Here is a 57,671-nt window from a genome sequence, read left to right as displayed (position 1 = left end):
GCCCGCTTCTTTAAACGCCATCAGAGTTTCGAAACGTTCTTTGGTAGTCGAAACATAAGGTTCTAAAATTTTACATAACTCTTCATCGTGGGTCGTTAGAGTCATTTCGACAACAGCTTTTGTCTTTTGATTGATTGACTTTATGACTTCTAGATCTCGTAAAATTCGAGCAGATTTGGTTTGGATCGCTACGCCAAATTCATATTTATCTATCAGCTCCAGAGCACCTTGCGTGATTTTTAAGCGCGGTTCCAATTGGATATAAGGATCGGTCATCGCTCCAGTAGCAATCATACAAGATTTACGCCGACGTTGTAGCTCTTGTTCAAAAATTACTAGTGCATTTGCTTTTACTTCGATATCTTCAAAGGGGTGATTCATTTGATAGCAATCGCTGCGACTATCGCAATAGATACACCCATGAGTGCAGCCGCGAAAAAGATTTAAGCCATTTTTAGCGGACAAGATTGTCTTATATTCTTTGTAGTGCATCGTTGACCTCCTTTTTTTATTTTACAGGTCACAATTTTCTTAGTTGTATTTGATCAAAATTCAGAACTAGCGTTCGCGTTTATTATCCCATAAATTTTTAATGGGAACAATCAAAAACAGCACTGACCGCAGAATTTCGAAAGTTCAGATGATATTTGATCGAGCGTCAGAATTTAATTACAGCGAATGAGCTCAAAAGTCTCAGCGATGAGGCTTTTTTTATTTTGAGAATCAGCTGAATCATGGGCTTTAAGATTGATATTCCCTTAGAGAGATTTACACGAAAGAGAGTATTCGAGATAGAAAGAGCAAGTGTTTTTCAGCGAAACAATTCTGCTTAGTGTTTCATTGTTGATAATTAAGATAATAAGTGCTATATTGTCAAATGTAAGTGATACAGTTTTTAAGGAGATGTAATACAGTGAGTAAAAAAGGTGCAGAAATCATTGTTAACAGTTTAGAAAATCATAACGTGCCATTTATCTTCGGGATTCCTGGTGCGAAGATTGACGGTGTTTTTGATACATTGGTAGATCATGGTCCGCAATTGATCTTAGCGCGTCACGAGCAGAATGCGGCGTTCATGGCTCAAGCGATTGGTCGCTTGACGGGTGAACCGGGTGTAGTAATTGCGACAAGCGGTCCGGGAGCAAGTAATTTGGCTACGGGATTAGTCACAGCGACAGCTGAAGGTGATCCGGTACTAGCTTTAGCAGGTCAGGTGAAACGTTCTGACCTTTCAAAATTGACTCACCAAAGTATGGATAATGCGGCTTTGTTTGCACCTATCACTAAATATAGTTCAGAAATTCAAGATCCAGAAACACTCTCAGAAAGCATAGCGAATGCTTATCGTATTGCGAAAACAGCTAAAAAAGGAGCTAGTTTCTTATCAATTCCTCAAGATGTAACTGACGGACAGGTGAATGGTGAAGCAATCAAACCTTTGTCAGCCCCTAAATTAGGTGCAGCTTCTGATGAAGATATTGCTGATCTAGTTAAACGAATCAGCGAAGCCAAATTGCCGACATTATTAGTTGGGATGCGGGCATCTGGTCAAAAAGAAACGGAAGCAATCAGAATGTTGGTTGAAAAAACTGGCTTGCCGGTAGTGGAAACTTTCCAAGGGGCCGGAATTATTTCGCGGGAGTTAGAAGATCATTTCTTTGGTCGGGTCGGCTTGTTCCGCAATCAACCAGGAGATATGTTGTTAAAACGGAGCGATTTAGTATTAGCAATCGGTTATGATCCAATCGAGTATGAAGCACGAAACTGGAATGCTGAAAAAGATGCGCGGATTGTAGTTATCGATGAAGTCCCGATGGAAATTGATCAATATATGCAGCCGGAAGCGGAATTGATCGGCAGTATCGCTAAAACAATCGAAAAATTAAGCACGGCAATCGACACGTATCAATTATCAGCGGATGCTGAACACTATTTAGCTACTTTACAAGAAAAACTAGCGAATGGCGCTCATCAAAGTGCAACGGTTGAAGGGCGAGTTCATCCGTTAGAAGTAATTGATACCTTACAAAAAAATGTGACAGATGAAATGACAGTAACGGTTGACGTTGGCAGTCACTATATTTGGATGGCTCGTCATTTCCGCAGTTACGAACCACGTCATCTGCTATTTAGTAATGGGATGCAAACGTTAGGTGTTGCTTTGCCATGGGCAATTTCGGCAGCGTTGGTTCGTCCTGAGACACAAATCTTTTCAGTTTCTGGGGATGGCGGCTTCCTATTTTCAGCCCAAGAGCTTGAAACGGCTGTTCGTTTGAAACAAAAAATTATTCATTTGATTTGGAATGACGGTAGCTATAATATGGTGGAATTTCAGGAAGAAATGAAATATGATCGTTCTTCAGGTGTTCACTTTGGCCCGGTTGATTTCGTGAAATATGCAGAAGCTTTTGGTGCTAAAGGCTTACGGGCTACTTCTAAAGTTGAATTAGCGGCAGCTATTCAAGAAGGCTTAGCTACAGAGGGGCCTGTGATTATCGATATTCCAATCGATTACTCAGATAATAAAGAATTAGGTCAGACTATTTTACCAGATCAATTTTATTAAACTCGCTGAATGATGAGATTCCAGCGTGATCTAACCAATGAAGATGGCTGATAGCAGTCTTCAGTCAACCTGAATACAGGAGGGGTTTTACATGACAGTGAAAACAAAAAGTTATCTCTACCAGCACGGAACGCTCGGTGGTTTGATGCAAGACTTAATGGAGGGAACGGAAAAAATCGGAACCTTGTCTGATTATGGTGATTTTGGCTTAGGAACATTAGAAGGTTCAAATGGCGAGGTTATTTTCTTAGATGGTGTGATTTATCATGCAGATGAGACAGGAACGATTAACCAATTAACCGGTGAGGAGCTAACTCCTTATGCTGCGGTCACCAATTTTGAATCAGATGGCGAATTTTCGATCGTTGATGCTGGTGATGACACAGTGAAAGCAGAGATTTTAAACAAAATCAGTCACAACTTATTTGCAGCTGTTAAAATAAAAGGTACCTTCAAACACATGCATGTGCGAGTGGCACCAAAACAAGTCAAACCTTACCCAAGATTTGTCGAAATTGCTCGGCATCAACCTGAATTTGAAGCAGATCAAGTTTCTGGCACTATTGTTGGCTTCTTTACGCCAAAATTATTTCATGGTGCTGCGGCGGCGGGCTTCCATCTGCACTTTATCAGTGATGATCGTAAATTTGGTGGACATGTGTTAGATTTTGAACTGGCTGATGGTAAGGTGGCCTTAATGGAATTAGCTGAATTCCGTCAACACTTTCCCATCGAAAGTCCAGACTACTTAGCAAATGAAATTCAATTAGATGAAATTTCAAAAGATATTGAAGAAGCTGAATAGCATAAAAAAACAAGGATCAGAACTTTTCTGATCCTTGTTTTTTAGATTCCTAATAGTGGGGCAGGGTTGACAAAACTTGACCACAGAGCAGTCGAGACACCAAAGTGTAAGTGGACTCCAGTGGAATTTCCAGTGGTTCCCATACCACCTAAAACTTGACCGGCTGTCACTGTTGAGCCAACACCGACACTTGGAGCAGAAACCATATGCATGTAATAAGAATAATAACCATCCGGATGCTGAATTACTACGTGATTTCCAGCTGACCAGTGAAACCCGGCTTCTACAACGGTTCCGCCTTTAGAAGCCATAATCGGTGTTCCAGCAGAACCAGCAAAGTCAATCCCGTCATGCTGAGTCCCAGAAGCTCCAGTTGGATCTTGACGAGGACCGAAAGGACTAGTGACTACTAATCCAATTGATAAGGGAGATGACCAGCCATTAGTATTTACAGAAGGTTTTGCTTCGTCGACAGCAGGAGTTTCTGTAGGGTTTGTAGTGACTTGACTTGCGCTGGTATCTGTAACTGTTTGCGCTTGCTCTTGTTGCTGTCTGGCTTCTTGTTCTTGCTTTTGTGCTTCTAATTGCGCGATTTCCGCCATTTGTTTTTGCTTGGCTGTTTCTGCAGCGGCTGCTTGTTTTTCAGCTTCTTCTGCTGCTTTTTGAGCTGCAACGGCAGCTTGTTGCGCTTGCTTTTCAGCTTCAGCTTGGGCCTTTTCTCGGGCCTCAGTTTCTTTTTTGCGTTGTTCTTCTAAGGCTTTTAGCGCGGCTTGCCGTTTCTTTTCAGCTTCTTGTTTTTGCTTTTCAAATTTTTCTTTTTGGCCTTTTTCAGTTGCGATACTTGCTTGAAGTTCGTTGATTTTGACTTGTTGATCTAATTTTGTTTGAACTAATTTCTCTTGTTTTGCTTTTAATTCGGCCGTTTTTTGATTGATGACCTGTAGTCGCTGCTCTGCTTCTTTTTCCAGTTTTTCGAGTTCTGATTTATCTTTTGTTTGCTGTTCCATGATATTTTTGTTGGCACTTAAAATGGTTGAGACGGCCATTGTTTTTTTAACGGCTTCTCCAACGGATTTAGAGTTAATAACCGCGTCAACGATTGAAGCAGAGTCCTGTTTTGTTTGGACATTCCGAGCTTGATTTCGGATCTGTTCTTCACGCTTTTGAATTTTTTCTTGTAGGATCGCAATTTTAGCAGTTAAGTCGCTTAATTTTTTTTCTTCATCCGTTTTTTGTTTCAAGACATCGTTAACTTCTTTTTCAACCGCTGCAACTTGCTGTTCTAAAGCGGCTTTTTGATCTTCGACCGATTGCTCCGTTTGCTGTAACTCAGTGATCTTTTTATCTTGATCAGCAATCTTTTGGTCATATTCATCGGCTAAAACGCCTAATGGAGCAGTAGTCAGTGTTAAGGCACATAAAGTTAGTGCCGTATATTTTTTTAATTTAATCAATGGATTCCCTCGCTTTTTCATCGTTCGGGTTCAATTATATAAGAAAGCTTGAATAAAAAGGTCAAAATAGTTGAACTTTCATCTAACCGTATAGTTTGTAATGAGAATGAAATATTTATAACTTTCAGAAATCCTGAAACAATCTTTTGATAAGTATTTTTTAATAGAATATAAAGATTGTCTTGGCTTAGAAAGAATAGGTGAATCAATGGAGTTCTCTTGATTGTTAAGGTAAAATAAATCAAAGTTATCGATTTTTTTTAGAGATTCGCTGATCAGAATGGTCTACTTGCAAACTTTATAAATAAAATGGAGGAATGATTATGAGTTGGAAAAATTCGGAAGCAAAAGAAGAAGCCTATAAATTATTATTACTGCAGCAAAAAGCATTATTGGAAGGCGAGACTGATTTAATTGCAAATTTGGCAAATTCATCGGCATTATTGAATCAAACTTTACAGGAAACGGTTTTTGCCGGCTATTATCTTTACAAAAACGACGAGTTGATCTTGGGACCCTTCCAAGGCAATGTTTCTTGCGTCCATATTCCTATGGGAAAAGGTGTTTGCGGAGAGTCGGCTGAAAAAAATCAAACCTTGATCGTTGAAAATGTCTTAGAGCATAAGAATTATATTGCTTGTGATTCAGCCGCGCGTTCAGAAATCGTCGTGCCCATGAAAAAAGGTGATCAACTAATTGGTGTATTAGACTTAGATAGTTCAGAAATTGGTATATACGATCAAGTGGATCGGTTCTATTTAGAACAATATGTCTCGTTATTATTAGAAAATATGGTTATAAATAGAGATTAGCGCCTTAAAAAATGCTTATTTAATAAATAACGCACATAATGTAGCTTTTTACTCCGCTTAATGCTACTATATAAGTGTAGTATAAAACATTAATGAGGTGGTTGAATGAATAAAGAAGCGATTATTATAGGAGAAAGCTATGAGTGCCGTAAAACTGATTTTGCTCGGCCAATCATTGGAGAGGTAATCCGGAAAGAAAATAAAGGCTGTATCGTGAATGTTGAGCGTTTTTACGGATTAGATGTAGACAAGATTGATCAAGTGGACGGTCAAGTCCTAATCAAATATAGTGAAGTAGCGGGAATTGTTTCTAAAGAATGTTTCTTTAGTTAAAGTCACCCATAAAAAGAACACGCGAGAAACGCTAAAAAGTTTCTTGCGTGTTCTTTTTATTGGGCCGATTGTAATGCGCTTTATAAAAAATGGTCAGTTTTCTTTTAGAATATCGGAAAAAAGATCAAGTGATCAGTGTGAGAACGATCATGCAACTACATCTGTGAAGTGTTTTAACGCTCCAAGAGGTTAAGGTTAGCCAATCGAGTTGATCAGAAACTCTGCAAAGGCAGTCGTGGAAAGTTCATCGATGGCTAGCATTTGAGCGAAATCATGAGTCATTTTCTTTTCTAAGAGCGCTTGTTCAACGGCCTGCATAATTTTTTGACTAGCTTCAAACCAGCCCAAATGATCCAACATCATGACTGCTGAAAGAAGTAACGAGCAAGGGTTGGCCCAACCTTTGCCAGCAATATCTGGTGCAGTCCCATGGGTCGCTTCAAAGATCGCATGGCCGGTCTGGTAGTTGATATTTGCGCCAGGGGAGATCCCAATCCCGCCAACTTGAGCAGCTAGAGCATCAGAAATATAATCACCATTTAAATTGGTTGTTGCCACAACTTGATATTTTTCAGGGTAGAGTAGAATTTGCTGCAAGAAATTATCGGCGATGACGTCATCCACGATAATCTTAGCGGCCTTTTTCGCTTCGGATAAGGCTTGGTCTGCTTTTTCACTGCCTGACTCGGCGGTGATCTTTTTATATTGATTCATAGTAAAGGCTTGCGGATATTTTTTTTCAATCAACTCATAGCCCCAATTTTTAAAGCCGCCTTCAGTGAACTTCATAATATTCCCTTTATGAATAATCGTCACGCGTGTTTTCCCTTGCTCGATTGCGTAATCCATCGCCGCGGAAATCAACCGTTCACTGCCTTCTTCGGAAATCGGTTTAATCCCCAAGGCGCTAGTAGCTGGAAACCGAACTTTGGTCACTGCCAATTCATCTGTCAAAAAGTCCAGCAATTTTTTTACCTCTGGAGAGTCTTTTGCAAATTCAATTCCAGCATAGACATCTTCGGTATTTTCTCGAAAAATTGTCATGTCGGTTTTTTCTGGTTCTTTTAATGGAGAAGGGACACCTTCAAAATAGCGGACCGGGCGCACACAGGCATATAAGTCCAATTCTTGGCGCAAGGTCACGTTCAATGAGCGAAAGCCTTCGCCAATTGGCGTAGTCAAGGGCCCTTTGATGGCTATTTTATGCTCTTTGATGGCGGCGATGGTCTCATCAGGTAACCAGTTTCCCGTTTGTTTGAAGGCTTTTTCGCCAGCTAAAATCTCTAGCCATTTGATTTTACGTTCCCTTTGATAAGCAGAAGCGACTGCGGCGTCTACCACGCTTTGAGTCGCTTGCCAAATTTCTGGCCCAATGCCATCGCCTTCAATGTAGGGGATGACTGGATTCAACGTATCTGTCATTAAGCTTGCTCCTTTTGCATTTTTTTATTGATCACTAAAGGCAGGATTCCTTGGTTTTTCCAATAAACGATATCGGCTTCAGAATCAAAGCGCAGCTTCACCTGGAAATGGATCTCTTTTTCACCCAATGCTGTGACATCAATGATTTGATTGATAGTAGGCTCGGTTGGAAAATCAAAGGTATAGCTTTCTAAGCCGGTTAAGCCTAATGAATCTGCCGTGTCATTTGGTAAATATTCAAAAGGAATAACTCCCATCATTACCAAGTTGCTGCGATGGATTCGTTCGTAGCTTTCTGCCAGGACTGCCTTGACGCCTAAGAGTTTAGTTCCTTTAGCCGCCCAATCCCGGGAGGAGCCCATCCCATAGTCTTTACCAGCTAGAATCACTGTCCCGATTTGTTCTTTTTGGTAGGTCATAGCTGCATCATAAATCGATAGTTCTTCACCAGTAGTAGCTAGTTTGGTATAGCCGCCAGTCGTTTCAGGAGTCAATTGGTTTTGAATCCGAATATTGCCAAAAGTTCCCCGCATCATGACTTCGTGATTGCCCCGTCTAGAACCGAATGAGTTAAAATCTTTATAGGCTAGGCCACGATCCTTCAAGTACGTACCTGCTGGTGACTGTAAGCCGATGTTTCCAGCTGGGGAAATATGGTCAGTCGTCACAGTGTCACCAAATTTAGCTAAGACTTGCAAGTTTGCTAAAGGATTGACTAATTGTTCAGCTTGTCCCAAATTGGTAAAGAAGGGAGGGTTGGCGATATACGTCGATTCATCATCCCAGTCATAACAAGCCCCTTCGGAAGTTTCGATTTGATTCCAGCGTTCATTTGACTGATAAATGTTTGTGTAGGCCTCACGGAAATCCTCGGGGTTCAAATAGTCATTGATATAGGCATTGACCTCTGTCTGGGAAGGCCATAAATCCGCTAAATAGATCTCTTTGCCGTCAACTGTAGCTAACGGTTCTTTTGTCAGGTCTTTTTTGATCGTTCCTGCCAGAGCGTAGGCGATAACTAACGGCGGTGAAGCTAAATAGTTAGCCTTAATCAAAGGATGAATTCGTCCTTCAAAATTTCGATTCCCAGATAAGACCGCAGAAACTACTAATTCACTATCCTTCAAGACTGTTTCAATTTCAGACTCTAATGGACCGGAATTTCCAATACAAGTGGTACAACCATAACCGACAATGTCAAAGCCTAATTTAGCTAACGGTTCCAATAAACGCCCTTTTTCTAAATATTGTGTAACGATTTTTGAGCCAGGAGCCAACGAGGTTTTAATCGTTGATGGAACCTTAAGGCCGAGTTCCACCGCTTTTTTGGCTAATAGGCCGGCAGCGACCATGACTGACGGATTGCTCGTGTTAGTACAACTAGTAATGGCAGCTAATGCGAGATCTCCGGTTTCTATGACCGTGTCAGATCCTGATAGTGCTTCCTTGCGGGTAAGTTCATCGGTCGTCAAACCAAAGCCTTTTGGTCCACTGGGATTTGTCAGGGAGGTTTGAAAATTTTCTGCGACGTCGCCTAAAGGAATTCGGTCTTGTGGTCGCTTGGGACCGGCAACTGAAGAATGAACAGTTGAGAGATCTAACTGAATGACTCGCGTGTATGTTGGCGTGTTCGCTCCGTCATAAAAGAGTTGATTTTGCTTGGCATAAGCCTCGACTAAGGCAACTTGTTCTTCTGGACGGCCGGTTAGACGTAGATAGGTAAGAGTTTCCTCATCGATAGGGCAAAAACCACATGTCGCACCATATTCAGGGGCCATATTGGCAATCGTAGCACGATCAGAAAGACTCAATGTTTTATAGCCGCTGCCAAAATACTCAACAAACTTACCAACAACTTTTTCGTTGCGTAACAGTTCTGTTAAATAAAGAGCTAAGTCGGTAGCGGTAGCTCCAGGACTTAAAGTCCCCGTTAATTCTACGCCAATCACTTCAGGGGTTGGGAAATAAGAGGCTTCCCCTAGAATCGCCGCTTCGGCTTCGATGCCACCAACTCCCCAGCCAAGTACTCCTAGGCCATTGATCATCGTTGTATGTGAATCGGTTCCTTCTAACGAATCAGGGAATAGTAAGTTTTCCTCATTTTTCAAAATAACGTCGGATAAATATTCAAGATTAACTTGATGGATAATTCCTGTTTCGGGTGGAACCACTTCAAAGTTATCGAAGGCCTGTTGGGCCCATTTTAAGAACTGATAGCGTTCATGGTTGCGTTCAAATTCTTTTTCAGTGTTGTAAGCCAGACTTTCCTTCGTTCCAGCGCAGTCGACTTGAACAGAGTGATCGACAACTAAAGTAACAGGAATTTCAGGATTGATGAGTTTCGGATCGCCTCCTAGTTTCACAACCGCATCACGCATTGCTGCTAGATCGACGACAGCTGGCACACCAGTGAAATCTTGTAAGACGACGCGTGAGGGACGAAAGGGAACGACTCCGGCAGGTTGTTTGGCATCAAAAGCCAATAAATTTTCCAAATCAGTAATTTCTTGATGACGTGCGAGGCTTTCTAATAGGACCCGAATGCTGTATGGATAATCAGTGATTTCTTTTTGGTATGAATCAGCAATTGCTGAAAGATCGAAGTATGTATAATGTTCGTTATTGACTAATAGTTCTTTTTTCCAGTTCATTCCAAACCCCTCCTAAATGTGTTATCGTTTAAAATCAGATGGGTTTATTATACGAATAAAAAAAAAGAAAGTAAATGAAATTATTAAAAGTATTTCATTTTAAAGCAATGATGTTATAATGTTTCTTAACCGTTTGTAAAATTTAAGCAGGTTAGGAGGACACAGTAATGTTAGATTTGAACCAAATGGCTGAACTTTGCCGCAAAGAGGACTATTTAGAGGCATCTTTGTATAGAAAACATAATGTTAAAAAGGGTTTGCGAGATCTAGATGGAAAAGGTGTTTTAGCTGGATTAACCAATATTTCTACGATTCATCCGCAAATTATGGACGGCGATAAGGTTCTCTCGAAATATGGGGAATTACGTTATCGCGGAATCGATATCAATGATTTGGTTAGGGGATTTGTTTCTGAAGAGCGTTTAGGTTTTGAAGAGGTCAGTTATTTGTTATTATTTGGTTCCTTGCCAACCCAAGGTGAATTAGCTGAGTTCAACACTTTGATCGGTAAAAGACGAACACTTCCGACTAACTTTGTCCGTGATGTTATTATGAAGGCGCCCTCACATAATATTATGAATATGCTTTCACGCAGTATCTTGACATTAGGATGTTATGATCAAAAAACTGACGACATTAGTATTGAAAATGTTTTAGATCAATGTCTATCATTAATCGCTATTTTTCCAATGATCGCTGTATACTCTTATCATGCATATAATCACTATACTAAAGGTGAAAGCATGTATATTCATCGTCCAGCTGAAAATTTAAGTACAGCTGAAGCCATTTTAACGATGCTGCGATCAGACAAAAAGTATACGTTCCAAGAAGCACAAACATTGGATATGGCTTTGGTCTTACATATGGAACATGGTGGAGGAAATAATTCAACTTTTACGACTCGCGTTGTAACTTCAAGCGGGACTGATACGTATTCCACTATCGCGGCATCACTAGGGTCATTAAAAGGACCGAAACATGGAGGAGCTAACATCAAAGTTACTCAAATGATGGAAGATTTGAAGGCAAATGTGACTGATTGTGAAGATGAGAACGAAATTCGCGCTTATTTAGAAAAAATTCTAAATAAAGAAGCCTTTGATAAACAAGGCTTGATCTATGGAATGGGACATGCCATTTATGCAGAATCTGATCCACGTGCTGAAATTTTCAAACGTTATGTTGAAAAATTAGCGGCGGAAAAAGGTTCCGAAGCATCGGCAGAGTTCAATTTGTATCGTAAAGTCGAACGACTAGCTCCTGAAATTATCTCGAAAAAACGCAAAGTCTATAAAGGAGTTAGCGCCAATATCGATTTCTTTAGCGGTTTTGTCTATCATATGCTTGATTTACCGCAAGAATTGTATACGCCAATGTTTGCGATTGCCCGTATTGTTGGCTGGTCGGCTCATCGAATTGAAGAACTGGTCAACGCTCAGAAAATAATTCGACCTGCTTATATGGAAGTTTCCGTTGACCGTGAATATCAAGAACTCAGTGAACGTTAAGAGTAGGATTGGAGCAAATTATATTTAGCTAGAATGGATTTCTAAAAGAGGAGAGTGACAAAATATTTGTCACTCTCCTCTTTTGCGTCCATATCTAGGAAGCTCACTCAGTAATCAAACCTAGTGTAATACAGGCATTCCAAATCCCGTCATCAGATACAGCAGTGGTCACGTGAGCGGCTTTTTCTTTAAGTTCAGGAGAGGCATTGCCCATTGCAACCGGAAAACCCACGGCATCAAACATGGTGAAATCATTTTCTTCGTCACCAAATGCTAAGGCTTGATGAGGAGTGATCGCCATTTCTTCACAAATTCTGTGAATTCCTGCTGCCTTCGTTCCATTTTTTAAATGAATGGTAGCAGCCATTGGTGCGACTTTTTCAACAATTAGGGGAGAGCTTGGCTCAAATTTTAAAATATCTTTTTCATTCCAAGGAATAATCAGTTGTAAAATCCCATCTGGAAAAGGATCACTCATTTTCAAAATAGTTTTTTCAGTTGAATGATTCAGATAGTAGTGACTATTTTCGAAACAATATAGACATTGCTCTGTTTCAAGCAAAAAATCAATTTGCTGTTTTCGTAAATAATCAACTAATTCCACGACTAAGTCTGGAGGAATAATATTTTGATGAAGCATTTTTCCGCGATAATGTACACAATTGCCGTTCGAGGAAATAACACTATCGACGCCCAGATCTTTGGCTAATTGCACAATTGTCTGGTGATGGCGTCCCGAGGCGATCACTGGTTCAATATTGTTTGCTTTTAACTTTTTTAAAGCGCGTTTGGCAGAATCGGGCACACGTTGGGTAAACGTTAACGCTTGCGGCAGCTGATTGTCAGCCAAAGTTCCATCAATGTCAAAAAAGGCCACTCGAAAATTTTTCATAAACTCACTCCTCATTCATTTTTACGACTATTCAAGAATCATTCTTTTTAAAAATCAAATAAATCATCAAAATAGCTCAATTTATCTTCATTATAAAAGAAATAGCCGGAAACATCATTACCATTTCAGTTGAAACAAGACTATTTTTAAATAAATAAGGAATTCGTAGGAAGATAACAGCAAGTACCTTAGGGAACGAAGGGTTTGCATTCACTTTGAAATTCGCTACAATGATAAAAAAGATAGTTGGAGAAGATAGGATGAAAAAGATAACCATCAAAGAGGTTGCGGAAGAAGCCGGCGTTTCCAAAACCACGATTTCACGATTTTTAAATAATAATTACGGCAATATGTCAAAAGAAACAAAAAATAGAATTGCGGAAGTAATTGAGCGCTTAAACTATCGCCCTAGCAGACAAGCACAGGCTTTAAAATCAAAACATAGTTATTTGATAGGAGTAGTTGTAGCTGATATCTCCAATTTATATTCTTCGTTACTTTTAAAGGGAATCGGATCAATTTTGGAAGATCAGGGCTATCAAATGATCATAGTGGATGCGGCTAATTCAGTATCCCAAGAAACCGAATTGTTAGAAAAACTACTGGACCAAAGTGTGGAAGGAATTATTCTGCAGCCTTCTTCTCGTCAATCAGCAAATTATACATTTATTACGGAACGAAATATCCCGTTACTATTAGTTGATCGGCAGACGGAACCAGAAAAATGGTCGTCAGTAATGACCAATAATATAGACGCAACGCAAGAGGTGATTGAAAAAGCCTTAGCTAAAGGATATGAAAACGTCGTGGTCTTAAGTGAGCCGATTAAAGATGCCAGCACGCGAGAATTGAGGTATCAAACGGTTAAAAAAACGACAGAAAAAGCGGGGAAGGACTGTCAATTGATTGAGCTGACAGCGAAAGAGCAACTAGCTGACTTACTGAAGCCGACATTAACCAGTTCAAAGAGAAGTTTACTCTTTGCTTCCAACGGTCGTGTATTGATGGATACGTTAGCCTGGTTGATTGAAGAAGAAATCAAAGTTCCAGAAGAACTTGGGATTACCGGATTTGATGATTGGAATTTGACAGCGTTAGTCGGTCCCGGAATCACTAGTATCGAACAGCCATCAAAAAAAATTGGAGAAATTGCGGCTCAGCACTTACTAGAATTACTAAAACAGCCCCAAAAGAGGCAAGAAATTATTGTACCATCGGCTATTCAATGGCGAAAATCAGTCTAATAAACGTTATTTTTATATATTTTTTTAAAAAGTGAGAGATGTTTGGAAATCGGTTTCCAAACATCTCTCACTTCTTTCGTTAAAAGCTTAATGTTTTTTAAAACTGAAAGCGTTGACAAAATATGGAAACCGGTTTACTATATGTATATGGAAACCGGTTAACAAATAGAGAGGATGCGGAATTATGATGAATAATAAATTGGTGCTGAACTTCTTAGTTTTTGCTGATAGAGTAGCAAATGGTGCATTGCAAAGTGAATTATTACAAGAAATAGCAGACTTGGGTTTTAGTCAAGTTGAAATCAGAAGAGAATATTTTAAGGATCTTGAAGAAGAGATGCCAGTTATTCAAAGAGAAGCCGAGCGTTTGAATTTAAAGTTATTCTACAGTGTACCTGATGAAGTATATGTTGATGGACAGATTAACTCGAAACTACCGAAATATTTGGATGAAGCTAAAAAGATGGGTGTTACACATGTTAAGTGGAACATCGGTACTTTCAACGGTGATCTTCAGGAAGATAAATTAAAAACACTGATTGATCAAGGGATTGCAATTTCTATCGAAAATGATCAGACTCAAACATCGGGAACGATCAAAGCAATCAATACATTTATGAAAGCGATTAATGAAGCGGACTTAGACCTAGGCTATGTTTATGATCTTGGAAATTGGCGTTTTGTCGGAGAAAATGAAATTGAAGCGGCCGAACTATTGAAAGAATATGTCCGTTATATTCATGTGAAGGACGTTCGTTACGAAAATCAAAAACCGCAAGCTACCGGTTTGGATCATGGTGAGATCGATTGGCGCAATGTGTTACAAATTTTACCAAAAGATGTTCCTGTTGCAATTGAATATCCAACTACGTCAAACACTGAAATTATAGAGGCTAAAGAATTATTGGAGGATGAATTCTAATGACTGATCAACAAACGAAAATCGATCCAGAAAAGTTTGCGTATCACTTTATGGAAATGAACCATCAGCCTGAGAATGCTTCAGAAGACATGGAAGCAGCGGCGAAGCAAGCATTGGCTGCGTATCTCGCTGGCTACTATTTGATTCAAAAATTTAATCATTTAGAAAATGACTTCTTTGTTGAAGATCACGCAAAACCAATCTCGAAATATCAACGTATTTTAAGTGAATTAAACAAATATTAGGAGGTGAACACTTATGGGGAGCGCAATTACAGGAATATTATTAGCCTTAACCTTTATTGTCTTTGTAATATATGCAATGAAAGGTGGAAACTTAACGGTCGGCTTTTTCGTAATGGCATTATTATGGACGATCATTGGCATGGTGCCTTTCAATGTTGCGGTCAAAGAAATCTTTACGGAACCAGTCTTGAATTACGGAAAGACTGCTGCGTACATCATTTTTGGGTCATGGTTTGGACGCGTTTTGGTAGATACCGGGATCGCCGGCAGTATCAGTCGCCGTACGGAAAAAGTTGGAAAGAAAAGTCCCGTATTAGCCACAGTTTTAATCGCACTTGTAATCGCTTTAATTTTCACGAGTTCTTATGGTGTTGGCTCAGCCATTGCGGTTGGGGTAATTCTTTTCCCAATCATGTTTTCAATTGGAGTCCCGAAAAATATCGCTGTAACAATTTTCACTATGGCCATCGGGGCAGCGATGTATGTCAATAATGTTTTATTCGTCCAATTCCAAGTATTTTTCCCGAAAGTAGAATGGGGAGCACATTATCAACGTTTTGGTTTTGTAGCGATGGGAATTCAAATGGTAGTTCTAATTATTTTTATTCTCTTTAACGCGAAAAAAATTCGTAATGGAAAACCAGAGATTGTTGAAAGTGAGACTGAAGAAGAAATCGTTGAAGTCCCAATTTGGACATATATTTTGCCAGTACTGCCCGTTGCTTTAAGTATTTTTGCAAAATGGGATGCAGTCCCAGCACTATTGATCTCAACGATTATCGCCTTTGCTGCGACAGGAAATATGAAGGGCTACAGCAAATTTGTCACAATGATGAATGACACGGCGAAGCATGCGATTAGCGATATTGCGGGACTATTGATCATGTTGTTTGTCTTAACGATGTTCCAATCTGCAGCTGTCCATGCGATGTCAGGCTTCACGAGCGTTTTCCAATCGATCATTCCTAGCAGTAAACTGGTACTAGTTATTATCGTCGCTATTATCGCTCCACTTTCCTTCTTCCGTGGTCCGCTGATGCTGTATGGAGCCGGTGCTGCAACGGCAGCGATTTTAGTTGGAACGGGTATGTTTGATCAATATTTCTTATATGGGTTATTGGTAGTTCCTTCAATGATGGGGGTATCAGCATGTATTACCCAATCATGGAATCTATGGTCGGTTCAATATGCTGGCCTGGATACTAAGACGTTCTTAATGACGGGGGTACCATGGGCTTGGGTTGCTACGGTCTTTAATCTATTTGCCGCATATATTTTACTTTAAAATAAGAGAAAAGAGGAAACTAACATGAGTGAATTTTTAACTATTGGAGAACCAATTGCTTTATTTGGATCAGAAGAGGTCGATAAATCTTTAAAGGATGCTCGGCATTTTCAAAAATTCTTAGCCGGTGCTGAAGTCAATGTGGCTGTCGGGGTTTCTCGTCTAGGTCACAGCAGTGAATACATCACCCAAGTTGGTAAAGATCCTTTTGGAGAATTTATTATTGACCAATTACACGAAAATCAAATTGGGACAGACTATATTTCAGAAAACGCTGATTTTTGGACTGCTTTCCAATTAAAAGATCGCGTAAGTGAAGGGGATCCAAGCATCTTCTATTTCCGTAAAGGTTCTGCAGCGGCTCACTTTGAACAGTCCGTGTTAGATAAAATTGATTTTTCTGATGTGAAAATGGTACATTTATCTGGGATCTTTCCAGCAATTTCAGCTGAAGCTCAAAAGGCTTTCCGCTATTTGATTAGTTTGTTAGAAAAGAATAAGGTTCGGACAACTTTTGATCCAAATTTGCGTCCACAGCTTTGGGCAAGCCAAGCAGAAATGGTAGAAACTATTAATGACCTTGCTTCACATGCTGAGATTGTGTTGCCAGGGATCAATGAAGGTGAAATCCTAATGGGCAGTCGTGAACCGGAAGAAATTGCAGATTTCTATTTAAACAATGGGGAAGCAACCCAAACGGTTATCGTGAAATTAGGTACAGAAGGCGCTTATGTTAAACAAAAGGATGGTACGAGCTTTACCGTTCCGGGTTTCAAGGTTGCTAAAGTAGTTGATACGGTTGGTGCCGGCGATGGTTTTGCAGTAGGCTTAATCACGGCTTTGATTGAGGAAAAATCATTAAAAGAAGCGGTTGTTCGGGCTAATGCCATTGGTGCGATGGCTGTTCAATCACCTGGCGATAACGATGGCTATCCAACACCGGAAGAGTTGGAAAAATTTTTACAAAAACAGGAAGTGTAACTATGAGACTACAAGCAGCGATTGACCGTGTTTCCTTAGAGGACGCGGTTGCCTTAGCCAAAAAATTGGATGGCAAAACGGACATTTTAGAGATGGGTACGTCATTGGTAAAAGACTATGGTAATTTAGCAATTGAGCAATTAAGAGCGGCTCTTACCCAGACTGAATTATTAGTCGACAGCAAAACAATCGATGAAGGAGCCTATGAGTTTAATCAGGCCTTTCGTTACGGTGGTGATCTTGTCACTGTCATGGGAGCTGCCTCAAAGGATACATTAACAGCCTGCTATGAGGTAGCACAAAAATTCAATAAAACCATGATGATCGATTTATTGGAAGTTTCAGACGAGAAAATCCAGCAGATCAAAGATTTTCCTGAAGCAATCTATGCGTTGCATCATTCAGTAGATCGGAAAGATCACTTTGATGCTACAGCAAGTGTCGCAGAATTTCACAAGAAATTTCCTGAAATCAAACGGTTAGCAATTGCGGGCGGAATTGATCTAAAGCAAGCACAGTTGTTAGCTGAACAAGGGATCATCGAAGTTATTATCGTGGGATCAAAAATCACCAAAGCGGAAGATCCGCTATCCGCAGTAAATGAATTTATGGGAGCTGTTCACAAATGAAAACAATCGAAACTATTATGCAAGAAATCGACCAAGTCATGGAACTTGTTGATGAAAAAGAATTAGATCAGGCTTTGCCATTATTCCAAAAAGACAAACGGATCTTTGTCATAGGAGCAGGCCGCAGCGGATTTCAGGCAAAAGGTTTTGCCATGCGTTTGATGCATATTGGTTATACAGATTACGTAATGGGTGAAACAATCACACCCTCCATCCAAAAAGGTGATACTTGGGTAGCCATTTCTGGTTCAGGAACAACCAAAGGGATTGTTGCTGATACTGAAGTAGCCAAAAAAATGGGATTAGATATTGTTGTTTTGACAAGCGATAAAGAATCTGCATTGGCTAAATTAGCTGATCGAGTAATTGTTGTACCAGGAGCAACCAAAACCGGAGCTGGAATAAAATCGGTTCAATTGTTATCAAGTCTCTTTGACCAGACGGTTCATATTACCTTAGATGCGTTAACACTAAAACTTGCTGAACGGGATCAGACTTCAAATGAAGATGCTCTACATGAGCATGTGAATGTTGAATAGTTGTGCTAAGTGCTCAAAAAAAGCAACCGGTATGTTGAAACTTTGACATACCGGTTGCTTTTTTTTTGTGGAAAAACCTCTGCTAGCTAATTACCTTTTTTAGGGGATATTTCAGCGATAAAAGTTGCTATGTCCTTTTTAAAAAGATATTTGCTGAACTGTTCACTTAATATCTTACTGACATTTCTGTAAGCAAAGATGGGGGTATTCGGCAAAGTATAGTAATAGAGTCCGTTTTCTTGATAAATGGCTTCCTCAACCGTAGTAAAACGATTTCCCTCAATGGCATTTCCAGCATCAGCCGCGATATCGATTAGTAAGGTTCCAGGGGATAATTGTGCCTGTTCTTCCAAACTGATGATTGGTTGATCAGAAGATTCTATTTCAATTCCATTGATAATGATTGAATAGTCAGCTAACTGTTCCTTAAATTGAGGGAGTGTTTTTCGATAAAAAAGCCGCACAGACGAAGTCAATTTTGAAATGGCATGAAAGGCCCCTTGAGAAGTATTTCCTGAGCCTAAAATAGCGACTTTACAGGTTTCATCTGGTAACAATCCAAAATTCAATAAGGCATGCAACACGCCGGCATAGCCTGCATAAAAACTGTTTTGATAGATAAAATTTGTCGGAATTAATTGTGACGGATAGGCTTTTCCTTGATAATACATGGTAGGTTTTTGATTGTCTAAATCAAGGACATATAAGTTTTTAGGCAATGCTTGAGACTGCATGAAAGCTTGTCCGGAACCTATAGGGTGAGTCCATCCGATAATCACTTGGTTGGGACGAATAAGATCATAGTCTGAAGGCTGGATGACTTTTAATGAAAAGATACAGTCACACTGGGCAAAAATTTCTGAACGTGACAAAATAATGCAACCGACTTTTTGGTAGTCGGTATCTGGGATATCCAAGGAATCACCAAAATTGTTTTCAATGTAAATAGTATTTTCGAATTGCTTGATATGTTCTGGGAGTAGGGGAATTCTTCGTTCGTTTGGAAAATTTGATTTTATAAAACCTAATTTCATAATTACCTCACTTTTCTATTCACGCTTATTTTTTACTTAATAGAATTCTAAAAAGGCAGTACTTACGCTAATTCCTCCTCTAAAGCTTAGTCTAACACAGTTTAGTCTGATTGAAGTGGATCGTTCTGTAGAAGGGCTGACAAATGCCATGTTTCTCTGACTCTTTCGACCGGACTTTCCGATTCATGATAGATCAGTTCTCACTTAAGAGGTTTACTACCATTAATGTGGACAATTAGGAGATTTATCTATCTCATTTAGGCGTATTTTTAGGAAATCATTCGATGAGTGAGTGAGGTTCTTTCCGATTTTGCGAGCGTTTTCCTTGTTTAGCAGGTATAATGAAGGTAATTAGACTGGCTGGCGAAAGGGAGCGAGACGCATGTTAAATCCATTTATCAATGCAGGCTTAGAAATTATTTTAAAAGAGCTTTATCGCGATAACGTCACTACTGAGCAAGTGTATCAAACAACTGACACTAGTAAGGAACGGTTAATCGTTTATGTCTATCCAGATAAGTTGAAATTCGTCTTTGTCGATCAGGAATTAGAAGCGCTGGCACAAGCAGAGTAGGAAAGGAATCAGCTATATTTTTTAAAAATATCATTGTATAAAAAAAGCAAGTCAAGACACTGGTCAACCAGCATTTTGACTTGCTTTTTAATTATGGAGACGGCGGGAGTCGAACCCGCGTCCAAACATATCGACACTCAAAACTCTACGCTCATAGTCATACTATTTAATATTCGCTTTGTTCTCTGCCGCATGACAGGCCGCAAACATCGCTAGTCTGATGTGCTCTTTTTCAACTTGCAGACGGAAAGTTGAAATGTATCCCACTAAATTTGAGACCCTTACCCGAGTACATGGGCGATACCGGGAGGATCTACGCTAACTGTTTTTAGGCAGCTAAAGCGTAAGAGTTATTGTTGTTTTTAGCAGTTATATTTAACTGTAACGTTTTTACGTAGACGTAACCTACGAAGCGCAATTCAAGCTCAAACTATGCCTGTCGAATCCGTAACGTCCCCTTGAGAAATATTTTGTTGCAAAGGAAAGTATACCATTCTGTTATAAAAAATGCAAAGAACTAATAGGATTATGAAAAATTTGCGATGTAGGTAGTAAAAGATTGAAGAAAAAACAAATTGTTAATGAAGATACGAGTAAGGTAATGGTTCAATAAAATGAAATAGAGTATACTTATCAATGAGAATCAGATGATACTAGGGGGTTAATGTATGAATATATTAATGATTGAAGACAATGAATCTGTTTCTGAAATGATGCAGATGTTTTTCTTGAATGAAGGCTGGGAAGCAGAATTTAAATATGACGGTAAAGAGGGACTAGAAGCGTTTAAGGAAAGTCCTGAAAAATGGGACATGATTACCTTGGATTTAAATTTACCGAGTATGGATGGGATGGAGGTAGGCCGGGAAATTCGTAAAATTTCTAAAACGGTCCCAATCATCATGTTGACGGCCCGAGATTCGGAGAGTGATCAAGTGATCGGACTGGAAATGGGGGCGGATGACTATGTCACAAAACCTTTTTCCCCTTTGACCTTGATTGCACGGATCAAAGCTTTGCATCGACGCAGTGAATTAACTAGCGAACCTCATTTTAGCGAAACGACGTCTATGGATGATTCCTTTGATATTCAAACGGATCATTTTAAGATGAATTTGAAAACGCGGGAAGCTTATTTGAATGATCAGCCAATCGAAGGATTGACACCAAAAGAATTTGACTTGTTGTATACGATGGCGAAAAAACCGCGCCAAGTCTTTACTCGTGAACAACTGCTGGAATTGGTTTGGGATTATCAGTATTTTGGGGATGAACGGACAGTTGATGCCCATATTAAAAAGTTACGCCAAAAAATCGAAAAGGTGGGGTCACAAGTTATCCAGACGGTTTGGGGTGTCGGCTATAAATTTGACGACACTGAGGTTATTCGATGAAATATCTCTACCAGCAATTACTAGCCTTTGGTGGTTTAATCCTGTTAATCTTACTTACATTAGGCGTTTCGTTTACTCAGTTTACCCGGAAAACGCTTGAAGACAATAACTATAAAGAGTTATTGGGTTATGCTCAATCAATGGAGAAAAACAATCTTTCATTGAGTCAGGATATTCGATTTGAAGGAATGCCTAGTAATGAAATTTTTCAGTTTGCAATTCGTGTAACTGAATCGAGCTTGGATCAACAAGATGTTTCTTTTGTATTTATCGACAAGGATAAAAGTGTTCAATATCCTGAGCAGTCAGGCAAAGTCAGTCATCATTTAGTGAGCAATGCACAATGGAAGGCTTTGAAATCCGGGCAGCAGCAAAAGGAAACGAGTTCCAAAAATGTTTTTGGACAAAATCAAACGACCTCTTACGCAATGGTTCCTTTTTTTACCGATGGGGTATTTTTTGGTGTCTTATTGGTGAGCCAGCCAGCGACTAACGTGGAAAACAGCGTTAACTTGATTGTGACGGATTTATTTAAAGCCTTTATCATCGCTTCAATCATTGCCATCATCGTCAGCTATTTTTTTGCTACGCAACAGGTGAAGCGAATCAATCGGATGCGTTCGGCAACAAAAGAGGTGGCTGCTGGAAATTTTGATGTGATCGTTCCCAATCGCAATCGTGATGAATTTGATGATTTAGCCGCTGATTTCAACCACATGACGGTATCATTGAAGGAATCACAAGAGGAGATTGAGCGGCAAGAAGAACGGCGTAAACAATTTATGGCGGATGCCTCTCATGAGATGCGGACTCCCTTAACAACGATTAATGGGTTGCTAGAGGGACTAGAATATGATGCAATACCAGAAAATCAAAAAGCAAAAGCGATTAAGTTGATGCAAAATGAAACATCACGTTTGATTCGTTTGGTCAATGAGAATTTGGACTATGAGAAAATTCGAACTAATCAAATCAGTATTCTACTGCAAAAATTCAATGCAACAGAAGCGCTGGCAATCGTAGTCGCTCAGCTAGCGGCTAAGGCTGAGGCTTCAGGTGATCAATTGGTTTTACAAACAGCAGAAGCAATCGAAATTTATGCGGATTACGATCGCTTTGTGCAAGTGATGGTGAACTTAATTCAAAATGCGATTCAATTTACTAAAGATGGAACGATCGAAGTTATTATCAGTAAACTTGAACAGGCAACGGAAATTAAGATTTCGGATAATGGGATTGGAATGTCTGAAGAACAAGTCAAAAACATTTGGGACCGTTATTACAAAGCTGATCCTTCACGAAAAAATACAAAATACGGTGAATCTGGTCTTGGATTGTCGATCGTACAAGAACTGGTTCGTTTACACAATGGTACGATCAGTGTTGTTAGTGAATTAGAAAAAGGAACCACCTTCACGGTTGTATTCCCAGACAAAGCTGAAATAGAATAAAAAAGAAGCGTAAAACCAATTGGTTTTACGCTTCTTTTGACTTTTTAAAGTATTGCTAAAATAATAAAGTTTAAGATGAAGAGCAAGTCCACGATCCAAAGAATTGGTGAGATTTCTTTGCTTTTCCCTTTAATAACTTTGACGATTGTGTAGAAAATAAAGCCTGCTGCGATCCCGTAAGAGATACTGTAACATAGACCCATAAAAACGCTGGCGAAGAAAGCCGGAACTGCTTCTTCTAGATCCAACCAGTTAATATCAGCAAAAGAGGCTAACATCATTACACCGACTAAGATTAATGCAGGAGCAGTAGCTTGTGCTGGAACGATGGCGATTAGTGGAGAGAACAAGCTGCTCAAGGCAAATAATACGGCTACCACGACAGAAGTTAAACCAGTCCGTCCACCGGCACCAATCCCAGCCGCTGACTCTACGTAGGTGGTAGTATTCGATGTACCAAAGATTGCACCAACCGAAGTTGCGATGGCATCAGCGAACAAAGCTTTGTCCATTTTAGTTTTAAATCCACGAGAATCAGTTTCTAAGGCTTTTTCATCCTCTTTTGAAAAGATACCAGTTCGACGACCAGTACCAATAAAGGTTCCGATAGTGTCAAAAGTATCCGATAAACTAAAAGCAAGGATTGTCATTAAAACTTGTGGTAGTTTGGCTGAGTTTGAAAAAAGTGATCCCATTCCTTCAGCTCCAAATGCCGCCCCAAAAGTAGTTCCCAGTGCTTGGAACGAGCTACCTAATGAATTGGCATGCCAATCGATCGCTCCTAATTGAACGACGCCCATTGGAATTCCTAAAAGGGTAGTTACAACGATCCCAATTAGAATCGCACCACGAACATTTTTAACGACTAAAATTGTAGTGATAACCAAACCGATGATAGCTAATAAAATAGGTGCGTTGTTAAAGTTCGCTAAGGCTGGGACGATCCCGCTATTGATCGTCACATTGGTCGCTTTGCCACCTTCAACGACACTGCTAGTGATTGCTGAAGAATCTGCGCTGAATGAAAGGAGACCAGCATTTTTGATTCCTACATAAGCTACAAAGATCCCAATACCTCCACCAATGGCATGTTGCATGCTTTCAGGGATCGCACGAATAATCAATTTACGAATTTTTGTTACAGTGATCAAAATATTGATGATCCCGCAGACAAAAACCATTGCCAGTGCCTGTTGCCAAGAATAACCCAATCCGAAAACAACGGTATAAGTAAAGAAAGCATTCAGTCCCATTCCAGGAGCCTGTGCATAAGGCACATTGGCGAATAATCCCATCACTAAAGTTCCGATAACGGAGGCGATGATTGTTGCTAAAAAGACAGCTTGGAAAGGCATCCCAGCAGCTGATAAAATACTGGGATTTACGAATAAAATATAACTCATCGCGAAGAATGTAGTGATCCCCGCCATTACTTCGGTGGAAACAGTAGTACCTTGTTCTTTTAATTTAAAGAATTTTTCCATTATAAATAAACGCTCCTTATAAAATAAGTTCATTATATCGGTAAAAACCGAATACTTTCATAGTATAATGAAGAAACAATCGACTTTCAAGTTTAAAACGCATAAAGCAATAAGTAAAAACGGTAATGTTCGTGTTTAGCGAACATTACCGTTTTTACTTATGAAACCTAGCATACGAAAGCTGATTATGATTAAACCTAAAGATACGAAAAGATAGCCAAATGCTTTAAATAATGAACTGAAAAATAAGTCGAGTAGCATGGCGGAAGTTAATTCGAAGGACAGGGAAGAACGAATTGAATAGGCGATTCCGCTAGTCCCGTTGCTTAATACAAATGGAGGTAATTCTTTTAATTGGTTCAATCCTTGATGATAAAAATGTTGCAAGATGGTCTCATACATCGGTTCGAACAAAGCGAATAATAGGATGAAACACAGTGTGGCTAACAATAGTTCAAAAATAAATTCTAAGCCGATCGAATAAACCAACTGTTTTGTCAAAACCGTCCTTTTTTTCTGATGGTGGATACGCAGTCCAAAGAAAATTAGTAATAAGAAAAACAAACCAATGGAACTAATTGCTAAACGACTAGAAAAGTAGTGTTGCATTTGGTTGATTTCTTTTGTAGTAAATAGTTGAATTTGATTGGCAGAATCTAAACGAGCCAGTAAGATTTTTAGCATACTCAAACTGGTCAAGATAAAAAGCGCAACTAGACAGAGCAACCAAGAAATTGAAAATTGTATCCGGTGCTGTTTAATTGTCGAAAGCGTTGTTGAGATAAGTTCCATAGATTCCACCCCTTGTAATTAAGTATAAAATCCTAATTTGAAAGAAATATGAATTCTATCGGAAGAAAAAAACTGCCCATTCGTTTCAAACCGCCTAGTTATGCAAGCTGGATTCGCTGGAGCTCATTCTACGCAGAAAAAGGGAGGTGACAACGATCTTGTCACCTCCCGGAGGTTGTTATTGCTGAGTTTGTTCTTGGTATTGTTTGTAGGTTTCTGTCTTATATAAATCTTGGGTTGACTTCTTACCTTGTTCATCAAACAGGCTAGTAGATTTGTCACCTAATTTATTTTCAACTTTCTCCATTTGTTGCAAACCGTTTTTGTAATCAAACTGTGAAGCATCAATTGGTTTCAAGCCACTGGCTGAGTAGAAACGGAGCAAATCACCGTTATTGATGTTATCCGAAGTACTCAATTGGGTAGAAACCGCTTCTTTCCAAGCTTCTGTTTGTGTTTGTAAGGCTGCATCTGGTTCAGTGACAGGCAAGCCGGTTTTGTTGTCATAGAGATTGCCGCTATAGTAAGTGTAATTCGGTGTCACATAATCGCCGTCGCGGAAAGCCACAACTTGATCATGCTCTTTCGACAATAAATCTTGGCCTAATTGAATGTATTGGCTAGTGTCTGTTCCCAACAAGTGTAACAATGTTGGCAATGCGTCAACTTCACCACCATAAGTATGATTGATGCCGCCTTTATCTTGACCAGGTACGTGAACCATATAAGGAACTCGTTGCATTTGCGCGTTATCAAAGTTCGACCAAGTTTCTTTTGATTTACCAAGTAATGGAGCTAAATCAGAGTTACGTGAATTTGAAATACCATAGTGGTCACCGTACATTACGATGATCGAATTGTCATACAAACCAGAAGCTTTCAAATAGTTAAAGAATTCTTCCACGGCTTTGTCTAAATAATTGGCTGTTGCGAAGTAACCGTTAATCGTTTCATCATCAGTATTCGCTAATGGGAAGCCGCCTTCATCATTTTTGAATTCGCTGTATGGATAGTGATTCGAAACAGCGATAAACTTCGTGTAAAAAGGCTGTTGCAGCCGTTCCAAATATTTCACAGATTGTTGGAAGAATGGTTTGTCGTGCAAGCCATATTGGAATGAATTTTCATCGTTTACATCATAGTAAGAAGAATCGAAGAAATAGTCATAGCCAAGATTCTTATAGGTTTCCGTCCGGTTCCAGAAGTTCCCTGAATTTCCGTGGAAAGCCGCACTAGTATAACCAGCTGTTTGTTTCAAAATGTCGGGAGCAGCTTGGAAAGTATTCTTGCCACCTAACTGCGAGAACAAGGAACCTTGATTCAAGCCAAACAATGAATTTTCCATTAATGTCTCAGCATCGGAAGTTTTTCCAGCCTTGACTTGGTGGAAGAAATTATCGAAGGCAAAAGTACTATTACTGTGGAAAATGCTATTTAAGAACGGGGTTACTTCGTGTTCTTGTCCATTTTCATCCTTCAATTTGTAATCAATCACAAATTGCTGCAGACTTTCTAGATGAATCGTAATCACATTGCGTCCCTTAGCGATTCCATAATAGTCGCTATTCGGTGCCGCATAATGATCGTTGACATAAGTTTCAACTTCTTTTAAATCATTAGGACTAGCTTCGGCACGAACTTGGTTAGTTTTATAGGTTTGGATCCCATCATAAACAGTGAAGGCATTAACGCCAAGATATTTAATCAAGTAATCCCGTGAAAAGGTCCGTGTCAATAACTCAGGTCGATCTGCTTCCGCTAGAAATAGATTCCCGGAAAAGATCATGATCGATAGAGCCGTAATCGCAAAAGCCATCCGAGCGCGGACAGGTTTTTCTTCTTCTTTGATTTTTTTCCGCCACAAAAGAATCGGCAAGATGATAATGTCAATCAGATATAGAACATCATAAGGACGGAAAAGACGAATCGCACTTTCACCTAAACCACTGGCGACTTTACCAGCACCTAAAAAAGTATTGACTGCAATAAAGTCCGTAAATTCACGATAGTAAACAACGTTGGCGAATAATAGGAAGCTCGCCAAAGCATAAATAATCATCATCGTGAGATAAGAGGCTTTTTTGCGCCGCACATATAAAGCAATCGACAACAAGAACATGGTTGAAGCGATTGGATTAATAAATAGGATGAAGTACTGAGTCAGACTTTCAATTCCTAAGTTAAATTCAAATAAGTAGGAAAAAATACTTTTTGCCCATAATAAGAATGTCAGCAGCGCATAAAAGCCGAGACGCTTATTTAAAAATGCAGGAGCTTTTAGTTTTTTCAATAGTAACTTCCTTTCTGCCGCAGGATAAATGCGGGAACGTTCACTTGTAAACATTTTACTCGCTTCCAGCAGACTCGTCAATTCTTATTAAAACTTGAGCAATCAGGCTTAAAGAAAACTTTATAAGCGAAAAATATGTTTCATTTTTGTTATACTATAAAAGAAAGCAGGGATGAGTGTGAAAATAGAATTAACTAATTATGGAATTAAACGAATTCGTCAAGGTAATCCATTAATTCAAGTAGAAGATTTGAAACAAAAAATAAAAGAAATTCCGCTAGAATGGGTAACTTTTGTCGATCATAATCATAAATATGTTGCCACTGGCTATTTAGGAAAACAAAATAAAGGATTTGGCTGGGTCTTGGACCAAGCTCAGCGACCGATTGACCAGCATTTTTTTGAAGAGAAATTTCAGCTGGCTCTTGAAAAACGTCAAGCCTTTTTTAATGATGAAACAACGACTGCTTTTCGCCTGTTTAATGGGGAAGGCGATGGTATCGGTGGTGTGACGGTTGATTATTACGCTGATTATTTGGTGATCTCGTGGTACAACGAGACAATCTATCATTTCAAACAAATGATTGTGGCTAGTTTGCTAGCGATCTTTACTGAAGCCAAGGGCGTCGTAGAAAAAATTCGTTTTAAAAGCGCACTAAAAGAAAGCCACTGGTTGGCAGGCGAGAAACCGCAAGAACCGTTGGTGGTATTGGAAAACGGGGTTTCCTTTGCGGTATACTTAGATGAAGGCTATATGACGGGCATCTTTTTGGACCAAAAAGAAGTTCGGGGACGTTTGACAGAAGGTATGGCTGCTGGGAAAAAAGTGTTAAATATGTTTAGTTATACGGGAGCCTTTTCGGTGGCCGCAGCTTATGGCGGAGCAACGGAAACGACGAGTGTTGATTTAGCACAGCGGAGCTTGCCCAAAACCCAAGAACAATTTGAAATAAACGGACTGCCGTTAGAACAACAAAAAATCATTGTGATGGATACCTTTGACTATTTCCGTTATGCCGCTAGGAAAAACTTCCACTATGATTTGATCATTTTAGATCCGCCAAGTTTTGCCCGCAACAAAAAGAAAACTTTTTCAGTGGCAAAAGATTATGGACGGTTGATTGAAGATAGTGTGGAGATTTTGACAGAAGAAGGCATGATTATCGCCTCCACTAATGCGGCGAATCTATCTGTTAAAAAATTCAAACAAGCGATTGAGACAGCATTAGAAAATAAACAAGTGAACTATCAGCTAGTTGAAAGCTACCGTCTGCCGGCTGATTTTCCGGCTAGTGATTTTGAAGAGAGTAATTATTTAAAAGTCTTGTTTTATAAAGTACTGAAAGCGTAATGAACTTAACCAAGGTCTGGGTGGCAAAGTAACTGAGCTGAAGTTGATCTAGTCATTTTTCAAAAAAATAGAAGAAAATGGGATGGGATACGTATATGATGGATATTCAAGTAAGAGATGTACGATTTGACGCGGGCAAGCCGAAAATTTGCGTGCCAATCACAGGAAAGACTTTCGATGAGATCATTGAGCAGGCTAGTGAAGCCAAAAAAATTGCTGAAGTGATCGAATGGCGAGCAGACTACTATGAAGATGTCTTTGATGATGAACAACTGAATTTAACTTTGTTGGCGTTACGGGATGAAATCCGCAATATTCCGTTGATTTTCAATTTACGCACTGTTGAAGCCGGCGGACAGATTGAAATCACGATGAATCAATACCGTCATATCAATGAATTTGCGGTTTCTTCGCGAGCGATTGACCTGGCGGATGTTGAAGTATCAATCGTGGATCAATTATCGACGACCTTTATTAAATGGTTGCAAGCGCTCGATGTACGGGTTATTTTAAGTTATTACAATTTTGATGAAACACCCGAAGACGCAGTGATTCTTTTTCGTTTGAATTTAATGGAATACTGGGGGGCAGATATTGCCAAGATCGTAGTCCAGCCTAAAAACGAAGCGGATGTTTTGCGACAACTGGATATTATCATGAAGGCGCAAACGTTTGTGACCTTACCTGTCGTGTCAGTCTCTCTTGGCCGAATCGGTAAATTTTCACAGGTTAGCGGATCATTGAGCGGCTCTTGTATGGCTTATGGCTGTTTAACTAATCAAGCCTCTCCGGATGCCCAGATCGAAGCCGAAAAATTGGCGATGATGTTAGAGACACTAAGATAAAAAAGAACCGACTCTAGCAGTAATTACTGCTAGAGTCGGTTCTTTTTAAGCCATTACGTCAATATCAAAAACTTCAATATTGTCTAAACCACCATAGATTTGATACCAAGGTTTTGCGTACTTGGCTAGGATTTCATTTAGTTCTTCGACGTTTTCACGCCCTTGGGTGTCCAACCACTTGATTAAGCCGTCTTTACCACCATCGGCATAGACTTGGACGCCATCACGCCAAGTCGCCCGACCACCAAGGATACCTGAATAATTAGCACCGTGTTCACCAGCAAAAATTAATTCTTCACGGAAAATATCCGCTGAAACGCCCGCACTTAAATAAATAAACGGACGAGTAGCCGCATCGCTGGCTTCTTTGAAGTAGGCTGCTGCTTCGTCTTTAGTATAAACCACTGGGTCGCTACCTTGATTGAAGCCCTCAACATATTTAAAGAGAACGGGCACCTCAACTTTTAAAACATCAATATGATATTTATCTTTCGTAAATTCTTTAATAGTATCGATCACTTTTTGTGGCTTGATTTTGGCAAATTCAGGTGAATGATCGTCAGTAATCTCGTTGTCATAAACGATGGGTTCTACAAAAACGGGGATATCTGCAGCTAAAGCTTCTGTGCCTAAGCGTTCTAAGAAGGCGTGTTTCACGTCTAGAATCTCCTGAGATTCATCAGGATTATAATACACCAAGACCTTAGCGGCATCGGCTCCCTTAGCTAACAAACGATCGAGGGATTCATTAGGTAGAAGTTCTGGCAAGCGGCCAGGTGTGTTGGCATCGTAGCCTGTTTTTTCATAAGACATAATCAATCCGCTATTAGGATCTTTCGCTTGGATTCCCTTGAAGCCATATTGTTCATCTAGTAGGATCGCGCTGACATTTTTCGTCAATTCTTGTGAGACCAGTTCTTTAAATTCATAGACTTGATCCATTGAGAATTTTTCTTCGCCAACAGCCGCTTGCATCATTTTTTTCATAGAGCCTCGTTGATCGATTGCTAAAGCCGCAATGACGCCTTGATCATTTGATAATTGTTGCATCTTTTCAAACTTTCCTCTTGAAATTCTTTTCATGATGAAACCATCCTTTCTGTTCCTCTCAAGTGTAGGACAATCTGGCAGAAAGACCAAATGAAACGATCAGTTTGTCTCAAGAGCCCATTTTTGATAGACTTTAGAAAATAGTTTAAAGGTGGAAGAGTAACGTGGCTAAGAAAAAAATTCAAAAAACAAATGCCATTCGGTTAGTTGAACAGAAGAAGATTGCTTACCTAGAACATGAGTATGCTTGGAGTGAAAACGATCTAGGAGCAGAACATGTCGCAGAACAAGTAGCCATCGAACCGGCTCGGATTTTTAAAACATTAGTAGCAGTAGGAAATAAAACGGGTCCAGTTGTTGCAGTAATCCCAAGCGATCATGAATTAGATTTAAAAAAAATGGCCAAAGTTAGTGGCAATAAAAAAGTTGAGATGCTGCATTTGAGAGATTTGGAAACGACGACCGGTTATATTCGGGGGGGCTGTTCACCGATTGGTATGAAGAAACTATTTCCAACATTTGTCGATGCCTCAGCGAAAAATTTTGAAAGAATCGCGATTTCTGCGGGTAAAAGAGGATTGCAGATGGAAATTGCCCCAGACGCCATTTTAGAACTGACGCGGGGGCAATTTGCGGAATTGACGGATTAGCTAAAAGCGTGATAAGCGGCATGGGTGCCGGCGACATAGCCTGTACAAAAGGCCGTAGTGATATTGTAGCCACCAGTATAACCATTAACATCTAGGACTTCTCCGGCGAAATATAAGCCGGAGATTTTTTTACTGGCTAAATCTTTCGGATTAATTTCTTTTAATTCTACGCCTCCTCCGGTTACAAAGGATTTCTCTAAACCAAATGTTTTATTGGCCGTTAATCTCCATTCTTTGCAAAAGGCAACAAATTGTTCCAATTGCTCTTTAGAGATCTGGTTGTAAGTCTGTTCACCGATGCCAACTTTTGCTAAAAAGAAAAGCAGCAGGCGTTCTGGTAAGAAACCAGCCAATGCATTTTTTAATTGTTTGGTAGAAGTAGCACAACGCTCTGTGATTTCTGTTATTAAGGCAGGCGCTGTCTTAGTAGGGAAATAGTCAAGTTTTAGAGTCACCGTTTCTTGCGTTCGTAACAGTTGGTTCACGAAACTTGAACAGCGTAAAGCAGCAGGGCCTGATAGGCCAAAATGAGTGAAAAGTAGATCCATCTCATGACTCGCGATAGTTTTATTTTTTTCATTAACAACGGATAGGCCCACGTCTTGCAAAGAGAGCCCCTGTAGGATTTTGTCTGCCACAAAATCGTCTGTCAAAAAGATGGGCGACTCCGTCGGGTACAAAGGTGTGACATGATGACCGACACTTTTGGCGAAGCGATAGCCGTCACCTTGTGATCCAGTTGATGGATAGGTGATCCCGCCTGTTGTCACAATGATGCTCTTGGCAGAATAATCTCCCTCTGAAGTACGAACGCCTTGGATAGCGACACCATCGGTAATGATTTTTTCAATCGGTTCTTTAAAATGAAGAGCCACATTTAATTGTTCCAGCTCGTCTTTCAAAGTATTGACGATCGTGGCTGATTTATCGGAAACAGGGAAAATTCGTCCATGATCTTCTTCTTTTAAAGAAACGCCGCGCTCGCTAAAAAAAAACATAATATCTTGGTTATCAAATTGTGAAAAAGTACTATATAAAAAGCGGCCATTGCCGGGGATATGGGTGATTAAATCATCCACCGGCCGATTATTGGTGACATTGCAGCGGCCACCACCAGTCATCAATAGTTTTTTCCCTAAACGTTTATTTTTCTCGAACAAAGCGACCTGGGCGCCATTCATCGCCGCAGTGATCGCCGCCATCATACCAGCGGGTCCGCCGCCGATCACGATTACATCAAATTTTTTACTCATTAGTATTAACCTCGTTTATCCATCAATTTACTTATTCCATTGTATAATCATACTGTAAATACGAACAATTGGCATTCAACTTGCAGTGTAGCATGAATTTTTTTTCACTTCTATTAGAAAATGATGTAAACTATGAGTATTAACTGTGAGGAGGAATATGATGGAAGCACGAAAATATGTTGAACAGATTCAAAAGAACTTAGAGGCAAAAGATCCGAACCAAGAAGAGTTTTTACAAGCGGTGGAAGAATTTTTACCTACTGTGATTCCTTTTCTAGAGGAACATCCAGAGTATGTTGAAAAAAATATTTTGGGTATGATTATTGAACCAGAAAGAATGATTCAGTTTCGTGTGCCTTGGCAAGATGATGAAGGTAATTGGCAAGTTAATCGCGGCTATCGTGTGCAATTTAATTCTGCGATTGGGCCATATAAAGGCGGGTTACGTTTCCATCCAAGCGTGAATCTAAGTATCTTGAAATTTTTAGGTTTCGAGCAAATCTTTAAAAATAGTTTGACAGGTCTTCCGATCGGTGGCGGTAAAGGGGGATCAGATTTTGATCCAAAAGGCAAATCTGATTCAGAAGTGATGCGTTATTGCCAAAGCTTCATGACAGAATTATCAAAACATATTGGACCGAACTTAGACGTACCAGCAGGCGACATTGGAGTCGGTGGTCGCGAGATCGGCTATCTATTTGGTCAATACAAACGTTTGCGTGAATACGATATGGGTGTGCTGACTGGAAAACCATTAGGCTTTAACGGCAGTTTAGCACGAACGGAAGCAACGGGTTATGGTGCGGTCTACTTCGTGAAGCACTTATTAAACGATCGTCAAGATTCTTTTGAAGGTAAGAAAGTTCTTGTTTCCGGCAGCGGAAATGTAGCAATCTATGCAATTGAAAAAGCCCAAGAATTAGGTGCTACTGCAATTACTTGTTCTGATTCGAATGGGTACATCTACGATAAAGACGGTATTGATGTTGAATTATTGAAAGATATCAAAGAAGTTCGTCGTGCTCGCTTGACGGAATATGCGAAAGAGCGTCCGACTGCAGAATACCATGAAGGCTCTGTTTGGGAGCTTGAAACTGCGGCAGACATCGCGTTACCTTGTGCGACGCAAAATGAGATCGATGATAAAAAAGCAGAAATCTTAGTGAAAAATGGCGTGAAGATTGTCGCAGAAGGGGCAAACATGCCAAGTACGAATGGTGCCGTTAAACTGTATCATAAAAACGGTGTGCTTTATGGGCCTGGGAAAGCGGCGAATGCTGGTGGGGTTGCGGTTTCAGCATTAGAAATGAGCCAAAATTCACAGCGTTTAGCTTGGACCAAGGAAGAAGTTGACAGCAAATTAGATGATATTATGAAAAACATCTATGAAACTTGTCGCGATACAGCTGAAAAATATGCTGAAAAAGATAATTTTGCGGCAGGAGCCAATATTGCTGGGTTCGCAAAAGTTGCTGCAGCGATGTTAGCACAGGGAACTGTTTAATTTTTAAATGGTTCCTGCTTGAAAAAAAATCAAAATAAACGTAAAGTATAGAGTGTTATGAAGTGACTTTCAAGGAGGAAAAACAATGGCACACATTCATTTCGATTATTCGAAAGTAGCACCGTTCGTGAGCGAACATGAAATGGACTATATCAAATCTGAAGTAGCTCTAGCTCACAAAGAATTACGCGAAGGGACTGGCGCAGGAAGTGATTTTCTTGGCTGGATTGATCTTCCAGTAAACTATGACAAAGATGAATTTGCGCGTATTAAAAAAGCAGCTGAAAAAATTCAATCAGATTCTGAAGTATTAGTGGTTATCGGGATCGGTGGTTCTTATCTTGGAGCACGTGCAGCAATTGAATTTTTACACCAAAGTTTCTTCAATGTGTTAGACAAAGAAGATCGCAAAGCTCCGCAAGTATTCTTTGCAGGAAACTCAATCAGCTCAACTTATATCGCTGACTTGATCGAAGTGATTGGCGACCGTGATTTCTCAGTTAACGTGATCTCTAAATCAGGAACAACAACTGAACCAGCCATCGCCTTCCGTGTCTTCAAAGAATTATTGATCAAAAAATATGGTGAAGAAGAAGCTAACAAACGTATTTACGCAACAACTGATAAAGCTCGTGGAGCTGTAAAAGTTGAAGCCGATGCAGCTGGTTGGGAAACATTCGTGATTCCTGATGATGTCGGCGGGCGTTTCTCAGTTCTTACAGCAGTAGGTCTATTGCCAATCGCAGCTAGCGGTGCAGACATCGATGCTTTGATGCAAGGGGCAGCAGATGCTCGTGAAGCTTACTCAAGCGAGAACTTAGATGAAAACGAAGCATATCAATATGCGGCTCTTCGTAATATTTTATACCGTAAAGGCAAAGTGACTGAAATTTTAGTCAACTACGAACCAGGTATGCAATATTTCAACGAATGGTGGAAACAATTATACGGTGAATCAGAAGGAAAAGACTTGAAAGGGATCTACCCATCAAGTGCCAACTTCTCAACTGACCTACATTCATTTGGTCAATACATTCAAGAAGGTCGCCGTAATATCTTCGAAACAATCGTGAAAGTAGAAAAACCACGCAAATCTGTTGCGATTCCTTCACAAGAATCTGACTTAGATGGATTAGGTTACTTAGAAGGCAAAGATGTTGACTTTGTTAACTCTAAAGCTTACCAAGGAACGTTATTGGCTCATACTGATGGCGGTGTACCTAACTTTGTTTTAAACATTCCAACAATGGATGCTTATACTTTAGGTTATGCAATGTACTTCTTTGAAATCGCAGTCGGTATCTCTGGTTACTTATTAGGTGTGAACCCATTCAACCAACCAGGTGTGGAAGCTTACAAGAAAAACATGTTTGCATTACTTGGCAAACCAGGTTTTGAAGATCTAGCAAAAGAATTGAACGATCGTTTATAAGACGTAAAAAAGGTTCTCGCATTGCGAGGACCTTTTTTTTGTATTTCCAGAAGAGTAGCTGCTTAAGCAACCAGTTTTTGGGATTGATTAAAAGAAATGGTTGATTATTACTTAAAATCAAGAAGAATAAACTGTCCGTAGCCTTCTTGCCGTATTAAAACTAATGAGGGGTTAGAAAAAAATAATAACAAAAACCATATTAGCAGCTAATGAAATCGGGTTTAAACCAATAAAGATAAGCAAGCAATTAATACAAGATTAAAAATAACTAAAGTTGTTTATGTTTGTGTTTTGCGATCGTTAATTCAATGTTAGTGTTTTGTTGATATAAAGGTAAAATAATTAGTAAAAAACGTTTTCAATCTTCTTTTGTTATGTTATTATAAAAACGTAGAAATAAAGGGGGGTTATTATGGAAATGACAGAAACTATTGAAATTGGTCTTGCTTATGAATGCCGTGCAATCGGAATAAAAAAAGAAGTCGTAGGAGTGGTGGAACAACTTTACAACAATACGGTCTTAATCAATGTTGCCGATTGTCACCCAACGGACCGGGCAGCGGTGATTGAACTGCAAAATCGTTTGTTAGTAAAATATGAAGATGTACTAGCTTGCGCAGAGATTGCAGAATGTAGCGCATAATTGTTTATAACAACATGTGAAATATTTCTCTTAATAAAGTATCCGGCCTTTTTTATAAGGCCGTTTTTTTTTGTTTAAAAATGGGCTTGGAAGCGTGTGGAACTTTGAACGCTTTTTATTGAATGGAAAAGGTCGTCAAGTGAAAAGATTAATTGATCAAAAAAAGTTATTGGAAAAACTTGATTTAGTTTTTCCAATAACGAGCTAAAAACTTTTGCTTATAAATAATCTTTAGGTTTTCGTCAACTGTCAATAATTTTGAGGAAGTTGAGATAGAAGGAATGACAGCTAAGTTAGTCTTGAAGTCAATCAAAGCGTAAAATGCTAGCAGTCTGATTTTGAATAGTGTTGGTTTTTTTGGCAAAGATCGTGAGGTCATCGGTTAGTAGTCCGTCCCAAGGTTGAAAAGAAAAGATCGCTGCTTGGTGAGTTGAGTTGACTGACCAAACATAAACCGATTGTTTACGCCGCTTTGTAGCTTGAATCAAATCTCCGCTAGCCGTTCGAGCTTCGATATTAACAAAGTCTAGCGAATTTTTGGGACTACCGAGTAGATCAAAGGGCAGGAGATAGCCAACCTTTAGTCTCGGAAAAAGATTCTTTAGCTGGTTTGCAGTATGAAGATCCATACTTTGTAACTGATGGTTGGCTAATTGTTTTTCTAAAGGCAGCAAACCTCGAAGGATTGTTGATTTTGTTTTATTTGTAACTTTCAGTTCGATCAATAATCGTTGATTTAATTGATTGGCCGCTGTTAAATAATCCTTAAATAATGAAACGGTACTACTGTAACCATGTTCCTTTAGCGTAAGTTGCTTTAACTCGGACCAGGAAGTTTCATCGACTCGGATATTCTTACCGGCTAAGTTTTTAAGATTCTCGTCGTGGATTACGACTAATCGATGATCTGCCGTTTCTTGAACATCCATTTCGATCAAATCTGGATGAAAGGTATGATTGGTTCGTTTTAGTGCTTCAATCGAATTTTGCAGTCCGTTAGCATTAGAAACCCCGCGATGAGAGATTCTGATAGGTTTAGGTGCTTGTGGTACGTCGAAAGATTGAGTGAAATGGAGTGAATACAGTCCTATATAAGCAATCACTAGCAAGCTGAGTCGGAACCATGCTGCTTTGTTCTGAGCCCCTGTACTAGCCGTTTTCTTGTTAAAACTTGCAAGGAGGAAGAAAAAGAACATAGAGAGGCAATTTTGGACAGTCCGATAAAGAATTAGGAGAATGATGCCACCAGTTCGTCCAGTCACAAAGCGGGTAAACCAAATAAATGAGAGTTTTATACCAAGGGTTACGACGATAAAGCTTAGAGCAAAGAATAAAATGGCAAGGCTTTGTTTAACAAGATTTTGTTTGGTTTGCTGCCAGCTAAGCCAAACACTTTGTGGATAGCTTTTTCCTTGCTTCAAAAATTTAGAAACTAAAAGATTGCGGGACAGAAGATAGAGCAGTAACCAATAAATGAGGACGATAATGGGTAGTATTTTCCAGCGATACAAAAATAAAAAAGAAAGCCAATTAGCTGGTAAGGGCCGCCAAACTAGTAATAAATGATAAAAGCGAAAGAAAAAGAGTGGTGAGAGGAGCAGCCAAAATATGAAACTGTTGAAAGCGGCGGGTAAAGAAAAATTTTGGAGTACTTTTTCTCCAGCTTGGATTTGATTAAAGAGACTGCCGTAGAGCCAGATCAATGCGAGAAATAGTAGCAAATAAAACGGTTGGTAAAGATTATGCAAGAAGCTCTGTCGCAAAAATAAAAAAAGACTCTCAGATAAAAAGGACAGTCCAAAAGTGAGTAAGAAAAAATCGTAAAAAGAAATAGTGCTAAAAAAACGAATGTACCGTTGCGAGTTAGTATTCATGGGACCTCCAAAAATTAGTTAAGCAATCATTTGAATTAAAATGGATAACAAATAAAAAAGTCCACTAGTAGTTTAGTGGACGAATAAGTGTGATAATAAGCTGCCACCTTGTAGTAATGCCCAGCTATATAGAAAAATTGAAGCTGGTTTAGCCAAAAAGATGATCGCACTGTATTTTTTAAAAGACATGTTTGTTAGACTGGCCATCAGACAAAGTGCATCATCAGGTGCAATCGGTAGAAAAATAGCCAAGGTAAACATTTTTTCAAAACGAGACTGATCATCAAGCCAATGATTGTATTTTTGATATACCTTATCACTAACAAGATGCATAATCAAGGGTTTGCCATAGTGGCGCCCCATCAGGAAAAGAATTAACGAACCAATTACAATCCCGACATAATTGTAAACAAATCCCCAATAAGGACCAAAAATTAGAACACCAGCTGCTAAACTGACGCCTCCTGGAATAATTGGAATGACCACTTGGATGATCTGGATTGCGATAAAAATCAGAGGTCCAGCGATTGTCGAGGATCCGACTAGCTGCTGTAGTGAATTTATGTCATTAAATACTCCTAAATGATAGAAGTAGATTGTCAAACTAATTGTCGTGGCAATACCTATCAAAGAAATAAGATTCAAGAGTCTTCTAGATTGTACAACACTCATTCGATTCAGCTCCTTTTCGAACATGAAGAATAGCTATTATTATGGCGGATACCATTTTATGCGCTTACCCAAGCAAGCGTTAAACGCTTCTCCTCATCTGCTTATTTTGAAGTATAGCGGAAAATTTGGCAGATTGCATAGGTCTGAGGTTGTAATTTGCTGTTTTACATTAAATTTAAAATAATTTTTAAACATTAAAGAAAACGTTTGCATTCGGAGGCAAACGAAAAAGGTTATGGTAAAAATCTAATCATAACCTCTTAAGCAAAATTATTTTGTTTGAAAATTGGAGCGGGTTCGTTTTAAAGCTCGTTCAATCAAATTGGTAAACATAAAGCCAATCGCAATAGCTCCGGAAGTTACTAGAACGACAACGACTTTTTGCATTGCTTCGGTGAAATGCTGATCCATTATGAAGCGAACTGCCATATAGGCGGGGCCTCCTGGAACCAAAGGCACTAGGCTAGGAACATTGAAAACGATCACTGGCATGTGCATTGTTCTTGAGAAAAAGATACTAACCAATCCGATAACCAGTGCCCCTAAGAAATTGGCGATTCCGATATTTTGACCGAAATAAGTCTGTAAAATCCAAAAAGTCATCCAGCCCAGAGCACCGGTAAACCCGCAAGCTAGAAAGGCGCGGCGGGGGATATTAGTGATAACGCTAAAAGCGATCGTACTAAACATACTAAATAAAAAATTGACAATAAAAGTCATGGGAAAACTCCTAACTTCATATGATTACTTTATTTTTCTGGAAAAGTGCTTAGAAAAAATTAAAGGCAATAATGATGCCCCCGCCGATTGCTCCGGCAATGAACAAAGCCTCAGTCCCGCGAGCAACGCCGCTGATTAAATGCCCAGCCATAATATCACGAAAAGCATTAGTGATGGCAAGCCCCGGTACTAAAGGCATGATTGAGCCGATAATCAAACTATTCACGTCTTGTGCTAGTGAGCTTGACGCGGCGATCAATGAACAGACCCCAATCACGAGAGCTGCCACAAAATCATTCAAAAAATTCATCTGTAATTTGTTACCGAAAAATGTATGGACAGCAAAGCCGATCATTCCAATAATGAAAGTCGGAATAAAATCAAACCAAGTTCCATTTAAAATAATCATTAAAGTACTGCTGACAATCCCGGCTGCAATGATTTTCCACAAAAAAGGGAAATCAGGTGTTGCTTGATCGACTTCTTCTAAATATAGATAAAAATCAGGCAAAGAAAGTTCGCCGTCTGCAAATTGACGGGAACCTTGATTGACCGCTGTTACTTTTTCAAGATTGATTGAGTGCGGTGTGATTTGCACGACTTGGCTGTTTTGTTCAGAAGGAAATCCAATTATCAACCCAGTCGCTGTGACATAGGTCTGAATGTCATCCAGCCCGGCATTGATGGCGATCCGCTTCATGGTATCTTCTACTCGATAGACTTCCGAACCGGATTCCATCATGATTTTTCCTGCTTTTAAACAGGTATTTAAAACGAGTTGCGCATAGTTTTGCTGTTCCATCCAATTAACCACCTTTTTCTATTCCTATACTATAGTAGAAAAAATGAATGAATTAAACAAGAAAAAGAATAAAGATTGTCTCAAAGAGCTAGAGAAAGTATAATAAAGTAACAGAACATTTTGTTTTTAAAACCAATGTATTCATTTTAAAGAAACAAAAATGCAAGTAAATCTATAACGCTTTTTTTTCTGTTTGATAAAATAAGTTAAAATTTATAAAAATAATAAAACGTTTTCGCTGCCTTTATAAGAAAAAAGCTAAAGAGAAAATTAGATATAAGGAAAAAAATTAGTGAAATTTAGATAACATCAAACATAAGGGTTGCAAAACTAATCAGTTTTTGATTACAATAAAATGACGAGAAAAATAATAACGTTCTGGGAGGAATAATAATGAGAAGAAAAGTTTACACCAAAGACCAGATTTTAAAGGCCGCTTACGAAGTTGTTGAAAATGAAGGCTTTTCTGGATTTACAGCGCGCAACATTGCCAAGAAAATGGGAATCAGTACGCAACCAATCTATTTAGAGTTTAAAAACATGAGTGATTTGAAAAATACATTATTAGACGAAATCTGTAATCACCTATACTACGATATTTTCCCAGAAGTTCATACGGGTGATACGATCGTGGACTTAGGCTTGAATTATGTGTACTTTGCCAAAAATCAAAGCAATCTCTATAACGCCCTATATGTGCAAGAATACGGCGGCGGGAGCAAAATGCATGACTTTTCTTATAAATACTTCCATCAATTGATCAGAGAACACCCAAAATATAATAAGCTGTCAGAAGAACGGATCAATGCTTTACACGTAGGAACTTGGATTGTTGTTAGCGGAATCGCGACTTTGATGTCTTCAAGTATTATCGAGCCGAATGAAGACCAAATTATCCATTTAATCACCCATACACTAGATGCGATTATGAAACAAGAAGACATTTCCGTATTAGACGTGTTATAAAATCTTGACATTTAAAACAAAAGCGGTAAGATAAATGGTGCGGAAGGTTGGCAGAGTGGTAATGCACCGGACTCGAAATCCGGCGAGCCGCAGTAATGTGGTGCACGGGTTCAAGTCCCGTACCTTCCTTATTTATCTATCATTTGACGTGGCCTTGGCCGCTTTTTTTTGTATTCTTTTATGCTTTGAATAAAAACGTGGGCTGCTTAAAATCACTACGGTGTACTTGTAGTAAGAAGTTTAGTGAATAAAGCATTTCCGGCAACTTCTGTTATAATCAAAGATAAGTATTTTAATCAAAGATTTGTGCTGAAAAGGAGGGAGAACTGTGGAAGAGACGGTATTTTTTAATTTGGGTAATGCGCTTGCAGCAAAGCGTGATTCTAAAGAATTGATCAAAGAGGCTCAAATTGTCAAGGATCAGCGTAAACCGTTAGGCAAATTAGTCATTGTTGAAGATGAAGAGCAAGGGACCCATATTCTTTTTGAACTAGCTGATCAGGAGGAGCCTTCTAAAACGACGGAAGCCTTTAAAGTAAAAAAGATTATTGACTAGTCGCTGAGAAAGTATTCTAAAATTGTTTCGCTTAGTCTAGTAGTGCAGCAATTGTTTGTCTTTTATTGAGTGAGCTAAATTAAGTAGAAATAGATAAGGTTAGCGGCTTGTCTTATCTATTAGTAGCAATAGGGTTCTGAGATATTCAATCATCTCAGAACCCTATTCTAATCTTTTTGAACAAGTTTTAATCCATTCTGTCGAGCCGTATTATTCGACTCGCTTCAGCTTTTTTTATAAGCTAAAGAAAAAAGAGGAGGATTTGCGATGATTAAGTTAGCGGTAGAGATTGAACCGGCGGTCACCAAGATTTACTTTGACGAACAAGGCATGATGACGATCTATCGGGAGTTGAAAAAAATTCCGGCTTTAACTAGTGAAATGTTGATATTATCCTTTCGAGGACGCGAACCCCAGACGATTGATCACGGGAAATCGATTGATAAAAAAATTCTGGAAAACTCTGACAGTCTTGTGATAATCAGTGTTCCCTGGGAGCTGGAAATTAAAGCGTTAGCGCAGCAAATGTTAGCGGCTTGGCAAACGGCTGGTTTGAAGGTCAAGGGGTTATCTGACTCACAAAAAATAGAGGTCAATCATTTCCCGACAGTTGCGGGTTATCAGCAGGAGTTATTTGAGATTTTGGCAACATTTGGTTATGAAAATAAAAAAATTAAGAAAAAACCGGCTAAAGCGCAACATCGTTGGAATAAGCAGATTAGTGAGATTTCATTTTATATTGATTATAATGGAGCAACAGGAGAAGTCATTTGGCAAAAGCGCAATGAGATGCTGCTGAAGGCAGGGGCAAAATTAACCAAAGAAATCCCGTTAAACAAAGATGGTTCGATTGGTTTTAGCGCTCGTTTAGCTGAGAAATTGCGTGCTGATCATGCAGATCAAATATCCAATTTCGTAACGACGGAAGATCTTGTTTTTAAAAGTGTCAATGAAATCGGGATGTTTTTATATTATGCAGGGACCAATGGTTGGTTAGTTCTAAAAGATGAAAACGGCAAGACGATTGATGAATACTCTGTAGTGAATTAAATAGAATCAAAATTCAAGCGGCTTTCGAGTCGCTTTTTTTGTCTGTGCTAGACATACTATTTATTTCTCGCCTAACGAATGGAGTAGTGAGTTTCTAATTTGCAATCATAAATATTCAAAGAAAAAAGCTGCCTACATTAAGCGTTAGGCAGCTTTTGAAACTTGGTTTAATTACAGGTCAAGATATTTAGTCAGATAATCAGCTAGACCGTCTTCAGTGTTAGGCTTTTCAGTGATGTCGTTTGCCACTGCTTTAAGCTGATCTGTTCCGTTAGCCATAGCAACACCCCAACCTGCAAATTTCAGCATGTCAACATCGTTGTGCTCATCCCCAAATGCGAGAACGTCTTCTTGTTTCACGTTAAGACTTTTGATTACTCGCTTTAAGCCATGAGCTTTTTGAATCCCTTTAGCGACCACTTCTAAGATTGGATTTGGTCCGCCCCAAGTATTTACTTCTACTTCCGTCCCAAATTGCTGCTTCAATTCATCAGAAACGCCAACAACATTTTCGGGTTGACTACGTAGCAGGATCGAGGTGGGATTAGTTCGTAATGTATTGACGGTTAGCAGATTATCACTCGTTGCGAAATCGCTGGCAAAGAAATGTTGGTCAAAGAATTTTAAATCATCAATAAAGAACGTATCGCGGTTTTCAGCCGCAATAAAATCTAACTTAAGATTTTTCTTTTCTGCGAGCATTTCAAAAACAATTCTTCGATTAATTGATGCTTCTTGTTCATCTGCCCATTTTTTACCGGGTAAATGAACTAAAGCACCGTTAAAATTAATCATCGGTGTCGTTAGCTGCAGGTCATGATAAAAGTTTTTGCTCATGCGGTAAGGACGACCGGTAGCAATCACGACCGAATGGCCATCCGCGATTGCTCGGTGTAAAGTTTTGGCTGTCTTATCAGTAATCTTAGATTCTTGGTTAAGAGTTGTTCCATCTAAGTCAATAGCGATTAATTTTTTCATAAAAACTCCTTTCTCTACTAACAAAAAAATTTGTCTTCGAGTCGAATACTAAATGACCTATCAGTTGATGACAAAATCTATGGAAATTCCAATGATCTGTTTTCAATTTAAGCGAGCTTGCTGTTTAAAGGTAGACTTAGTATTCTTGTGTCAATTTGTTTCAGTCTAGCATATTCGTTAGAAAACGCAACTGTAGCGCTTAAAAAAGAGGCAAGTATTAAAAAAATTTAGCGCTTTTCAAGAGAAGACAAAAGTTTTTTCTATCAGAGTCTGCTATAGTATAAAAAAGAAAGTGGCGTGAAAGTGGGGAAAAGAAAATGAAAATCAATTGGCGCAGAAATTTATTGATTTCATGGATTGGCTGTTTTTTTACTGGAGCAAGCTTCAGTTTGGTCATGCCTTTTTTGCCAGTTTACATTGAACAATTAGGGACGCCTAGATCACAAGTGGAGCTATTTTCGGGTTTGGCGATTTCGGTAACGGCGTTCGCAGCGGCGATTGTCTCACCTTTATGGGGGAGCTTGGCGGATCGCAAAGGCCGCAGACTGATGATGATCCGGGCGGCAGCTGGAATGACGGTGACGATGGGGTCGTTAGCCTTCGTACCGAATGTTTATTGGCTGTTAATCATGCGTTTCATGACTGGGGTATTATCAGGCTATATTCCCAATGCGACCGCCTTGATCGCTTCACAGGCACCGCGGCAGAAGAGTGGTTGGGCTTTAGGAACACTAGCAACCGGGGCAGTTGCTGGAAATCTGATAGGGCCTTCAATTGGTGGGATGTTGGCTCAATGGTTTGGATTGGAAAATGTATTTATTATCACGGGGATCATTTTATTGATTTGTACGATCTTGACTATATTTATGGTAAAGGAAGATTTTCGTCCAATCGAAAAGCAAAATGTGGTCAGTCTGACAGAATTACGCAAACGAATCGACCATATGCCTATTTTGATTGGTTTGTTTATCAGCACCTTGATTTTGCAGGTCGGGGCCACGAGTATCAGCCCAATTTTGACACTGTATATTCGCGATTTGAGCGGCACAAGCAATAACACCTTGTTGATTAGTGGGATGATTGTTTCGATTGCCGGTGTTTCCGCGATTGCATCGTCACCGACATTAGGTAAAATCGGGGATAAGATCGGAAATCACAAAGTCTTACTAGCGGGTCTTGTTTTGTCGTTGTTTTGTTTTATTCCGATGGCATTTGTGAAGACGCCCTTTCAATTAGGTGTGTTGCGTTTCTTCCTAGGTTTCTCAACGGGAGCTTTAATGCCTTCTATTAATACGTTAATCAGCAAGATCAGTCCACCAGAAGGAGTCAGCCGGATTTTTAGCTATAATCAAATGTTTAACAATTTTGGCCAAGTTATCGGACCGATGTTGGGGTCGACAGTTGCCCACACCATGGGCTATCCAGCGGTCTTTTTAGTAACGAGTGCTTGTGTGGTCGGTAATATTATTTTGAGTACGATTAATTTCCGGCAGCTGTTGGTGACTAAGACGAAGATCTAAAGCGGTTAAACTCATTGAGGATCATTGTAAAGAATGTTCTTGCGGTGTAAACGAATTATTAATTTGAAATAAACAAAAAACCAGTTACAATAAAGTAACTGGTTTTGTCTATGCTTCGACTTTTTTGGGTGAAACAAAACGTACGGCAATGATTGCGATGATACCAATAATTAGTGAAATAATTGTCGATAGTTCGAAGTTGTAAGAACCACTTTGCAAGGCACCGCCTAGATAACAAACGGCTTGTCCAATTGCGAAAGACCAAAATAATGTAACTAGGTATTTCATTAAGAGCACCTCTTTTCGCAGGAATTTCTAGGTTTAGTTTAGCATTTATTTTGAAAATGTAAAGAAAAGTCCAGTGTAAATAAGCAGAAAATCACGCAAAGTCCAATTTGTAATGTTTGTGGTATTGCGAATGAATTGAATTAGTAGAATAATATACGAACTAAGAATCAAACTAATTTTCAGATAAGAAAAATTAATTCATTAAACCGAAGTAGGATGTCAGTTCTACTTTTAGCAGTAAAAAGAAAAAGCCCAGTTTAGTAGAATGATATATGAACTGAGAATCAAACTAATTTTTCAGATAAGAAAAATTGATTCATTAAACCGAAGTAGGATGTCAGTTCTACTTTTAGCAGTAAAAAGAAAAAGCCCAGTTTAGTAGAATGATATACGAACTGAGAATCAAACTAATTTTTCAGATAAGAAAAATTAATTCATTAAACCGAAGTAGGAGGAAATCATGGACATCCCACAACTTTATACGAAAACTTCCTATTCATTATTGAAAAGTACGTTAACAATCAAAGAGTACGTGGCGGCGGCAAAGGCTCGTGGCTATTCAGCGATTGCAATCACCGATGAGAATGTCTTGTATGGCGCAGTCGAATTTTTTCAAGCCTGTAAGCAGCAAGCGATAGTTGGGATTATCGGTTTGGAGTTGGATTTTTTAATTGGAGAGACGGCTGAAAAGCTTTTACTATATGCTAAAAATGTAGCTGGTTATCAAGAGCTGATGCGCTTGTCTAGCACTCGAATGATGGCAGAAAAGCCTCAAACGTTGGCGGATTATCAAATTGAAGGAGAAAATTTAATTACGGTTCTGCCAATGGATAATTTGGCCGAGTCACCGGAAAATGTCTTACCCCATATAGTCGAGAAGCTCAAAGGCGAATTTTATTTGGGCGTTTCGCCAACTACGGAGGTCGCTGATTTACCCAATGATTTGACTAAAATCGCGCTTCATGAAGTAGCTTGTTTGGAAGCAACCGAAGCTTTTGCCATCAAGGTGATGAACCATATTCAAAGTGGAACCCAATTGCCGCGGGAGGAATTGACTAATCAATTAGGGGATAATTATTTAGTCGATATGCAGTCGTTGCTGACTCGTTTTACTGATGAAGCAGCTGTTAGGAATGCACAGCGACTTGTGGCGGCTTGTCAATTTGATTTACCATTGCATCAAAAATTATTACCTCATTACCCGGTACCGAATGGACAAACGGCTGAAGCTTATTTGCAGGAGCTGTGCTGGCAAAAACTGCCAGAACGGATTCAAAATGTTAGTGAAGAATACCGGCAACGACTCTCCTATGAATTAACGGTTATCCATACGATGGGTTTTGATGATTATTTCTTAATCGTTTGGGATGTGATGGATTATGTTCACCGCAGTCGGATTGTCTCCGGTGCGGGTCGTGGCTCAGCGGCCGGCTCATTAGTAGCCTATGTTTTGAGTATCACGGATGTGGATCCAATCAAATATAATTTACTATTTGAACGATTCTTGAATCCTGAGCGCAATAGCATGCCCGATATTGACTTGGATATTCCGGATAATAAGCGGAGTCAAGTTTTACAGTATGTCCACGAAAAATATGGTCACTTCCATGTGTCTCAGATAGCTACATTTGGAACGATGGCTGCCAAAATGGTTTTACGCGATGTTGGGCGCGTTTTTGGTTTGTCCCAAAGTGAAGCTAATCGCTGGTCCAAAGCGATTCCAAACCAACTGAAGATCACACTAAGCGCTGCCTATGAAAAATCTGAACCATTAAAACGCTTGGTCGCTCATGATGAGCGAAGTAGGCTCTTGTTCCAAACCGCCTTGACCTTAGAAGGACTGCCCCGTCATGTTTCGACTCATGCCGGTGGTGTCGTGATCAGTGATGCAAATTTATTGGAAATCGTGCCTTTACAAAATGGTTCCGAAGATATTTTATTGACTCAGTTTACGATGACCGATGTAGAGGCTATTGGTCTGTTGAAAATGGACTTTTTAGGTTTGCGAAACTTATCGATTATCGATAATGCGCTGCAAAATGTTCGCCGCGTTTATCAAGAAGACTTGAATCTAAAAACAATCCCGTTAGATGACCCTGAAACATTGGCGTTGTTCCAACGAGGGGCGACTAGTGGGGTTTTCCAATTTGAATCCGCGGGTATTCGCAAGGTACTGCGTAATCTACATCCGACCTCATTTGAAGATATCGTAGCAGTCAATGCCCTGTATCGGCCGGGGCCTATGCAAATTATTGATCAATTCATTGCCAGAAAGAACAGCAAAGAACCGGTGGATTTTCCGGATGCGTCAGTCCAACAAATATTAGCACCAACTTACGGCTTCATTGTTTACCAAGAACAAATCATGCAAGTTGCTGCTCAAATGGCTGGTTTTAGTCTAGGTGAGGCCGATATTTTACGGCGGGCGGTCAGTAAAAAGAAGAAAGAGCTATTAGATGAAGAGCGCCGACATTTTGTCAGCGGTGCAATTAGTCGTGGACACAGTCAAAAAAGTGCAGAAGAAGTTTATGATTATATCGAGCGCTTTGCTAATTATGGTTTCAATCGCTCCCACTCAGTGGCTTATAGCTTTGTAGGCTATCAAATGGCCTATTTAAAAGTTCATTATCCCGGTGCTTTTTATACAGCCTTGATGCAATCGGTCCGGAATGATCCAAAGAAATTGCGGGAATATATTGCCGAAGCTAATCGTGCGGGGGTAAAATTGTTGGCTCCAGATATTAATCGCAGTAATTATATCTTTACTTTAGTCGAAAAAAATTTGATTCGTTTCGGGCTAGATGCGATTAAAGGGATGCGACGTGATTTTGTCAGTGATATTTTGACGACTCGTAAAGAAGCCGGTCCTTTCAAGTCGTTGGATCAGTTCCTCTTACGGATCGAAACACGTTGGTTGAAGCAGGAATACATTGCTCCGCTGATTTTAATTGGAGCTTTTGATGAGCTACATGGCAATCGGCGAGAATTGGCTGATGGCTTGGAAGGCAAGATTCAAAACGTTCAGTATAGCGGGGGAAGTATGTCTTTATTAGATATTATGAGCTTGAAGGAACGACCTGCCGCTGATTATTCGTTAGCCGAGCGCTTGAATTACGAAGAGCAATACTTGGGCCTATATGTTTCTGGTCATCCGACCGAAAACTACCCGAAACTTTTAAAACAAAAGGATTTACGACCGATTACAGAGTTAGTTGTAGGTAAGCCAGCAAAGATTCTCTTCTATCTAAAGGAGATTCGTGAGATTCGCACAAAAAAAGGCGAACAGATGGCATTCTTAAGCGGAAATGATCAAAGTGGTGAAATCTCCTTAACACTGTTTCCTCAAACTTATCGGCGGTTGCGTGCAGATCTGGAAACGGAGCAGGTCTATCTAGTCCAAGGAAAAGTTGAGCGCAGTCGTTATGACCAAGCGCTACAGCTATTAGTAGAGGAAATGATCTTGGCCCAAACAGCGGAGGATCAACTTAGTGATCAGACACTCTTTTTAAGGGTTCAACAAAATCAAGACACGCCGGAAAGCCAACAAGCGATTGCCGATTGTTTGCAATTATCGCCAGGAAATGTGCCCGTAGTCATCTATTATGAAGAAAAACGACGAAAGATTGTGCTGGATAAAAAGTTTTGGATAGGGGTTAATGAGGCACTCTTAAATGCTTTACGTGACATATTAGGGGAACAAAACGTCGTAATAAGATGATTTCTTGTAACTTTCAAAAACTTTTTTCAAAATACCGGCTTTTCCTGAGGACATCCCAAGACTTTTGGAATGTTTTTTGGTAGAATGTACCATGAATTAAACGATGTACGTTTGTTTGAGAATACTTATGAGGTGAGAAAATGAAACGCATTGGAATTTTAACAAGTGGAGGAGACGCTCCCGGAATGAACGCAGCTGTTCGTGCAGTCGTTCGTAAAGCGATTTTTGAAGGCATGGAAGTTTATGGCATCAATTATGGTTTTGCCGGTTTAGTTGCTGGCGATATTCGTCGTTTGGATGTTGCTGATGTCGGTGACAAGATTCAACGAGGCGGAACTTTCTTATATTCAGCTCGTTATCCAGAATTTGCGACTGAAGAAGGTCAATTAAAAGGAATCGAACAATTGAAAAAATTCGGTATCGAAGGCTTAGTTGTTATCGGTGGTGACGGTTCTTATCATGGCGCGTTGGCTTTAACAAAACATGGCTACCCAGCTGTCGGTATTCCAGGAACAATCGATAATGATATTCCAGGAACAGACTTTACAGTCGGTTTCGATACAGCGATTAACACCGTTTTAGAATCTGTTGACCGAATCCGTGACACTGCAACTTCACACGTGCGTACATTCGTTATTGAAGTAATGGGACGTAATGCTGGTGATATCGCATTATGGTCTGGCGTTGCCGGTGGTGCGGATGAAATCGTCATCCCTGAACATGACTTCGATATGGAAAAAATTGCGAAGAAAATCCAAGCTGGTCGTGATCGTGGCAAGAAACATTGCTTGATCATCTTAGCTGAAGGTGTGATGGGCGGAAATGAATTTGCTGATCAATTAGCGGAATACGGCGACTTCCATACACGTGTCAGTGTATTAGGTCACGTTGTTCGTGGTGGTTCACCAACTGCACGCGACCGTGTATTAGCTAGCAAGTTTGGTTCATACGCAGTTGACTTATTACTAGAAGGTAAAGGCGGCTTGTGTATCGGAATTCGTGACAATGAAGTTGTTGCATCTGATATCGTTGATACATTAGAAAACAACAAACACAAACCAGATCTATCATTGTATGAATTAAATCATCAAATCTCATTTTAATCTCGTTAATAATAGTGAAGACTATATATTATAAACAATCAAGAACAAGAATGGAGCGTATTACGTAATGAAAAAGACGAAAATCGTTAGTACATTAGGACCAGCAAGTAACTCGGTTGAAAAAATCTCTCAATTAATTGAAGCTGGTGCAAATGTGTTCCGTTTCAACTTCTCACACGGAGATCACGAAGAACAATTATCACGTATGAACATGGTTCGTGAAGCAGTCGAAAAAACAGGGAAAGATGTTGGTATTCTTTTAGATACTAAAGGTGCTGAAATCCGTACAACTGTTCAAGATACAACAGACGCTGATTATGGTCGCGCTGGTTATATCGAATTTAACGTTGGCGATGAAACACGTATCTCAATGGATCCTGAATTAAAAGGAACAAAAGAAAAAATCGCTGTAACTTATCCAGGACTATTCGACGATGCTCACATCGGTGGACACATCTTGTTTGATGATGGCTTGATCGACATGGAAATCGTTGGTAAAGATGAAGCAAACCGTGAATTAGTAATGGTTGTTAAAAATGCTGGTATGTTAGGTTCTCGTAAAGGGGTAAATGCTCCTGGAATCTCAATCAACTTACCTGGGATTACTGAAAAAGATGCAGACGATATCCGTTTTGGTTTAGATAACGACATCAACTTTATCGCTGCAAGTTTTGTTCGTAAAGCACAAGACGTTCTTGATATCCGTGAAATTCTTGAAGAAAAAAATATGACACACGTGCATATTTTCCCTAAAATCGAATCACAAGAAGGAATTGACAATATCGACGAAATTATCAAAGTTTCTGATGGTATCATGATTGCTCGTGGAGACATGGGTGTTGAAATCGCTCCTGAATTAGTACCGATGGTTCAAAAACGCATCATCAAAAAATGTAACTATGCTGGCAAACCAGTTATCACAGCAACTCAAATGTTAGAATCAATGCAAGAAAACCCACGTCCAACTCGTGCGGAAGCTTCTGACGTTGCCAACGCTGTGTTTGACGGAACAGATGCTACTATGCTTTCTGGTGAATCTGCAAATGGTAAATACCCAGTTGAAGCTGTAGGTACAATGGCTCGGATTGATATGGAAGCTGAAGCTGCATTATCAGAATTAGGTTCATTCCAAATCAATGAATTCGATAAATCAAACGTAACTGAAACAATCGGTTTATCTGTTGCTCGCGCTGCGAAAAACTTAGGCGTTAAAACAATCGTTGCTGCGACTGAATCAGGCCATACGGCTCGGATGATCTCTAAATACCGTCCAGATGCTGACATCTTGGCTGTTACTTTTGATGAAAATACTAAACGTAGCTTGATGATTAACTGGGGTGTGTACCCAACTGTTGCGGAAAAACCAACAACAACTGATGAAATGTTTGACTTAGCTGCTCAAAAAGCGGTTGACTTAGGTTTTGCTAAAGAAGGCGACTTAATCTTGATCACTGCTGGTGTACCGGTTGGTGAACGTGGTACAACCAACGTTATGAAGGTTCAAATGATCGGTTCTAAATTATTAGAAGCACAAGGTATCGGCGAATCAACAGTTGTCGCTCATGCGGTTGTTGCTAAATCTGCCGAAGAAGCAATCAAAAATGCGAAAGATGGTATGGTTTTAGTTGTTCCAACAACCGATAAAGACTATATGCCTGCAATCGAAAAAGCAGCTGCTTTGATTGTTGAAGATGGCGGTTTGACTTCACATGCAGCAGTTGTCGGAATCGCTCAAGATATCCCTGTTGTTGTCGGAGCAAAAGACGCAACCTCAACAGTCGTTGATGGTGAATTAGTCACTGTTGACCCTCGTCGTGGAATCGTCTACCGTGGACAAACAACAGCAATCTAAATTTTAGATTGCGGGAAGCGGACCAATTCGTTGGTTCGCTTTTCTTCTTGCTTAAATGATTAAAAGAATAAATTAACTCAACAAAGCGCGTGATAACGTTTTTTATAGGTGTCAAGAAAATTTCATTGACAAAGAATTTTTACACCTGTATAATAGCGATTGTTGCTTAGAGGTGATGAATAATGAAATGGTCGATTGGCGAATTGCGCCGCTACAAAGAAGAAGCATTGAACTTTTCAGAAACGGTCGATGTAAATGATGCATTAACAGCACGGGATAAAGAAGTCTTAGCAGTTGCTCCAGTAACTGTCGAAGGAATCTTGTCGGTGGGAAAAAATGAATATATTTTACATTATCGCTTGAAAACAATTGTAACTGTTCCTTCAGCTCGCTCCTTGGAACCAGTTGATCTACCACTTGATCTTTCAGTGGATGAAGTATTCATGACTAGGGAGCAATGGTCTTCAATGGAAGAAGAACGAGACGAAGAGATTCTTGTCTTAGACAATGATACGATCGACTTGACAGATTCTATCGAAGATAACATTTTATTAGCGATTCCGCTGCAAGTCTTTTCAGAAGCAGAGCGACAATCCGATGAGTTACCAAAAGGAAACGATTGGGAAGTCGTGAGTGAAGAAGAGTATCTGCAGAAAAAAGAATCTGCTGAAACAATTGATCCTCGTCTTGCGAAATTATCTGAGTTATTCAATGAATCAGAGGATGACAAGTAAGATTGGAATAAAATGTATCAGTAATTGATACTTCATTTTACAAGGAGGTGTAACACCAATGGCAGTACCAGCTAGAAAAACATCAAAAGCTAAAAAGAACAAACGTCGTACTCACTACAAATTAACCATCAAAGGTTTGAACGAATGTCCAAACTGTGGCGAAATGAAGAAGAGCCATCACGTATGTGCCAACTGTGGCTACTATGATGGAAAAGATGTTATGTCTAAAGAAGCATAAGCACTTTTTAATAGAGAAAGTCAAAACCTCAAGACTAACCATGGAGTCTTGGGGTTTTTTTCTTGAATTAGCAGATCGCTTGTCTAAAGTTTTTCTCACTCCATTTCTATCATTAGATAAATTGCTATTATTGGAGAAAAATGGACGGGCTCATCTGATTTTTCTCAAATCAAGGAAGTTTTAGCTGCTTTTTAGATGAAAAACACTATTCATTTTCCATTCTCACTTTCTTAGGATATAATGAGAAACGTATCGAGAATTAGGCGACCGTTGCCTGCTTCGCTGTAAGTATTATGTTAGCAGTAGAAGCGAGGGACAGTTTATACGAATTGAAACATTCAGTAAAAAGGTTTCGGTAGTATGAGCTGGGGCTACGAGTCAAAATACGAACTAGGAGGATAATTATGTCAAAACAACAATTCGGTGTCGTGGGTATGGCGGTAATGGGGAAAAATCTAGCCCTAAATATTGAAAGCCGCGGCTATTCTGTCGCTTTGTATAATCGGACAGGCTCAAAAACAGAAGAGGTTGTTGCGGACCATCCTGATCGCAACTTGAAAGCAACTTTTTCAATTGAAGAATTTGTTGATTCAATCGAAAAACCACGTCGGATCATGTTAATGGTCAAAGCTGGCGCTGCTACTGACGCAACGATCCAATCATTATTGCCTCATTTAGATAAAGGGGACATTTTGATTGATGGCGGGAATACATTCTTTAAGGATACCATTCGCCGTAATGAAGAATTAGCCAACTCAGGAATCAACTTCATTGGTACGGGGGTTTCCGGTGGTGAAAAGGGTGCCTTAGAAGGTCCTTCAATGATGCCAGGTGGACAAAAAGAAGCGTATGACTTAGTAGCGCCGATTTTTGAACAAATTGCTGCTAAAGCTGAAGATGGCGAACCTTGCGTCACATACATTGGCCCTAATGGTGCTGGTCACTATGTAAAAATGGTGCATAATGGGATCGAATATGGCGATATGCAATTGATTGCTGAGTCTTATGACTTAATGAAACAACTATTAGGCCTGTCAGTTGATGAAATGGCAGAAGTCTTCTCAGAATGGAATAAAGGCGAATTAGACAGCTATTTGATTGAGATTACGGCAGATATCTTAACCCGTAAAGATGATGAAGGAACTGGTGAAGCGATTGTTGATGTGATCAAAGACGCTGCAGGAAACAAAGGAACCGGTAAATGGACTTCGCAAAGTGCTTTAGACTTAGGTGTACCATTACCATTGATTACTGAATCAGTGTTTGCACGTTTCATTTCTGCTTACAAAGACGAACGTGTCGCTGCCAGCAAAGTTCTATCAGCACCTGCTCCTTATAAATTCGAAGGGGACAAAGCAGAGTTGATCGAAAAAATTCGCGAAGCGCTGTACTTCAGTAAAATTATGAGCTATGCACAAGGATTCTCTCAATTACGCGCAGCTTCAAAAGAATTCGATTGGGATCTGCCATTTGGTGAGATTGCGAAAATTTGGCGTGCTGGCTGTATCATTCGTGCTCGTTTCTTGCAAAAGATTACAGATGCTTATGAAAAGGATGCGGATCTTGCGAACTTGATGTTAGACGATTACTTCAAAGAAATCACCGCTAAATATCAACAAGCAGTGCGTGAAGTTGTGGCGATTGCAGTTCAAGCAGGAATTCCAGTCCCTACGTTCTCTTCAGCAATCACTTATTATGACTCTTACCGGGCAGAACGTTTACCAGCAAACTTAATTCAAGCACAACGTGATTACTTTGGAGCGCATACTTATGAACGGACTGATAAAGCAGGAATTTATCACTACAGCTGGTATGATGAAGAATAGCATGAGTTATTTAACAGGTTCATGTAAGTAGCTATAGCTTTTTAATAATTTTAGCCCTATAATGGTATAGGTTTAATGAAAACAACTTGGAAAGGAACTAAAAAAATGAGTAATATTCTGATCATTGAAGATGAAAAAAATCTAGCTCGTTTTGTCGAACTAGAATTGAAACACGAAGGCTATGATACAGAAGTTCATTATAATGGTAGAACCGGCCTTGAAGCTGCTTTAGAAAGCGATTGGGATGCGATTTTACTTGACTTGATGCTTCCAGAGTTAAACGGTTTGGAAGTTTGCCGCCGTGTTCGCCAGGTGAAAAATACACCGATCATCATGATGACAGCGCGTGACTCTGTAATTGACCGCGTTTCTGGTTTAGATCATGGTGCCGATGACTATATCGTCAAACCTTTTGCGATTGAAGAGCTATTAGCACGTTTGCGTGCCTTACTTCGTCGAATCGATATCGAAGGCGACAAGAATGTTGCTAAACAAACGACCATTACGTATCGTGATTTAACGATTGAAAAAGAAAACCGTGTCGTGCGTCGCGGTAACGAAATTATCGAATTAACGAAACGTGAATACGAATTACTATTGACGCTAATGGAAAATGTCAATGTCGTTCTGGCCCGCGATGTATTATTAAACAAAGTTTGGGGCTATGAAACGGAAGTAGAAACCAACGTTGTTGATGTGTATATTCGTTACCTACGTAATAAAATCGATGTACCAGGTGAAGACAGCTATATTCAAACTGTTCGTGGTACTGGGTACGTTATGCGCTCATGAGAAAATTTATAAAGAAACAAAGAGAACTGAAAGGGCCCTCGCTTACCATCAAGTGGGCCTTTACAAGTTCTTTCTTTATATTCGTGGTGTTTACGATTTTTGCGGTGATTACCTATAAGTCATCCGTGAATTTAATCGTGACAAAAGAGCGAACCAACGTTGAACGCACGATCTCTGAAGTAACTTCTCGCTTAGCGAATGCTGATGAAGAGTTAACGTTGGTGAACACCTATCGAACGTTGACAGAAACAGATAACCGCGATAATTCCATGTACGATCAAAACATGACCTTAGAAGGCAATATGATGCGGATCGATGATTTTATTTCTGAGCTAGGACAACGCCAATTGTCATTAGATATTTATAACTTAGATAAAAAGTTGATTTTTAAAACACAGAAAGATTATCAGCCCTTAGTTCAGACAGAACATAAAGCGCCGACGATCGTGACTGTCGATGAGAAGAACGGATTCCTTTCTGTTGAGCCAATCTATTCTAAGAAGACACGAGAAAAGATCGGTTATGCCCAGATTTTCTATGAATTGTCTGATTTTTATGAAATGCGTAGTAAATTATTATTGACCTTGATCGTTTTAGAGATTGTCTCGTTGCTGTTAAGCAGCTTCTTAGGCTTTTTGCTGTCCTCTTATTTCTTGAAGCCAGTTAAAATCCTTCGAGATACAATGGAAATTATTCGACAGGACCCTCAGGCCGAAGTACGTGTGCCTGATATTACCACTAACGATGAGTTAGCTGATTTAGCGGTGATCTTTAACGACGTAATCGATCGTATTCGAATGTATATTGAGCAACAAGAACAATTTGTTGAAGATGTTTCCCATGAGCTTAGAACACCGGTTGCGGTGATCGAGGGACATTTAAACATGCTGAACCGTTGGGGAAAAGACGATCCTGAAATATTGGATGAGTCTATTCAAGCTAGCTTGCAAGAGCTCGTTCGGATGAAGAGCCTTGTCCAAGAGATGCTGGACTTGTCACGAGCAGAACAAGTAGATGTCTATTATGGAAATGAAACGTCTAAAGCAAAAGAAGTGACCTATCAAGTCTTTAATAATTTTAAATTGCTTTATCCCGAATTCACTTTTACGCTAGACGATGATTTAACTGGCGAGAAAATTTTGAAAATTTATCGTAATCACTTGGAGCAAATTCTGATTATTATTTTGGATAATGCCGTGAAATATTCAACGGATCGCAAAGAAGTGCATATATCTGTGTCATCGACGTTGAATGAGTTTGAAATAGCTATCCAAGATTTTGGTGAAGGGATACCAGATGAGGACATTGATAAAGTCTTTAATCGTTTTTATCGAGTTGACAAGGCTCGTGCTCGAACAAAAGGTGGAAACGGTCTAGGACTATCGATTGCTCATAAACTTTTAGAGAGCTATAAAGGGAGTATCAGTGTTGAAAGCTCCGTCGGAAAAGGAACAATTTTTAGAATTTTCATCCCAATGGTGGAAGAGAAAACAGCCGAGTGATATTCGGCTGTTTTTTTATGCGAAAGATTAGAAAGCATTTTATCAAGATAGCGTTATTTTTGTTTTAAAATCGAACGTTGTTTTAGACTTCTTGGCGAACGTTCGAGAAATGAAAAAGTTTCAAAAAAATTGCAAAAAATAGTTGCAAAATTGCTTGATGATTGCTATATTATTATCTGTTCCCAAGAGAAAAAAGCATCTCAAAAAAAAATAGAAATATTTGTTGACGGATGAAAAATCTTGTGGTATTTTTATAAAGTCGCTTGAACGAAATAGAAAGCAAACTTGTTTTTTTATCAAAAAGTTTTTAAATGAAAGTTGTTGACTTTTAAATAAAAAGCTGTTAAGATATAAAAGTTGCTGAAACAAAGCGGCAAACAATGTAGACCTTTGAAAACTGAACGAATAAAACAAACCAAATGTGTAGGGCGTTTCTTTTTTA

General features: G+C 39.5%; 51 protein-coding genes, 1 tRNA gene and 1 other RNA gene (1 of these 53 running past the window's edge). 35 read left to right on the top strand and 18 right to left on the bottom strand.

The genetic code is table 11. From position 1 onward, the window contains the following. Positions 1-492 carry the 5' portion of an SPL family radical SAM protein gene (locus EP1_RS09375; protein ID WP_067626764.1) on the bottom strand. It extends 372 nt beyond the left edge of the window, so only the first 492 of its 864 coding nucleotides appear in the window; it begins with the start codon at positions 490-492; the stop codon falls past the left edge of the window. Positions 493-913: 421 nt separating this feature from the next. On the opposite strand from EP1_RS09375, the gene alsS reads away from it, so the two are divergent. Beyond that, the gene (gene alsS, locus EP1_RS09370; protein WP_067626762.1) at positions 914-2,566 is read left to right on the top strand and encodes an acetolactate synthase AlsS; all 1,653 of its coding nucleotides are present in this window, start codon (positions 914-916) and stop codon (positions 2,564-2,566) included. Positions 2,567-2,657: 91 nt separating this feature from the next. Then, a complete protein-coding gene (budA, locus tag EP1_RS09365; protein ID WP_067626759.1) occupies positions 2,658-3,371 on the top strand; it encodes an acetolactate decarboxylase in 714 nt (237 codons plus the stop codon). A gap of 41 nt (positions 3,372-3,412) precedes the next feature. Here budA and EP1_RS09360 read toward each other — a convergent pair whose 3' ends face one another. Beyond that, on the bottom strand, positions 3,413-4,825 hold the full coding sequence (locus EP1_RS09360) for a peptidoglycan DD-metalloendopeptidase family protein (RefSeq protein WP_067626757.1): 1,413 nt from the start codon (positions 4,823-4,825) through the stop codon (positions 3,413-3,415). 323 nt (positions 4,826-5,148) lie between these two features. Between EP1_RS09360 and EP1_RS09355 the strand changes: the two genes are divergently transcribed. Together EP1_RS09355 and EP1_RS09350 are read left to right on the top strand one after the other, a co-directional pair. Beyond that, positions 5,149-5,637 (top strand): free L-methionine (R)-S-oxide reductase MsrC, encoded by a 489-nt coding sequence (locus tag EP1_RS09355; protein ID WP_067626755.1) that lies wholly within the window; start codon positions 5,149-5,151, stop codon positions 5,635-5,637. A gap of 105 nt (positions 5,638-5,742) precedes the next feature. Next, positions 5,743-5,970, top strand: coding sequence for a hypothetical protein (locus tag EP1_RS09350; RefSeq protein ID WP_067626753.1), 228 nt, complete (start codon positions 5,743-5,745; stop codon positions 5,968-5,970). Between the two features lie 195 nt (positions 5,971-6,165). Here EP1_RS09350 and icd read toward each other — a convergent pair whose 3' ends face one another. Both icd and acnA read right to left on the bottom strand, forming a co-directional pair. After that, positions 6,166-7,392 (bottom strand): NADP-dependent isocitrate dehydrogenase, encoded by a 1,227-nt coding sequence (icd, locus tag EP1_RS09345; protein ID WP_067626751.1) that lies wholly within the window; start codon positions 7,390-7,392, stop codon positions 6,166-6,168. Continuing rightward, the gene (gene acnA, locus EP1_RS09340; protein ID WP_067626749.1) at positions 7,392-10,043 is read right to left on the bottom strand and encodes an aconitate hydratase AcnA; all 2,652 of its coding nucleotides are present in this window, start codon (positions 10,041-10,043) and stop codon (positions 7,392-7,394) included. Before acnA ends, icd begins: the two co-directional genes overlap by 1 nt. 185 nt (positions 10,044-10,228) lie before the next feature. Between acnA and EP1_RS09335 the strand changes: the two genes are divergently transcribed. Beyond that, positions 10,229-11,554, top strand: a complete 1,326-nt coding sequence (locus EP1_RS09335; protein ID WP_425552593.1) for a citrate/2-methylcitrate synthase — start codon at positions 10,229-10,231, stop codon at positions 11,552-11,554. Between the two features lie 103 nt (positions 11,555-11,657). Here EP1_RS09335 and EP1_RS09330 read toward each other — a convergent pair whose 3' ends face one another. Continuing rightward, positions 11,658-12,446, bottom strand: a complete 789-nt coding sequence (locus EP1_RS09330; protein ID WP_067626745.1) for a Cof-type HAD-IIB family hydrolase — start codon at positions 12,444-12,446, stop codon at positions 11,658-11,660. A 260-nt stretch (positions 12,447-12,706) separates the two neighbouring features. Between EP1_RS09330 and EP1_RS09325 the strand changes: the two genes are divergently transcribed. From EP1_RS09325 to hxlB, 7 genes are all read left to right on the top strand, one after another. Next, entirely contained in the window at positions 12,707-13,690 is a 984-nt protein-coding gene (locus EP1_RS09325) for a LacI family DNA-binding transcriptional regulator (RefSeq protein ID WP_067626743.1), read from the top strand. Between the two features lie 184 nt (positions 13,691-13,874). Beyond that, positions 13,875-14,612, top strand: coding sequence for a sugar phosphate isomerase/epimerase family protein (locus EP1_RS09320; protein WP_067626741.1), 738 nt, complete (start codon positions 13,875-13,877; stop codon positions 14,610-14,612). Beyond that, on the top strand, positions 14,612-14,857 hold the full coding sequence (locus EP1_RS09315) for a hypothetical protein (RefSeq protein ID WP_067626739.1): 246 nt from the start codon (positions 14,612-14,614) through the stop codon (positions 14,855-14,857). The genes EP1_RS09320 and EP1_RS09315 overlap by 1 nt, the downstream gene beginning before the upstream one ends. Positions 14,858-14,870: 13 nt before the next feature. Further along, positions 14,871-16,142 (top strand): gluconate:proton symporter, encoded by a 1,272-nt coding sequence (locus EP1_RS09310; protein WP_067626737.1) that lies wholly within the window; start codon positions 14,871-14,873, stop codon positions 16,140-16,142. A 24-nt stretch (positions 16,143-16,166) separates the two neighbouring features. After that, a complete protein-coding gene (locus EP1_RS09305) occupies positions 16,167-17,123 on the top strand; it encodes a sugar kinase (RefSeq protein ID WP_067626735.1) in 957 nt (318 codons plus the stop codon). A 2-nt stretch (positions 17,124-17,125) separates the two neighbouring features. After that, the gene (locus tag EP1_RS09300) at positions 17,126-17,752 is read left to right on the top strand and encodes an orotidine 5'-phosphate decarboxylase / HUMPS family protein (protein WP_067626734.1); all 627 of its coding nucleotides are present in this window, start codon (positions 17,126-17,128) and stop codon (positions 17,750-17,752) included. Further along, positions 17,749-18,291 (top strand): 6-phospho-3-hexuloisomerase, encoded by a 543-nt coding sequence (gene hxlB, locus EP1_RS09295; RefSeq protein WP_067626732.1) that lies wholly within the window; start codon positions 17,749-17,751, stop codon positions 18,289-18,291. The genes EP1_RS09300 and hxlB overlap by 4 nt, the downstream gene beginning before the upstream one ends. A gap of 86 nt (positions 18,292-18,377) precedes the next feature. On the opposite strand, the gene EP1_RS09290 is transcribed toward hxlB, so the two are convergent. Then, on the bottom strand, positions 18,378-19,325 hold the full coding sequence (locus EP1_RS09290; protein WP_067626730.1) for a Rossmann-fold NAD(P)-binding domain-containing protein: 948 nt from the start codon (positions 19,323-19,325) through the stop codon (positions 18,378-18,380). Between the two features lie 382 nt (positions 19,326-19,707). On the opposite strand from EP1_RS09290, the gene EP1_RS09285 reads away from it, so the two are divergent. After that, positions 19,708-19,899, top strand: coding sequence for a hypothetical protein (locus EP1_RS09285; protein ID WP_067626728.1), 192 nt, complete (start codon positions 19,708-19,710; stop codon positions 19,897-19,899). Positions 19,900-19,990: 91 nt separating this feature from the next. Here EP1_RS09285 and ssrA read toward each other — a convergent pair. Then, positions 19,991-20,357: a transfer-messenger RNA gene (gene ssrA / locus EP1_RS09280) on the bottom strand. Positions 20,358-20,567: 210 nt separating this feature from the next. Between ssrA and EP1_RS09275 the strand changes: the two genes are divergently transcribed. Beyond that, positions 20,568-21,293 (top strand): winged helix-turn-helix domain-containing protein, encoded by a 726-nt coding sequence (locus EP1_RS09275; protein ID WP_067626726.1) that lies wholly within the window; start codon positions 20,568-20,570, stop codon positions 21,291-21,293. Next, positions 21,290-22,744 (top strand): ATP-binding protein, encoded by a 1,455-nt coding sequence (locus EP1_RS09270; RefSeq protein ID WP_067626724.1) that lies wholly within the window; start codon positions 21,290-21,292, stop codon positions 22,742-22,744. The genes EP1_RS09275 and EP1_RS09270 overlap by 4 nt, the downstream gene beginning before the upstream one ends. 44 nt (positions 22,745-22,788) lie before the next feature. Here EP1_RS09270 and EP1_RS09265 read toward each other — a convergent pair whose 3' ends face one another. The 3 genes from EP1_RS09265 to EP1_RS09255 all read right to left on the bottom strand — a co-directional run bounded on the left by EP1_RS09265 (position 22,789) and on the right by EP1_RS09255 (position 27,310). Beyond that, entirely contained in the window at positions 22,789-24,228 is a 1,440-nt protein-coding gene (locus tag EP1_RS09265; protein WP_067626722.1) for an NCS2 family permease, read from the bottom strand. Positions 24,229-24,363: 135 nt separating this feature from the next. Continuing rightward, a complete protein-coding gene (locus EP1_RS09260; RefSeq protein WP_067626720.1) occupies positions 24,364-25,020 on the bottom strand; it encodes a hypothetical protein in 657 nt (218 codons plus the stop codon). A 178-nt stretch (positions 25,021-25,198) separates the two neighbouring features. Beyond that, a complete protein-coding gene (locus tag EP1_RS09255; RefSeq protein WP_067626778.1) occupies positions 25,199-27,310 on the bottom strand; it encodes an LTA synthase family protein in 2,112 nt (703 codons plus the stop codon). Between the two features lie 178 nt (positions 27,311-27,488). Between EP1_RS09255 and EP1_RS09250 the strand changes: the two genes are divergently transcribed. After that, the gene (locus EP1_RS09250; RefSeq protein ID WP_425552592.1) at positions 27,489-28,661 is read left to right on the top strand and encodes a class I SAM-dependent rRNA methyltransferase; all 1,173 of its coding nucleotides are present in this window, start codon (positions 27,489-27,491) and stop codon (positions 28,659-28,661) included. Between the two features lie 77 nt (positions 28,662-28,738). After that, positions 28,739-29,506 (top strand): type I 3-dehydroquinate dehydratase, encoded by a 768-nt coding sequence (aroD, locus tag EP1_RS09245; protein ID WP_245630602.1) that lies wholly within the window; start codon positions 28,739-28,741, stop codon positions 29,504-29,506. Between the two features lie 45 nt (positions 29,507-29,551). On the opposite strand, the gene EP1_RS09240 is transcribed toward aroD, so the two are convergent. Beyond that, on the bottom strand, positions 29,552-30,589 hold the full coding sequence (locus EP1_RS09240; protein ID WP_067626713.1) for a tagatose 1,6-diphosphate aldolase: 1,038 nt from the start codon (positions 30,587-30,589) through the stop codon (positions 29,552-29,554). Between the two features lie 131 nt (positions 30,590-30,720). Here EP1_RS09240 and ybaK point away from each other — a divergent pair, with 131 nt between their 5' ends. Then, positions 30,721-31,206, top strand: coding sequence for a Cys-tRNA(Pro) deacylase (ybaK, locus tag EP1_RS09235; RefSeq protein WP_067626711.1), 486 nt, complete (start codon positions 30,721-30,723; stop codon positions 31,204-31,206). On the opposite strand, the gene EP1_RS09230 is transcribed toward ybaK, so the two are convergent. Beyond that, a complete protein-coding gene (locus tag EP1_RS09230) occupies positions 31,203-32,459 on the bottom strand; it encodes a BaiN/RdsA family NAD(P)/FAD-dependent oxidoreductase (RefSeq protein ID WP_067626710.1) in 1,257 nt (418 codons plus the stop codon). The two genes, ybaK and EP1_RS09230, sit on opposite strands and share 4 nt — an antisense overlap. A 157-nt stretch (positions 32,460-32,616) precedes the next feature. Between EP1_RS09230 and gdhA the strand changes: the two genes are divergently transcribed. From gdhA to EP1_RS09215, 3 genes are all read left to right on the top strand, one after another. Beyond that, positions 32,617-33,963, top strand: coding sequence for an NADP-specific glutamate dehydrogenase (gene gdhA, locus EP1_RS09225; protein WP_067626708.1), 1,347 nt, complete (start codon positions 32,617-32,619; stop codon positions 33,961-33,963). An 85-nt stretch (positions 33,964-34,048) separates the two neighbouring features. Then, positions 34,049-35,395, top strand: a complete 1,347-nt coding sequence (locus tag EP1_RS09220) for a glucose-6-phosphate isomerase (protein ID WP_067626706.1) — start codon at positions 34,049-34,051, stop codon at positions 35,393-35,395. 412 nt (positions 35,396-35,807) lie between these two features. Beyond that, positions 35,808-36,038: a hypothetical protein gene (locus tag EP1_RS09215; RefSeq protein ID WP_067626704.1), complete on the top strand. Its 231-nt coding sequence runs from the start codon at positions 35,808-35,810 to the stop codon at positions 36,036-36,038. Between the two features lie 305 nt (positions 36,039-36,343). On the opposite strand, the gene EP1_RS09210 is transcribed toward EP1_RS09215, so the two are convergent. The 4 genes from EP1_RS09210 to EP1_RS09195 all read right to left on the bottom strand — a co-directional run bounded on the left by EP1_RS09210 (position 36,344) and on the right by EP1_RS09195 (position 40,106). After that, positions 36,344-37,912 (bottom strand): glycerophosphodiester phosphodiesterase family protein, encoded by a 1,569-nt coding sequence (locus tag EP1_RS09210; protein WP_067626702.1) that lies wholly within the window; start codon positions 37,910-37,912, stop codon positions 36,344-36,346. Positions 37,913-37,984: 72 nt separating this feature from the next. Next, positions 37,985-38,584 carry a TVP38/TMEM64 family protein gene (locus EP1_RS09205; protein ID WP_067626700.1) on the bottom strand — a complete coding sequence of 200 codons (600 nt, stop codon included), beginning with the start codon at positions 38,582-38,584 and terminating at the stop codon, positions 37,985-37,987. Between the two features lie 270 nt (positions 38,585-38,854). Beyond that, entirely contained in the window at positions 38,855-39,304 is a 450-nt protein-coding gene (locus EP1_RS09200) for a threonine/serine exporter family protein (RefSeq protein WP_067626698.1), read from the bottom strand. 49 nt (positions 39,305-39,353) lie between these two features. After that, positions 39,354-40,106 (bottom strand): threonine/serine exporter family protein, encoded by a 753-nt coding sequence (locus tag EP1_RS09195; RefSeq protein WP_067626696.1) that lies wholly within the window; start codon positions 40,104-40,106, stop codon positions 39,354-39,356. 393 nt (positions 40,107-40,499) lie between these two features. On the opposite strand from EP1_RS09195, the gene EP1_RS09190 reads away from it, so the two are divergent. From EP1_RS09190 to EP1_RS09175, 4 genes are all read left to right on the top strand, one after another. Further along, positions 40,500-41,072, top strand: a complete 573-nt coding sequence (locus tag EP1_RS09190) for a TetR/AcrR family transcriptional regulator (RefSeq protein ID WP_067626694.1) — start codon at positions 40,500-40,502, stop codon at positions 41,070-41,072. Positions 41,073-41,113: 41 nt separating this feature from the next. After that, positions 41,114-41,201: transfer RNA gene (locus EP1_RS09185), tRNA-Ser, on the top strand. Between the two features lie 199 nt (positions 41,202-41,400). Next, positions 41,401-41,628 (top strand): hypothetical protein, encoded by a 228-nt coding sequence (locus tag EP1_RS09180; protein WP_067626692.1) that lies wholly within the window; start codon positions 41,401-41,403, stop codon positions 41,626-41,628. A gap of 267 nt (positions 41,629-41,895) precedes the next feature. Continuing rightward, complete coding sequence (locus tag EP1_RS09175; RefSeq protein ID WP_067626690.1) at positions 41,896-42,678, top strand: DUF4357 domain-containing protein; 783 nt, start codon at positions 41,896-41,898, stop codon at positions 42,676-42,678. 171 nt (positions 42,679-42,849) lie between these two features. Here EP1_RS09175 and EP1_RS09170 read toward each other — a convergent pair whose 3' ends face one another. After that, entirely contained in the window at positions 42,850-43,656 is an 807-nt protein-coding gene (locus EP1_RS09170; RefSeq protein WP_067626688.1) for a Cof-type HAD-IIB family hydrolase, read from the bottom strand. 317 nt (positions 43,657-43,973) lie between these two features. Between EP1_RS09170 and EP1_RS09165 the strand changes: the two genes are divergently transcribed. Next, a complete protein-coding gene (locus EP1_RS09165) occupies positions 43,974-45,176 on the top strand; it encodes a multidrug efflux MFS transporter (RefSeq protein ID WP_067626687.1) in 1,203 nt (400 codons plus the stop codon). 108 nt (positions 45,177-45,284) lie between these two features. On the opposite strand, the gene EP1_RS09160 is transcribed toward EP1_RS09165, so the two are convergent. Beyond that, positions 45,285-45,464 (bottom strand): YjzD family protein, encoded by a 180-nt coding sequence (locus EP1_RS09160; RefSeq protein ID WP_067626685.1) that lies wholly within the window; start codon positions 45,462-45,464, stop codon positions 45,285-45,287. A gap of 460 nt (positions 45,465-45,924) precedes the next feature. On the opposite strand from EP1_RS09160, the gene EP1_RS09155 reads away from it, so the two are divergent. From EP1_RS09155 to EP1_RS13820, 9 genes are all read left to right on the top strand, one after another. Further along, positions 45,925-49,182 carry a DNA polymerase III subunit alpha gene (locus EP1_RS09155; RefSeq protein ID WP_067626683.1) on the top strand — a complete coding sequence of 1,086 codons (3,258 nt, stop codon included), beginning with the start codon at positions 45,925-45,927 and terminating at the stop codon, positions 49,180-49,182. Between the two features lie 140 nt (positions 49,183-49,322). Further along, positions 49,323-50,285 carry a 6-phosphofructokinase gene (pfkA, locus tag EP1_RS09150; RefSeq protein ID WP_067626681.1) on the top strand — a complete coding sequence of 321 codons (963 nt, stop codon included), beginning with the start codon at positions 49,323-49,325 and terminating at the stop codon, positions 50,283-50,285. 67 nt (positions 50,286-50,352) lie between these two features. Continuing rightward, entirely contained in the window at positions 50,353-52,137 is a 1,785-nt protein-coding gene (gene pyk / locus EP1_RS09145) for a pyruvate kinase (RefSeq protein WP_067626679.1), read from the top strand. Positions 52,138-52,319: 182 nt separating this feature from the next. After that, a complete protein-coding gene (locus tag EP1_RS09140; protein WP_067626677.1) occupies positions 52,320-52,871 on the top strand; it encodes a YceD family protein in 552 nt (183 codons plus the stop codon). A 58-nt stretch (positions 52,872-52,929) separates the two neighbouring features. Beyond that, positions 52,930-53,109 (top strand): 50S ribosomal protein L32, encoded by a 180-nt coding sequence (rpmF, locus tag EP1_RS09135; RefSeq protein ID WP_010740070.1) that lies wholly within the window; start codon positions 52,930-52,932, stop codon positions 53,107-53,109. A gap of 404 nt (positions 53,110-53,513) precedes the next feature. Then, positions 53,514-54,935 (top strand): NADP-dependent phosphogluconate dehydrogenase, encoded by a 1,422-nt coding sequence (gene gnd, locus EP1_RS09130; protein WP_067626675.1) that lies wholly within the window; start codon positions 53,514-53,516, stop codon positions 54,933-54,935. Positions 54,936-55,040: 105 nt separating this feature from the next. Then, entirely contained in the window at positions 55,041-55,727 is a 687-nt protein-coding gene (locus EP1_RS09125; RefSeq protein ID WP_010740068.1) for a response regulator transcription factor, read from the top strand. Further along, positions 55,724-57,229 carry a HAMP domain-containing sensor histidine kinase gene (locus tag EP1_RS09120; RefSeq protein ID WP_067626673.1) on the top strand — a complete coding sequence of 502 codons (1,506 nt, stop codon included), beginning with the start codon at positions 55,724-55,726 and terminating at the stop codon, positions 57,227-57,229. The genes EP1_RS09125 and EP1_RS09120 overlap by 4 nt, the downstream gene beginning before the upstream one ends. Positions 57,230-57,298: 69 nt before the next feature. Beyond that, complete coding sequence (locus EP1_RS13820) at positions 57,299-57,463, top strand: hypothetical protein (protein ID WP_376716065.1); 165 nt, start codon at positions 57,299-57,301, stop codon at positions 57,461-57,463. Positions 57,464-57,671: the final 208 nt, after the last annotated feature.

The organism is Enterococcus pseudoavium NBRC 100491 (assembly GCF_001544295.1).
In the GTDB taxonomy this organism is placed as follows: Bacteria; Bacillota; Bacilli; order Lactobacillales; family Enterococcaceae; genus Enterococcus_A; species Enterococcus_A pseudoavium.
The sequence above is the reverse complement of the archived record's forward strand: the minus strand, read 5'-3'. Positions and strand labels throughout refer to the sequence as shown.

Bases quoted from the DNA above. Each gene is read 5' to 3' on its own strand.
- EP1_RS09240 (WP_067626713.1), bottom strand. From the start codon at position 30,589: ATGAAAAGAATTTCAAGAGGAAAGTTTGAAAAGATGCAACAATTATCA.
- EP1_RS09270 (WP_067626724.1), top strand. From the start codon at position 21,290: ATGAAATATCTCTACCAGCAATTACTAGCCTTTGGTGGTTTAATCCTG.
- rpmF (WP_010740070.1), top strand. From the start codon at position 52,930: ATGGCAGTACCAGCTAGAAAAACATCAAAAGCTAAAAAGAACAAACGT.
- EP1_RS09230 (WP_067626710.1), bottom strand. From the start codon at position 32,459: ATGAGTAAAAAATTTGATGTAATCGTGATCGGCGGCGGACCCGCTGGT.
- EP1_RS09125 (WP_010740068.1), top strand. From the start codon at position 55,041: ATGAGTAATATTCTGATCATTGAAGATGAAAAAAATCTAGCTCGTTTT.
- EP1_RS09315 (WP_067626739.1), top strand. From the start codon at position 14,612: ATGACTGATCAACAAACGAAAATCGATCCAGAAAAGTTTGCGTATCAC.
- EP1_RS09290 (WP_067626730.1), bottom strand. From the start codon at position 19,325: ATGAAATTAGGTTTTATAAAATCAAATTTTCCAAACGAACGAAGAATT.
- EP1_RS09305 (WP_067626735.1), top strand. From the start codon at position 16,167: ATGAGTGAATTTTTAACTATTGGAGAACCAATTGCTTTATTTGGATCA.
- EP1_RS09220 (WP_067626706.1), top strand. From the start codon at position 34,049: ATGGCACACATTCATTTCGATTATTCGAAAGTAGCACCGTTCGTGAGC.
- pfkA (WP_067626681.1), top strand. From the start codon at position 49,323: ATGAAACGCATTGGAATTTTAACAAGTGGAGGAGACGCTCCCGGAATG.
- EP1_RS09330 (WP_067626745.1), bottom strand. From the start codon at position 12,446: ATGAAAAATTTTCGAGTGGCCTTTTTTGACATTGATGGAACTTTGGCT.
- EP1_RS09285 (WP_067626728.1), top strand. From the start codon at position 19,708: ATGTTAAATCCATTTATCAATGCAGGCTTAGAAATTATTTTAAAAGAG.
- EP1_RS09300 (WP_067626734.1), top strand. From the start codon at position 17,126: ATGAGACTACAAGCAGCGATTGACCGTGTTTCCTTAGAGGACGCGGTT.
- EP1_RS09275 (WP_067626726.1), top strand. From the start codon at position 20,568: ATGAATATATTAATGATTGAAGACAATGAATCTGTTTCTGAAATGATG.
- hxlB (WP_067626732.1), top strand. From the start codon at position 17,749: ATGAAAACAATCGAAACTATTATGCAAGAAATCGACCAAGTCATGGAA.
- EP1_RS09200 (WP_067626698.1), bottom strand. From the start codon at position 39,304: ATGACTTTTATTGTCAATTTTTTATTTAGTATGTTTAGTACGATCGCT.
- EP1_RS09195 (WP_067626696.1), bottom strand. From the start codon at position 40,106: ATGGAACAGCAAAACTATGCGCAACTCGTTTTAAATACCTGTTTAAAA.
- aroD (WP_245630602.1), top strand. From the start codon at position 28,739: ATGGGATGGGATACGTATATGATGGATATTCAAGTAAGAGATGTACGA.
- EP1_RS09190 (WP_067626694.1), top strand. From the start codon at position 40,500: ATGAGAAGAAAAGTTTACACCAAAGACCAGATTTTAAAGGCCGCTTAC.
- budA (WP_067626759.1), top strand. From the start codon at position 2,658: ATGACAGTGAAAACAAAAAGTTATCTCTACCAGCACGGAACGCTCGGT.
- pyk (WP_067626679.1), top strand. From the start codon at position 50,353: ATGAAAAAGACGAAAATCGTTAGTACATTAGGACCAGCAAGTAACTCG.
- EP1_RS09265 (WP_067626722.1), bottom strand. From the start codon at position 24,228: ATGGAAAAATTCTTTAAATTAAAAGAACAAGGTACTACTGTTTCCACC.
- EP1_RS09155 (WP_067626683.1), top strand. From the start codon at position 45,925: ATGGACATCCCACAACTTTATACGAAAACTTCCTATTCATTATTGAAA.
- gdhA (WP_067626708.1), top strand. From the start codon at position 32,617: ATGATGGAAGCACGAAAATATGTTGAACAGATTCAAAAGAACTTAGAG.
- EP1_RS09355 (WP_067626755.1), top strand. From the start codon at position 5,149: ATGAGTTGGAAAAATTCGGAAGCAAAAGAAGAAGCCTATAAATTATTA.
- EP1_RS09170 (WP_067626688.1), bottom strand. From the start codon at position 43,656: ATGAAAAAATTAATCGCTATTGACTTAGATGGAACAACTCTTAACCAA.
- EP1_RS09320 (WP_067626741.1), top strand. From the start codon at position 13,875: ATGATGAATAATAAATTGGTGCTGAACTTCTTAGTTTTTGCTGATAGA.
- EP1_RS09215 (WP_067626704.1), top strand. From the start codon at position 35,808: ATGGAAATGACAGAAACTATTGAAATTGGTCTTGCTTATGAATGCCGT.
- EP1_RS09325 (WP_067626743.1), top strand. From the start codon at position 12,707: ATGAAAAAGATAACCATCAAAGAGGTTGCGGAAGAAGCCGGCGTTTCC.
- EP1_RS09175 (WP_067626690.1), top strand. From the start codon at position 41,896: ATGATTAAGTTAGCGGTAGAGATTGAACCGGCGGTCACCAAGATTTAC.
- EP1_RS09120 (WP_067626673.1), top strand. From the start codon at position 55,724: ATGAGAAAATTTATAAAGAAACAAAGAGAACTGAAAGGGCCCTCGCTT.
- EP1_RS09260 (WP_067626720.1), bottom strand. From the start codon at position 25,020: ATGGAACTTATCTCAACAACGCTTTCGACAATTAAACAGCACCGGATA.
- EP1_RS09210 (WP_067626702.1), bottom strand. From the start codon at position 37,912: ATGAATACTAACTCGCAACGGTACATTCGTTTTTTTAGCACTATTTCT.
- EP1_RS09310 (WP_067626737.1), top strand. From the start codon at position 14,871: ATGGGGAGCGCAATTACAGGAATATTATTAGCCTTAACCTTTATTGTC.
- EP1_RS09140 (WP_067626677.1), top strand. From the start codon at position 52,320: ATGAAATGGTCGATTGGCGAATTGCGCCGCTACAAAGAAGAAGCATTG.
- icd (WP_067626751.1), bottom strand. From the start codon at position 7,392: ATGACAGATACGTTGAATCCAGTCATCCCCTACATTGAAGGCGATGGC.
- EP1_RS09205 (WP_067626700.1), bottom strand. From the start codon at position 38,584: ATGAGTGTTGTACAATCTAGAAGACTCTTGAATCTTATTTCTTTGATA.
- EP1_RS09165 (WP_067626687.1), top strand. From the start codon at position 43,974: ATGAAAATCAATTGGCGCAGAAATTTATTGATTTCATGGATTGGCTGT.
- gnd (WP_067626675.1), top strand. From the start codon at position 53,514: ATGTCAAAACAACAATTCGGTGTCGTGGGTATGGCGGTAATGGGGAAA.
- EP1_RS09335 (WP_425552593.1), top strand. From the start codon at position 10,229: ATGGCTGAACTTTGCCGCAAAGAGGACTATTTAGAGGCATCTTTGTAT.
- EP1_RS09350 (WP_067626753.1), top strand. From the start codon at position 5,743: ATGAATAAAGAAGCGATTATTATAGGAGAAAGCTATGAGTGCCGTAAA.
- EP1_RS09160 (WP_067626685.1), bottom strand. From the start codon at position 45,464: ATGAAATACCTAGTTACATTATTTTGGTCTTTCGCAATTGGACAAGCC.
- acnA (WP_067626749.1), bottom strand. From the start codon at position 10,043: ATGAACTGGAAAAAAGAACTATTAGTCAATAACGAACATTATACATAC.